The following is a 45,662-nucleotide window of genomic DNA, read 5'->3' on the forward strand; positions in this document are numbered from 1 at the left end:
ATTTCCAGTTTCGCTGATTAACTTCCATGTCGGGGTGGAACTTAATTTGAAAATTAAACGTGGGAAATAAAGGTAATATCATATAAAACAAATATGTAGATTTAAGTAATTTTCAGAGGTATAATGTAAGTAACTTATGAGGGGAGGAACAAAAGATGGCTCTGGTAAAATGTCCCGGATGCGGGCGGGAAATATCGGATAAGGCAAAAGAATGCCCGGGCTGCCAATATAAGCTGAAGAATAAGAAAAAGAAATATATTGCAGCGGCGGCAGCAGTTGCGGTGTTGGTTCTTATCATCACAGGCACGTTGTTTGGTGTCAAAAAAGTCCAACAGATAAGGGAAAACGAAAGACAGGAACAAATACAAAGGATACTGGCTGAATCGGAGGAGTATTATACGATCCCGGATTTTGAAAATGTTCTGAAATGCTACGGGCAATTGGAGGAATTAGGTTACGACACGGCGGGCCTGAAAGAACTTGCGGAATATGATCAGAAGGTCTATGGGGATGCAAGAACCTTTTATGAAACGCTGAAGGAAGTGGACGATAAATTACATAGCAGTGATTACACTTCCCTGCGCAAATTAGTGGACACCTTAATCGAACCAATGAAAAAATTCGACGCGCTGGAAATAAACACCGATTCGCAGCTGGGCCAGTATATCAATACGATGCGTTCCCATATTATGTATTCTTCTCTGCAGTCCGAATATGTGAACAGCACCAATTATGATTTGGACTATGGCCTGACGTCATGGGGGTTCGCATTTTGTATTGAGACATATACGGAACAACTGGTAAAAGAAAATTTTCCATATAATACGGAGGGATAAAAATGGCACTTATGCAATGCCCGGAATGCGGCAAAGAAATATCAGATCAGGTACCTGCATGCCCACACTGCGGCTTTCCCGTACAAAAACAAACAGGTGGGGATGGAAAAGATAAAAAGAAAAAATTCATACTGCTTATAATCATCGGCAGTATTTTTATTCTTGCGGCAGCTCTGTTTATCTGCTATAAATTCGTATACCAAGGGTCCTTTGAAATAACCCTGTCCAAAGATACCGTGGAACTGGGGACAGATGTGGACCTGCTCACCTATCTGGAATATGATCCGGAGAATATCATTGAAGTTACGGTAACAGATGATGGTAATTTTGATGCCGGGACAGCCGGTGATTACCAGGTTATGTTCCGTATCAAAAATAAGAGGGGAAATATAAAAGAAGTCCCTTTTGCATTCCATGTGACAGATACGGTTGCGCCACAGCTGTCTGTTCTTAAGGATACTGTTTATGTTGCCAAAGGCAGTGAGTACGACCCTCAAACCAATGCGGAGGCATCTGATGCAGATACCTGTACCATAGAAATCGGCGGAGAGTATGATCTCCACCAGGAGGGTACCTATGAAATTTCCTTTTCCGCAAAGGATGGCAGCGGAAATACCTCAGAAACGAAAAGTATGAAATTAATTGTGGAAAACAGGGACGACTGCGTTTTCCGCAATGTGAAATTCGGCGACAGCGCGGAAGTAGTAAAACGCTATGAAACGTCGGATTTGTTGGAGGAAAATGATGATAAAGGCAGCCAAACTCTAATTTACGAGGGGAGTGTAGAAAATGAAGATGCTTATATTTATTATGATATGAATCAAAAGGACCAGCTATATGCCATAACGATAATTTTTAATGAAACACATACAGACAATGATATGTACCTTAGTTTATTTGATAGAATTACTGAAAAGCTGACGGCGCTTTATGGCGAAGCTAAGACTGAAAAGGTGAAAGGGAGCTTATATAATTATTGCAGTACGGAAGGAGAGGCATTAAATCTCGGGCAGGTAAAATATAGAAATACCTGGGATTCGGATGAGTTGTCCGTTTACTTGTATTTGGGCAAGGATAATTATGAAGTAAGCTTTGGACTGCTTTATGAGTCAAAGAATTTTGAACAGCCGGAGGAGGATAGCTCAATAAAGTAATCGTGCTTGCCAAATATATGAAATACATAGAGTGAACCAATAATATAATATATGGAGGGATTGGGGTATTATGGAAAACACAACAGAAAGAGTATGTCCTGCTTGCGGTGAGAAATTACCTGATGATTCCTTGTTTTGCGCTAAATGCGGGACAAGGGTTGATGGAGAGGCGCAGAATGCAGGGCAGATAACAAAACCCGCGCATTTCTTTTCCAAAAATAAAAAGATAGTGGGAGTCGGTGCAGCTGCGGTTATTGTGGTACTGCTTGTTATATTTGGGATTAACGCGGTGCAGGCATCGAAACTTAAGAAAGAACTGGAACGCGATTGGTGTAAGGTGGAGGGGGAGGAAGATTCCTATATTCTCTGTGTGCTGGATTTTTCTGATAAGGATGTGGAATACCGGCTGGAAACGGGATATGCGTGGCTGGATACTACTGTGGCTACTTATGATTATAAGGTTATAAGCGGTAACAAAATGAAGGTATTACGCTATGGGGATGATTGGGAAACAATTACCGTAGAATTTAACGATGAAAAAACAGTAATGATAACCTCTCCTGCCCTTACAAGCACGGATGCAAGAGAAATATGGGTTCGTTTAGATTAGAGAGAGTTTGGAAATTCATTTCCGCAGTCTGCACTACCCGTTAAGATAATGATAACTATGAAATGGATTTTTATTACAGTATGAATCTGCGGTTTTTCCGGCCACGTATTTGTTGTACCCTGTCGGAAAACTTATAAAATTTATAATAACACATATACGGAACAACTGGTAAAAGAAAATTTTCCATATAATGCGGAGGGATAAAAATGGCACTTATGCAATGCCCGGAATGCGGCAAGGAAATATCAGATCAGATACCTGCATGTCCGCACTGCGGCTTCCCCGTACAAAAACAAACAGATGGAACCGGTGGGAAAAATAAAAAGAAACTAATACTTCCGCTCATTATTATCGGAAGCATCCTTGCTATTGGTGCGGTTATAGTTATCTGCTACAAATTCGTATACAAAGGTTCCTTTATGATATCCCAGGCCAAAGATACATTTGAATTGGGATCAGATGTGAATTTGGTTACCTATCTGGAATATGACCCTGAGAATATTATCGAAGTTACAGTAGCGGATGATGGTAATTTTAATGCAGGCAAAACGGGAGATTATCAAGTTCTGTTCCGTATCAAAAATAAGAGAGGGAATATAAAAGAAGTACCTTTCGAATTTCATGTGACAGATACGGTTGCGCCGGAATTGTCCCTTTTAAATGATACCGTATATATAGCCAGGGGAAGCAAGTACAACCCGCAGGATAACACGGAGGTCAATGACGCAGATGTCTGTATAATTGAAACCGGCGGAGATTATGATCTGAACCAGGAAGGGACTTATCAGATTTCCTTGTCGGCGAAAGACGGCAGCGGGAATATCTCTGAAACGAAAACCATGAATTTGATTGTGGAAAACAGGGATGATTGTTTATTCAGAAAGGTCAGGATGGGAGACAGCGCTGAGGTGGTGCAGCGCTACGAAACGGCGGAACTGATTACAAAACAGGATGAGGATAACGGTGAAAGTCTGATAGTCTATGAAGATGCCGTAGAAGGGGAGGATGCCTATATCTACTATCAGTTGAATGATAAAGATCAATTATGCTGCATAGTAGTCAGCTTTATTCAGCCTCATACGGATTATAGTCTGTACATCAGCAAGTTCGGTTCTATTACGGAAAATCTGAATCTTAAATACGGAGAGGCAAAGACGGAAAAGGTCAAGGGAAGACTGTACGGTTACTGTTCCTCAGAGGGAGAAGCGTTAAGTATCGGTGAGGTAAAGTACAGAAATTCCTGGGATACCGAGGATTTATCGATTGTCCTATATTTGGGTAGTGACAATTATGAAATAACTTTTTCAATAATATATGATTCGAAAACACTTGATCATCCGGATGGGGTCGGATTAAATCAATAATAGGGAGTGTTTATCTGATGATAGACATGTTAAAAGAATGAGATTTGCAGTAAATGGAAGAATTATAGCAGAAGCACCTATAGGTTCAGTGGCTTCATATACTCTGAATAGTCCTCCAGGACTTGCGTTTTGGGAAACACAGGTAAGAGAAGTTTCAATTGTATAATCAATAGTACTACGAAAAAATGTACTAAGAACTTAAGGTGCTGTCGGTTAATACCGATTTTTAAGCCTCTTTCTAAAGAAAAAGAATAAGAAGATCCTATGAAATTCTGTGGTTTTTAGCACTTGATCTTCATAGGATCTTCTTACTTTCTCTAATTCTGCAAATGTTAGGCGGTAAAAATACCCTAGTCCCTATTTTCCGATATGCTCCTCCTTGTTCTAATATGCTTCCTGGTCGCTTTTCCTTTAAATTTCCGAATCGCATCATGAGAAAACAGCGGTGATTATTCACTTAAAACGTATTGCACTTTATGTAAAGGTTTAACATTCCAGACAAAGGTTTGATAAAAATCAAAAAAATCAAGTTATGGGTTGACAAGTGAAAATCCACATGCTAATATATAACTCGTTCGTGATGCATAACTGTTCCCATTTCAGTTCTGGCATCTCGCGGGAAGCGCTGCAGGTGATAAACACCGAAGCGTGGAACGCTTTATATATATGCGGGTGTAGTTCAATGGTAGAACACCAGCCTTCCAAGCTGGATACGTGGGTTCGATTCCCATCACCCGCTTGCAGATAATGAACGGTTTACGGGTGATTGCCTGTTTCCGGAAAAGGTTCCGTTTTATGATAGTTATCTGCTGCATAAAGCTTTTTGTTTCAACAATGCGATAGTGGCGTAGTTGGTAACGCGCGACCTTGCCAAGGTCGAGACCGCGGGTTCGAGCCCCGTCTATCGCTCTCCTAAAGACCAGATAAAACAGCGGTTTCCGTAATACGGAGAGCCGCTGTTTTCGTTGCCTCTGAAATTCCCTGATATCATATGGAAAATGCAGCCGGGTTCCCCCTTTTTGGCTGTTACACTACCTGTACGGCAAAAGCCGTAGTCTGGGGAGGAATGCTTGCTGTCATAAAATCGGCATGCCTTATCCTGACAAGCTGGCCGGGGCGGAGCGCGCCGAGCCTGATGGGATTCCCGAAACGGTTCGTAATCGTGGTGGTATTGGTTATTACGAATCGGGTCTGGCTGTTGATGTTATTGGGGTTGCCTGTATATAGAAAATTATTGGCAGGATCCACATATGCCACAGGCGCTGTGGTAACAGCAGAAGAGGATTGGGATCTTCTTTGTACAACGATCATCAGCGCGTTTGACTGAGGGGGAATACTCCTGGTCATGCGCGGAGAGAAGGTGACATTCACCCACATTCCCTTCTGAAGGCAGCAGGGACACACATTCTGCCCGAAGGAATTGATTATAACGGTATTTCTGTTATAATTAAGCCTTATTGTTTCTATAAAAGTAGTATTATTCTCTCCCGGTACGGCGTAAGAGACTATAATATATCCGTTAGAATCACTAAAACAAAAGGTTTCCTCCACTAAAGCATTGTCTATACGCATGATATTCCCCTGCTGTACCATGGTGCCGCGAGGGTCATTACTCATTTTAAACCACCTGAAGTATGTTTTGTTATGATATTATATGCTTATAAAATAAAATCGTGCAGTCTCCCCGTAACCGTCCGTATCTGTCTGAACGGTTACGTTTTTCCCTTTCTTCCCGTCTCAGGATGCAAAAGAATAGAGCCACATCAGCTCCAGCATTGTAATGATAGCCGTAAACAGCCATATTACTTTGGAAAAGCGGTAAATCCGCCCCGCTCCCAGCGATTCAAAAGGATACAGGGGAATTATAAGAAAGACAAGGTAATAGCAGGCAATCTGTGAAATGCTTCTGAAAAAAGGGACATTGGTTAAACCAGACAAGGCCGCCAGGCTGAAAGCGGCCCATTTGAATAACTCCGGAACAGCCATATCCCTGCGGAAGGCAGGTGTGTTTTCATAGGTATCCGGATACCAGTTTCCGTTCATGGGGAAGGGATTCCCCCAGATACTCAACAGGATGGTGAGAAAGCTCCCGCCGTTATTCAGGCGGAATTCCCATGGATGTCTGCTGAACCGGGTCCCAGCATACCGGGTCAGGATAAACAGGGCCAGTACAGCAAAATAAGCGCCTGCAGAACAGGGGATGCTGCCAGGGTCTTTGCGGATAAGCCCTGCCCACATCGGCAGGATCAGGAGATTATTAGCAAGAAAAAAATAAAACAGCTGGAGCAGACCGGTTTTTTTCCTTCTAATGGGTTCGTCCTTCATCACCATATAAAAATCCATTCCGATAGCAAACGGTACTGGAGTCCTCAGATACTGCAGAAGCATTCCGGACAGACCGGTCTGCCGGATTACTTCAATGAAACCCGTCCTTTGGAACCCATTTTCCATAAAGAGTTTCCAGGAGGCCACATTGTCATCTTTTACAAGGGCCGTCATGCCGTCACAGCCCTGGGCCCATATATGCCGGAAGGTTTCCGCATATAATTTTGACCCCACACCACAGCCGTGGCAGGCAGGATCTACAAAAGCTTCCGCTATATATGCCATTTTTTTCTTCCCGCAAGGAATGATTTTATAGATAATCCCTCCTACAATTTTTTCCTCATATACAGCGGCCATTGCATGGCGGGGGAATTCTACAAAAAGTGCTTCAAAAGCCGTAAAAGCCTGTCTGCCCACCCTCATAATTTCCTTTTGTTCCCCGTCCTTCATTTCACGTATTACCAACTGATCTTGCTTCATCCGGGCACGTCTCCTTTTCATGTCTCTTTTTATTCCCGCTGGCTTTCGTTTGCCGTGAGGTATCTGGCTGTATAAATCATAACAGGTTTCTTCTTTTGCAGCAACGAAAGAGGCGTAAGATACCTTTACGGGATGGTGAACTGCACCAGGGAGAGCAGCGTTTATTTCCGCAGGGTATTTGACTTATACCGTTGGCAGATCCCAGCGGAAGTGGCTGGCAAGAATCCGTATGGCAACCACAAGAAGCGCGCTGACAATCATGGCGGAGTCGGAACGGGTTACCTCCAGAAGCCCTGCATACAGGCAGCCTCCGGCGATGGAGGCACAGGCATAGATATGCTTTTTCAGGACGTAAGGGGTTTCACCGGCCATGATATCCCGTAGGATACCTCCGCCGATGCCCGTGATCACACCAAGGAAAATGATCAGAAAATGATAACTGCCGTAACCGGCTTCCACGCCGGTATCGATACCGATAACCGTAAAGGCACCCAGGCCAATGGCATCCAGGATATTCATTATTTTCTCATAGCCTTCCATATACCGGCTCCCCAAAAGAGAAGGCCAGAGCCGGAAAAGCAGGAACAGGATCAGGACGGTGAGGAAAGCCGCCAGGACATAGACGGGATTACGAAATATGTTGGGCGGGATATTGCCTATCAGGATATCCCGGAGCATCCCGCCGCCGACAGCGGTGATGACACCCAGAACAATAATCCCGAACAGATCCAGCTTTTTACGGACGGCAACCATAGCTCCCGAGGAAGCAAACGCAATGGTCCCGATAATTTCAATGCCAAAGATAACGGAAGGCTGTAATTCCATGGTTTTTATACCTTTCTCTTCTGAATTCAAACGCTTTAATAATACCATGAAAAAGAACGGCACTCAATGATAATCTGCGGAATTCCGTGAAAATTACAAAATGCGGATCCCGCTTGTTTTTTTGCGAAAGGGGATAGTAAATCCGAATGCGATGCTTTATAATAAAAATTATCAGGTAAAAACCGGAACATAGGTTTGGGGGGAGGGATGGAATGACAAAAAGAATACTTGATTGCAGCACATCGGATTTGGCTGCATTTACCAGGCAGGAGCTGCTTTCTTCCATCGCAGGGAGCGAAGGAAGGGTGCTGGCCGGAGAGGGTATCGGAATTACCCAGCCGGTTCTGGGCGATGTGACAAATGCGGAGGCAGCCTGTGAGATGGGCGTACAGATGCTCGTGTTGACCGGGAACCCCGGAAATCCATCATGTCGGCCGGCTATCCGGGGATGGCTGTCCCGGAAAATAGCATGGCGTACTCCATCGCTATCCGTGGTGTGCGGCATACCTATCACAGAATGGCACTGTCGGTGAACCGCTGACATTTCTGCGGCGGATAACCGGAAATAACAAGCTTACATCGAAAAAGGAGAGGACACAATGGAAAAGAGAAAACTGGAAAAACTGGGAATCGAAACATCACTGCTGGGCTTCGGGTGCATGCGCTTTCCCACCATGCCGGACGGCAAAATTGACGAGGCGGAGGCGGAAAAAATGCTGGATAAGGCCATTGCTTCCGGCGTAAATTATATTGACACCGCCTACCCCTACCACAACGGGGAAAGCGAACCGCTGGTAGGAAGGGTGCTTAAAAAATATGACAGAAGTTCCTTCTATCTGGCAACCAAGCTCCCGTTATGGGCGGTAAAAAGCGTGGATGATGCCAAACGTATTTTTGAAGAGCAGCTTCAGAGACTGCAGACCGATTACATTGATTTCTATCTTCTCCATGCGGTAAATAAAGAAAAATGGGAAGACATGAAGGCTTTGGGCGTGGTGGATTACTGTGCCAGGCTGAAGGAAGAAGGAAAGATCCGTTACTATGGCTTTTCCTTCCATGATGATTATGAAGTATTTGACGAGATCATTCATTACCGTGACTGGGATTTCTGCCAGATCCAGTACAATTATATGGACACCCAGGAACAGGCCGGAGATAAGGGCTACGCCCTGGCGGAAAGTCTGGGAATCCCCCTTGTTATTATGGAGCCAATTAAAGGGGGAAGCCTGGCTAATTTCTCAGATGATATCAATGCGAAATTCCGGGAAATGGATCCGGACAAAAGCATCGCATCCTATGCCCTGCGCTGGGTGGGCAGCCATCCCAATGTAAAAGTGATTTTAAGCGGTATGTCCACCATGAAGCAGGTGGAGGATAACCTGAAAACCTTTAATGAATTCACAGTGCTGAGCGAAGAAGAGCAGAAAAAGATGGAAGGCATTGTGGAAGAGATGCGTTCCCGCGTGCAGAACGGATGTACCGGCTGCCGCTACTGCATGCCCTGCCCTGCGGGGGTCAATATCCCCGGCAACTTCAAGGTATGGAATAACTACCATATGTACCGTACATACGGCCATGTGAAAGGGGCATGGGAGAACGAGCTGAAGGAAGAAGAGAAAGCAAAGAACTGTATCAAATGCGGAAAGTGCGAAGCTTTATGTCCCCAGAAGCTTTCCATCAGGGATAATCTGGTACAGGTACAGAAAGATTTGGACGGAAGAATTTTCGCATAAACAGCATGATAATGAAAGAGTAACCGTTCAGACTTGTCTGAACGGTTACATGAAATAAGAGAATTATGGAAAAAGCATACAAGCTGGAATTTAAAAATGAACAGACAGGATCCCTCGCGGTAAACTGCTGCGGCTGCTCCAAAACGGAGCCGCTGCACAGCTTCGGGCCGGCCCTTAAGCCTCATTATATGATTCATTATGTGCTCAGCGGAAAAGGGATTTTCCGGACCGGAGGCAGGGAATACCCTCTGGAGGCGGGCAGCGGCTTTCTCATAACCCCGGGGGAGCTATCTTTTTACCAGGCGGATGATAAAGAGCCCTGGACCTATGTATGGGTAGGTTTTTCGGGAAGCGGTGCGGAAAGCTTTGTTTCTTACATGGGACTGTCCGTGCGTCATCCCGTATTCCATTCCGGGCGATCCGATGAGCTGTACCGCAGTGTGCGGGATATGATGGAACATAATACCTTCGGCCTGACCAATGAACTTCGCAGAAACGGACAGCTGCATCTGTTTTTATCTCTCATAGCGGAGAATGCACGTCCATCGGAAAAAGCGGATGAGGATAAGGCAAACCAGTATGTGAAGAGGGCGGTGGAATTCATCCAGCGTAATTACTGCAACCCGGTGAAAGTGACGGATGTGGCGGAATATGTATGCATTAACCGGAGCTACCTGTATACGCTTTTTGAAAATTCCATGGGAATGTCTCCCCAGCAGTTCCTTACCACTTACCGGATTACCAAGGCAGCGGAGCTGCTGGCGGTGACCGATCTGCCGGTGGAAAGCATCGCCCTGTCCTGCGGCTATAACGATCCTCTTGTCTTTACGAAAGCATTTAAACAGATGAAGGGAATGTCCCCGTCCGGATACCGGAAAGAGATGCAAAAAGGGGAAAACCGCAGAAATAAAGAATATCTGAAGCAGGTAGAGGACTTTATCAGCCAGATTAATGAATTGTAGCGGTCCGGACTTATCTGGACTGTGTAAGTTAACATTTTGACAGGTACCTGCAACAAATGTCCCTTTGCCGGTACCTGTTTTTATTATATGATAAAATTAACTGGAAAGCGGCTAAAGCCGCAGATATCGGGACACAAAAAGGGATGAACAGAAAAGGAGAAAGGGCATGAAAGAAAAAATATTGCATAAATTCGGGGAAGTATTTGGGGATACCACAGGAGTTAAGACCTATTTTGCCCCCGGCCGTGTGAACCTGATCGGAGAGCATACCGACTATAACGGGGGACATGTATTCCCCTGCGCACTGACCATAGGAACTTACGGTGCGGCGAGGCAGCGTGCTGACAGAAAGCTGCGTTTTTATTCTATGAACTTTGAACATCTGGGAGTCCTGGAAAGCAGTCTCGACGGCCTCAAGCCGGAAAAAGAGGCGGACTGGACCAATTATCCCAAGGGAGTAATGTGGGCTTTTGAAAAAAGGGGATTTGAGATTCCCTACGGCATGGATCTGCTTCTGTTCGGGAATATTCCCAACGGTTCCGGCCTTTCCTCCTCTGCGTCCGTGGAGGTGCTCACCGGTTTTGTCCTCCGGGATATGTTCGGCTTTGATGTAACCAATCAGGATCTGGCCCTTATCGGCCAGTATTCCGAAAATAATTTCAACGGTGTCAACTGCGGGAGCATGGATCAGTTTGCGATTGCCATGGGGAAAAAGGATCATGCCATTTTCCTGGATACTGCAGATCTGAGCTTTGAATATGCGCCCATCCAGCTGGAAGGGGCCAAGATTGTTATTGCATGCAGCAATAAGAAGCGGGGCTTAGGTGACTCCAAATACAATGAGAGAAGAAGTGAATGTGAAACAGCTCTGGCAGAACTTCAGGAGGTTGTGGGAATCAAGTCCCTGGGCGACCTGACAGAGGAACAGTTCGAACAGTATCAGACAGTGGTTAAGGATGAGGTACGCAGAAAACGCGCCAGACATGCCGTGTACGAGAACCAGAGGACCATCAAGGCGGTTGCCGCTTTAAAGGCGAATGATATCGAACAGTTCGGACAGCTTATGAACGCATCCCATGTGTCCCTTCGGGATGATTATGAAGTGACCGGGATTGAACTGGATACCCTGGTGGAAGAAGCCTGGAAGATTGACGGCGTCATCGGCTCCCGTATGACAGGGGCGGGCTTCGGCGGATGTACCGTAAGCATTGTGAAAACAGATGCTATCGACAGCTTTATTGAGAAGGTGGGAGCGGAGTATCTGAAAAAAATCGGCTATGCGGCAGATTTCTATGTGGTGGAAATCGGCGACGGACCGAGCGTAATCTGATAGTAATGGGCGGCTGGGTTCCGGCCGTCCTTTCTTCTGGAAAAATAGCCGGGCCGGATACCTAAGCAACGTGTCTGGTACCGGCAGGATTAACACGCGCCGGGCATTCCGGATGCCGCCGGGAAGGAACCGGAGGCGCAGAAATGAGGGAAAAATGATTCAGAACAGCATCAGGGATTTAGTGAGATACGGGCTTGCCACCGGACTTGTGGAGCCGGAGGACACCATCTATACAACAAACCGCCTTTTAGAGCTTTTCGGTCTGGAAGAGCTTGCGGAAGCAGATACCCCGATTACAGCGGATAAAAACGAAGAGACACAGCTGGTGGGAAAGCTGGAGGCCATTTTGAAGGATATGCTGGACTATGCGGCAAAGACCGGCCTTTTGGAAAATAACAGCGTGGTATACCGTGACTTGTTTGATACCAGGATCATGAGTGTGCTTGTAGCCCGTCCCAGCGAAATCATCCGTAAATTCCGGGAATGTTATGCCGACTCCCCGGAAACAGCTACCGAATACTTTTATAAATTCAGCCAGGATACGGACTATATCCGCAGATACCGTGTCTGCAAGGATCAAAAATGGGTTACCTCCACGCCTTACGGCGATCTGGATATCACCATCAACCTGTCCAAACCGGAAAAAGATCCGAAGGCCATTGCGGCGGCAAAAACAGCCAGACAGAGCGGTTACCCCAAATGTCAGCTTTGCATGGAAAATGAAGGCTATGCCGGCCGCGTGAACCATCCGGCCAGGCAGAACCACAGGATCATCCCCATCACCATTAACGGCGGACAGTGGGGCTTCCAGTACTCTCCTTACGTGTATTACAACGAGCATTGTATCGTTTTTAATTCCAAACATATCCCCATGAAAATCGAACACGACACCTTTGTAAAGCTGTTTGATTTCGTAAAGCTGTTCCCCCACTATATGCTGGGATCCAATGCGGATCTTCCTATCGTGGGAGGTTCTATTTTGAGCCATGACCATTTCCAGGGGGGACATTATGAATTCCCTATGGCAAAAGCCGCTGTGGGAACCGAATTCACGGTAAAAGGATTTGAGGATGTGAAGGCAGGTATCGTAAACTGGCCGATGTCGGTAATCCGTCTGTCCGGCCCGGACAGCGACAGACTGATCGCCCTAGCCGATGTGATTCTGGGCAAATGGCGTAAGTTTACCGATGAGGCGGCATTTATTTATGCCGAGACAGACGGGGAGCCTCACAATACCATCACCCCTATTGCCAGAAAACGGGGAGAAAACTATGAGCTGGATCTGGTCCTGCGCAATAACATCACAACGCAGGAGCATCCTCTTGGGGTATACCATCCCCATGCCAAGCTGCACCACATTAAGAAAGAAAATATCGGTCTGATAGAAGTTATGGGCCTTGCCGTCCTTCCCTCCCGCCTGGATGGTGAAATGGCGGATTTGGAAAAAGCCATTCTGGAAGGCGCCGATATCCGCAAGGATGAAGTGCTTGGCAAACACGCAGACTGGGTGGAAGAGTTCCTCCCGAAGTATGAACACATTAATGCCGAAACGATCCATGGAATTATCCGGGAGGAAATCGGGAAAGTATTCATGGAGGTTCTGGAGGATGCCGGAGTCTATAAGCGGACGGAGGAAGGCCGGGAGGCGTTCGGGCGGTTTGTGGCGTATTTGAATCAGTAGGCAAATACATGGTCAGTGATGGAGTAAGTAAAAACAGCTGTACGGAATGAGGCCGTACAGCTGTTTTTTGAATATGCCTTTTTGTTGTAAAATCACATTATCATGTTGACATTTGTAGTAAATACACATTTTTTGGTTTGACTTAATGTAATTCAAGGCATATAATTAATTTATAAATAGAGAATCGGGGTAATTGCATGAATCGTAATGCTATGAAACGGCTTGTTGAATGGAAAAATGATCCTGGCCGAATGCCTCTGATCATAAAAGGGGCACGGCAGGTAGGAAAAACCTGGCTGATGAAAGAATTTGGGAAAAATTATTATGAACAGACAGCATATATTAACTTTGACAGAAACGAACGAATGAAGTCTCTGTTTTCGGGAGATTTTTCTCTTGAACGAATTTTGAAAGGATTATCTATAGAGAGTGAGATAGTAATTGATCCGGATAATACACTTATTATTATGGATGAAATACAGGAAGTCCCGGCGGCTCTTCAGGGTCTTAAATATTTTATGGAAGATGAAAGTCATCAATACCATATAATTGCTGCGGGTTCCCTGCTTGGGCTGGCACTTCATACCGGAACATCCTTTCCTGTTGGGAAAGTGGATACTATGAATCTATATCCTCTTACTTTTACGGAGTTTCTGGATGCCGTGAAGCAGGAAGTGCTGATCCAACTGCTTACCGAAGATGATTTTCCCATGATAACAACATTCAGAGATAAATATATGGATGCATTAAAAACTTATTATTATGTGGGAGGAATGCCTGCGGCAGTAAATACGTATATCTCGACCGGAGATTTTAAACAGGTTCGCCGTGTGCACAAACGGTTGCTGAACGATTATGAACAGGATTTTTCCAAGCATGTACCTCCATTAACCGTCCCACGGGTCAGAATGGTATGGGATGGAATACCATCCCAGCTGGCTAAAGAAAATAAAAAATTTATCTATAGTGTTCTCCGGGAAGGTGCACGTGCGAAGGAATTTGAAACAGCTATACAATGGCTTGTGGACTGTGGCCTGTGTCATAAAGTAAGCAGAGTAAGAAAGGGCGGTTTCCCGCTTAAGGCATATCAGGATCTGCAGGCATTTAAGTTATTTCTGGTGGATGTGGGACTTTTGGCTGCCATGGCAGATATTGATGAGAAAACGCTGCTAATGGGAAATTCTATTTTTACAGAGTTTAAGGGGGCGCTTACTGAGCAGTATGTATGTCAGGAGATGGCCGCGGAATTGGAGGTAATGCCATATTACTGGTCAGCGGAATCTTCATCGGGTGAAATAGACTTTTTAATCCAATTTGCCGGAACTATTATTCCTATAGAGGCAAAGGCAGCTGAGAATTTGAACGCGAAAAGCCTGAAAACCTTTGTGGCGAAAAACAGCCTTCCCTTCGGCATCAGAACATCCATGTCCGATTACCGTGAACAGGATGCTCTGGTAAATGTGCCGCTTTATGCCATATCCAGGCTTTTTTCCGTGGCGGATAAAAAGCTTCTGGAATAATTTGTCCTTGCTAATCTTTATACAAATCCCTGTTTACCAGAATCTCACGGAAGCCGGCCCCCAACAGCCGGCTTCCGTTTTCCATGCAAGGCCGGAAATGTCCGGGCAGAATAATATCGCAGGGAAGCTGCGCCATTTTTTTCAGGGAAAGGCGGTAGTCCTCATAACCGTATCTTTCATCCACCCGGATGCCCAGCACCGGCGTATGGATATCCGCACCTGTCTGCAGAAAATCTCCGGTTACCAGCACTTTTTTCCCCATCCATGTAAAACCGTAAGCCATGCTGCCCGGGGTATGGCCGGGAACTGAATAGCAGCTGATGGAGATGCCGCCTGCTTCCCTCACTTCTCCGTCTGAAAGTCTCTGAATGCCGGGACAGATGGGAAAAGAAACGCCGTAGGAATAGGAGATAGTGCCGGAAGAGCCGTTTTCCACCGCGTCGGCATCCGGTCCCGCCATATAAATCCGGGCTCCCATTTCGGCATAGTACGCCGCATTCCCTGCATGATCAAAATGGGAATGGGTAAGAAAAACATGGCGGATATCATAGGTATCCAGTCCCCACACCGAAAGATTCTTCTCGATAATATTCCGATCCCATTCGTCCAGACCGGTATCAAAGAGGAGGAGTTCCTTCCCGGCAGGAAAAGATAAAGCATAAACGTTCTGGTGGCTCCCATAGCAGGGGCCGCACAGCTGGTATAAATCAGGCAGCAGCATCATATTTTTTTCTCCTTACTGAACCATAGCGCGTGTCCTCTGTTATTTTAGCCCTTAACGGCGCCTGCGGCAAGGCCTTCCGTAATCTGCCGGGAAAAGATGATAAACAGAAGGATGATGGGCAGTATGCCGATAACCACACCCAGCATACGCGCACCGTAATTTGCCACAAACATGTTGCCGATGGAAGCGATCACAAGGGGAACTGTGTACATCTTCGGATTATTTATCATAATCATAGGAAGCAGATAGCTGTTCCAGGACTGCAGGAAGGATATGATGCCCAGCGTGAAAATGGCAGGGCGTATGATAGGCATAACCAGGCGCAGGAATACCCCCATATCATTACAGCCGTCGATCCGTCCGCTTTCCACCAGTTCATAAGGAAAAGCATCCTTCATATACTGGGTCATCCAGAATACCCCGAAGGCGTTGGCGATATTGGGCAGAATAAGGGGGAGAAAGGTTTTGGACAGATGGAGTATCCGCATTTCCCAGGCAAAAGCCACTAATCCCACCTCCATGGGAACCATCATAGTCATAAGCACGATCTGGAACAGAAGCTTTTTATGCCGGAAGCTGTACTTGGCAAAAGCAAAACCGGCCATTGCGCTGAAAACTACACATATGTGGATTACGAACTCAGTATAGCACAAGAAAATAAGAAAATAAAATGGGCATGGCAAAGGGGATATGGTAATATATAGATAATCGGTAACCGTTCAGATGGCCCGTTGTGTCCTGCAGCATAGAAGGGCCGTGAGCCGTAACAATGACAGCAAGCCGGTCATAAGAACCCCGGAACCAGAGAGGATAATACGAATATGGAAAATACACCGGAAATCAGAACCCCGCGCCTTATATTACGCCGTTTTTCACCCGATGACACAGCAGCTTTCTTCCGCATCATGAGCGATGAGGAAGTAAATACCTTCCTTCCCTGGTTTCCCCTGCAATCCATAGAAGCCGCCGGATCCTTTCTGCGGGAACGCTATCTGGACACCTATAAAAAACCGGAAGGATACCGGTATGCGATCTGCCTGAAGGCGGATAACGTCCCTATTGGATATGTGAACGTGGATGACGGGGCAAGCCATGATTTCGGTTATGCTCTGAGAAAGGAGCACTGGCATCAGGGTATGGTATCGGAAGCCTCTGCGGCGGTGGTCAGCCTTCTGAAAAAAACAGGGCTGCCCTTTATTACCGCTACCCATGATGTCAACAACCAAAGAAGCGGCAATGTGATGAAACATATAGGGATGACCTACCGCTATTCCTATGTGGAGCAGTGGCAGCCCAAAGATTTCCCGGTTACCTTCCGCATGTACCAGTTGAATCTGGACGGACAGGAGGAACGGGTATACCGGGAATACTGGGATAAATATCCGGTTCATTTTGTGGAAGAAATATAGGTCCGGGTTTTCCGCATAATCCCGGGACTTCGGTCTTGCCACACGGCGCGTTTCGCTGTATCCTATAAAAACCGGAGGAATACCATATGAAATTTTTATTAGCGGTAGTAAATGCAAAGTATATCCATTCCAATCCTGCCATTTACAGCCTGCGTGCCTATAGTGTTCAGAAGGATTCTGAACTTGAGAAACATATTGAACTTGCGGAATATACCATAAACCAGCCTTTTCAGGATATCCTCGCGGATATATACGCAAGGATGCCGGACTGCGTTGCCTTTTCCTGTTATATATGGAACATAGGAATGGTAAAGGATATCGTCCGGGAATTAGCTAAAATACTGCCGGAAACCCGGATTTGGCTGGGAGGTCCGGAGGTCAGCTATAATGCGGAGGAACTTCTGGAAGAAATGCCCTTTATCACCGGTATCATGGTGGGGGAAGGGGAAGTCACCTTCCATGAACTGCTTATGTTTTACCGGCAGGGCGGCCCGGAGGATATCAGGGGGCTGGAACAGACAGACGGCATCGTTTTTCGGAAACGCGGGCAGGAAGGCATATGCCGCACAAGGGATCGGGCGCTTACCGATATCAGCAGGCTTCCTTTTTTTTATAATGAAGCGGATATCGGCGATTTCCATAACAGGATCCTTTATTATGAATCCAGCCGGGGCTGTCCCTACCGGTGCAGCTACTGCCTTTCTTCCATTGATAAGACAGTCCGTCTGCGCCGTTTGGAACTGGTGGAAAAGGAGCTTCAGTTTTTCCTGGAAAAGAAGGTTCCCCAGGTCAAATTTGTGGATCGTACCTTTAACTGTAATCACAGCCATGCCATGGGAATCTGGCGATTTATCAAGGAACAGGATAACGGGATAACCAATTTTCATTTTGAGATATCGGCGGATATCCTTACGGAAGAAGAAATCACGCTTTTGCAGTCCCTGCGTCCGGGGCTGGTGCAGCTGGAAATCGGCGTACAGTCCACCAATCCCGTAACCATCCGGGAAATCAGGAGACGTATGGACTGGGAACGGCTGCGCCGGATTGTTGCCGCACTGCAGGAAAAGGATAATATCCATCTTCACCTGGATTTGATAGCGGGGCTTCCCTATGAGGATTCGGCTAGCTTCCGCAATTCCTTTAACGAAGTATACGCCTGCAGGCCGGAGCAGCTGCAGCTTGGTTTCCTAAAGGTTCTGAAAGGTTCTTATATGCATGAGAAAGCTTCTGAATATGAGATCCATTATACGGATAAGCCTCCTTATGAAGTCCTTTTTACCAAATGGCTGCCTTATTCCCAGGTCCTGAAGCTCAAAAGGGTGGAGGAAATGGTGGAGTTGTATTATAACAGTTCCCAGTTTGCCCATACGCTTCCGGTTTTGGAGAAAGCGTTTCCGGATCCCTTCCGTCTGTATGAACAGCTGGCGGAATATTATGAGACAAAAGGATATTTCGTGAACAATCCCGCCAGAGCTTACCGCTATCAGGTCCTTCTGGATTTTGCGCTTTCGGCCGATCCGGACAATATGACGCTGTACAGACAGCTTCTCACCCTGGATATGTATCTGCGGGAGAATTTGAAAAGCCGCCCTGCCTTTGCCCTTCCTCTTCGGGAACAGCAGGAAGCGAAAGAAAAAATTAACGGTTTTTACCGCCGGGAGGAATGCAGTCCGTCCTTCCTGAAGGAATATGTGGAGGACGGCTATAACGCAAGGCAGATGGCGCGTATGACCCATATCGAATGCTTTACCCTTCCGGTGTGGGAGAAAGAGAATCCGCAGGGAAACGGCGGCGGGGCCGTATATTACCTGCTGTTTGATTACAGGAAAAGAAATCCTTTAAATCAGGAAGCGTATACGATGCTGCTTCCGTTGGCATAATGGAGAAAAAAATGAAACAAAAAGAACGAATTGAAAACATACTGGGACTTTTGGATCAGCATTACGGTACGGATATTATCTGCTATCTCGATTATGAAAATGCATGGCAGCTGCTCATTGCCACTATTTTAAGCGCACAATGCACGGACGCCAGAGTCAATGTGGTGACGAAGGATCTGTTCCGGAAATATACCAATGTGGAGGCTTTTGCCAATGCGGATTTGAAAGAACTGGAAAAAGATATCCATTCCACCGGCTTTTACCATAACAAGGCAAAAAATATCATTGCATGCTGTCAGGATCTGGTTCATAAATTCGGCGGACAGGTGCCCGAATCCATAGAGGATTTGACATCGCTGGCCGGTGTGGGAAGGAAAACGGCAAATGTAATCCGCGGAAATATATATAACGAACCCAGCATTGTGGTGGATACCCACGTAAAAAGAATCTCTTACCGTCTGGGCCTGACAAAAGAAGAAGATCCGGTAAAGGTGGAATTTGATCTGATGAAGGCGCTGCCCAAGGATCACTGGATCCTTTATAATCTTCAAATCATCGCATTAGGCAGGGAAATCTGCAAAGCGCCTAACGCAAAATGTGAAGCGTGTTTTTTGACCGAATACTGTCCATACTATAAAAAGGAGAACGGGAAAAAAACAGCCTCAAAAAAGAAAACGGGTGCGGGCAAGTGAACGGCCCGGTAAAGGACTATATCTGCCTGGATCTGGAAACTTCCGGCCTTCATCCCAAATATGATAAAATCATTGAAATCGGAGCTGTTAAGGTAAGAGACGGGCACGTGACGGAGCGTTTCGAAATGCTTGTGAATCCGGGCCGTAAGCTGAGCGCGGCCACCACAGATATTACAGGGATACGGGACGGGGATTTGGAAACGGCGGCAGACATTTCCCGGGTATTTCCTGCTTTTCTTACGTTCAGCCAGGAATTGCCGCTTCTAGGGCACAGCATCCTTTTCGACTATTCTTTTCTGAAAAAAGCGGCGGTAAATCTGGGTTTCTCATTTGATAGGAAGGGGATTGATACCCTGAAGCTGGCGAGAAAATTCCTGCCGGAACTGGAAAGCCGGAAACTGGAATTTTTATGTTCGCATTTCCAAATTCCTCATACACCCCACCGGGCGCTGGGGGATGCCGCGGCCACACAACTGCTTTATGAAAAACTGTGCGGCCTGTTCTGGAATGAAAAGGATTTTGAACCCCAGCCTCTCGTTTATAAAGTGAAAAAGGAAGGACCTGCCACCCCGGCGCAAAAGGAAAGGTTATACAGGCTTGTTTCCCTTCATAAACTGGAACTGGATACGGATATAGAGAAAATGACCAAAAATGAAGCCAGCCGGACAATCGACAAAATACTGGGTCAGTATAAGAAATCGGCGGGTAACAGTTCAGACTTGTCTGAACTGTTACATCGGCGGAGTGAATAGTAACAATTTCCGGCTTATCTCTGCTTGCAAAAACAGAGGCATTCATATATAATAAGCATCTGAACAGGTAGGATTGGCAATGGTTCAGACTTGTCTGAACGGCTGCCGGGATTGAATGCGATTTTTCATATCCGGTAAAGTATATGGAAAATGTCGGGAGGCATGGTAAATGTTTAATTTAAGTAATAAGAAAACACAAAAAGTAATTTCATCCGTCATCATCATTATTCTGGTGCTGGCGATGGTAGTGCCCACACTTCTGTATTTTCTATAAGGATAGGAGCAGCATATGAAGAAATGGATTTGGACACTGGCGCTTGTATGTACCCTGGGCATTGCTGCGCTTGCGGCGGGCATGCATTCCAAAGCACAGGCAAGGCCGGATGATACGATACTGGAAGGGGTTTATGCAGGTGAGATATCCCTTTCCGGCATGACGCGGGAGGAAGCCAGGACTGCTGTCCAGTCTTATGTGGATTCCCTGGGAAGCAGTTCCATTGTTTTACATGTAATGGATGGAAACACCGTATCCGTCACTGCGGCCGAGCTGGGACTGGGCTGGGGGAATCCGGATTTGGTGGAGGATGCCGTAAATCTGGGAAAGACCGGCAACGTGGTCGTGCGTTACAAGGCGCTGAAGGATCTGGAGCATCAGAATAAGGTATATGACATCGCTTTTTCGTTTGATAAAGAAGCGATTGCATCGGTAGTGGAAAATAAATGTGACGCTTTTAATGTGGAAGCGGTTGATGCCCATCTGAAAAGAGTTGACGGCTCTTTTGTCATTGAAGAAGGGCAGACCGGTATCGTGGTTGACAATACGGCTTCTGAAAATGCGATTTATGAATACCTGACCACTCAGTGGAAGGGCGGTGACGGTGCCGTAGATCTGGCAGTGACGGAAGAAGTGCCGAAGGGCAACGCGGAAGAACTGTCCAAGGTTAAGGATGTGCTTGGCACCTTTACCACCAGCTTCTCCTCTTCGGGAAGAGACAGAAGCGCCAATGTTACCAATGGCTGCAATCTGATCAACGGGGCGACTATCCTGCCGGGTGAGACGTTTTCCACCTATGAGGCCGTTAGCCCGTTTACAGAGAGCAACGGGTATTATATGGCAGGCTCCTATCTTAACGGGCAGGTGGTGGACAGTATCGGCGGCGGTATCTGTCAGGTATCCACTACGCTTTATAATGCGGTGCTCAAATCGGAGCTTCAGGTGGACGAAAGGCATAACCATTCCATGATAGTTGGTTATGTAAAGCCTTCCATGGATGCGGCGATTGCCGAGTCAGCGGGGAAGGACTTCAAATTTACAAATAATACGGGATATCCTATCTATATTGAGGGATATACCAGCAATAAAAATATTACCTTCACCATTTACGGCGTGGAGACAAGAGATCCGGGCCATGTGGTAACCTATGAAAGCGAAGTGCTGGAGACTATCCAGCCTAACTCCGAAAGCATTGTCCAGACCACATCACAGCCTATCGGGTTTGTGGAGGTACAGTCCGCCCATATCGGCTATAAGGCGAGACTGTGGAAAGTGGTCACCGAAAACGGAGTGGAAGTAAGCAGGGAACAGATTAACAGCAGCAGCTATAAAATGGTACCCCGCACCGCAACTGTAGGGGTTGCCACCAATGACAGCAACGCTTATAATGAAATGCAGGCGGCCATTGCAACGGGAAGCATTGACCATGTAAAGAGTATCGCCGCGGCATTGAAATCCGGCCAAAGCACCACACCGCCCGCGGACGGAATGGATCCCGCATTAGCGGCTATACTGGCAGGAAAAACGCCGGAGGAACAGGCGGCTTTGATTCAGCAGTATAATGAGCAGCTGGCGCAGCAGCAGCAACAGACGGGGCAGTAAAGCTGTGTAATCAGAAAAATGGGAGCACGGGATGAAGATTGGCAAGGTGCAAGAGAGCGTTCTGAAACGTTCCGTATTAAGACAACTGAAAACCCGGAGGGGTGAAATCATACTTGGCGCAGGTCTGGGGGAGGACTGCGCCATTTTGGCACCCGGTGAAGGAGAAATTATACTCCTGTCCTCTGATCCGATTACGGGAACCGGCAAGGATATGGCCCGCTATGGAATCCATGCATCCGCCAATGATATCGCCGCGTCGGGCGGTGAGCCGACAGCAGTATTGCTGACTATTCTTCTTCCTCCGTCCTGTGAGGAGAAGGAACTCAGGGAATTGATGGCCCAGGCGGAAGAAACCTGCGCGTCTTTACATATTCAGATAGCAGGAGGACATACGGAGGTTACCGATGCGGTAAACCGTATGGTACTGACGGTTACCGCTGTGGGAAAGGCGGCGGCAGGCACTGCTGTGGCGACCGGTACGGCAAAACCTGACGGGGATCTCGTCGTTACCAAATGGATCGCCCTGGAAGGGACCTCTATTGCCGCAAAAGAAAAAGAAGAACAATTGCGCACACGCTTCCCTGGCTTTCTGGTAGAGGAGGCCATGGCCTTTGACAGATACCTTTCGATTATACCGGAGGCCGCAGTCGCCGGAAAGTCCGGCGTTTGGGCCATGACGGACGTGACCGAGGGAGGAATATTCGGTGCGCTTTGGGAAATGGCGGAAAGTTCAGGCGTCGGACTGGAAATAGACTTGAAAAAACTGCCCATCCGGCAGGAAACGGTAGAAATCTGCAATTTTCTGGATTGGAATCCCTATGAACTGATTTCGGGAGGAAGCCTTTTGATTGCAGCGGAAAACGGGGCTGATCTGGTACGGAAGCTGGAAGCGGAAAAAATTCCGGCTGCAGTGGTGGGGCGAACCACCCGCGGAAAGGATCGGATCGTGAAAAACGGAGAGGAAAAGCGTTTTCTGGAGCCGGCCAAACCGGATGAGCTATATCAATTATAGTAAGCCGGCCTGATGGCGGACCGGCAGACAGGAGTGATAATATGAGAGAGCTAAGAGAACAGTTGTTAGGTATTATTGAGAAAAACAGCCGTATCGATCTAAAAGAACTGGCTGTTATACTCGGCGTGGAAGAAATCGACGTGGTGAATGAGCTTGCGGCTATGGAAGCGGAAGGAATCATCTGCGGATACCATACCTTGATTGACTGGGATAAGACCAGTCTTGATAAAATATCCGCGCTGATCGAGGTGCGTGTGACCCCTCAGAGAGGCCAGGGTTTTGACAATATAGCAGAAAGAGTATATAAATATCCTGAAGTGAATGCCGTATACCTCATATCCGGCGGCTTTGACCTTCTCGTGACATTGGAAGGCCGTAACCTGAAGGAAATCTCCAGCTTCGTTTCGGAGAAGCTTTCCGCCCTGGACGGCGTACTGAGTACCGCAACCCATTTTATCCTGAAGAAATACAAGGATCACGGAACCATTCTTGCTAAAAAATATGAAGATACAAGGGAGAAAATTACGCCATGAGAAATCCATTGTCCGATAAAATCGTAGATATCAAACCGTCGGGCATTCGGAAGTTTTTTGACATCGTGAGTGAAATGGAGGATGCCATTTCCCTTGGGGTGGGCGAACCCGACTTTGATACCCCCTGGCATATCCGGGATGAGGGTATTTATTCCCTGGAAAAGGGAAGAACCTTCTATACCTCCAATGCAGGGCTGAAGGAACTAAAACTTGAAATCTGTAATTACTTAAAGCGCCGCTTTGATCTTTCATATGACTATGGCAAAGAGGTGCTGGTTACCGTAGGCGGTTCGGAAGCCATTGATATAGCCCTGCGTACCATGGTCAATCCCGGGGATGAGGTCCTGATCCCCCAGCCCAGCTATGTTTCCTATGAACCCTGTGCCATACTGGCGGATGCGGTTCCGGTTATCATTGATCTGAAGCCGGAAAATGAATTCCGCCTTACCGCCCGGGAACTGCGGGAAGCCATTACCGATAAGACCAAGGTTCTGGTACTTCCTTTTCCCAATAACCCGACAGGGGCCATTATGGAACGGGAAGATCTGGAAGCCATAGCAGAAGTAATCCTGGAGAAGGATTTGCTCGTGATATCTGATGAAATTTATGGGGAACTGACCTATAAAGGGAATCATGTTTCCATCGCCAACATACCGGGAATGAAAGAAAGGACCATTCTGATCAATGGCTTCTCCAAGTCTTATGCCATGACCGGCTGGCGCCTGGGCTATGCCTGCGGACCGTCTGTCATCATTGAACAGATGCTTAAAATCCATCAGTTTGCCATTATGTGCGCCCCTACCACAAGCCAGTATGCTGCCGTGGAAGCGCTGCGAAACGGCGATGATGATGTGAAGGAGATGCGGGATGCCTATAACCAGAGAAGGCGTTATCTGATGTACTCCTTTGGTGAGATGGGGCTTCCCTGTTTTGAACCCTATGGAGCTTTCTATGTGTTCCCCTGCATCAAAGAATTCGGCATGACCAGTGATGAATTTGCGACCCGATTCCTGCAGGAGGAAAAGGTGGCTGTTGTTCCCGGTACCGCTTTCGGCGAATGCGGGGAAGGCTTTATCCGGATTTCTTACGCCTACTCTTTGGAAAACCTGAAGGCAGCTATCGGCAGGCTGGCGGATTTTGTGGAACGGCTGAAAAAGGAACGGAAATAAGAATAGAGAAGGAGGAAGAGGAATGTCCGAAGAGGTGAAACTGATTCTTGAAAAATTAGATAAGATAGAACAAAGATTTGATAATCTGGAAGAAAAAATGGAGGAAGAATTAAAAAATCTAAAACATCAAATGATGAAGAATACAGCGGAATTAAAAGGTATGGATGCCATGATTTTCGATGAAGTGGAAAGAGTCCATGAAATAATGCTTAAAAAGACAAAAGAGCTTGAAAGGCAAATAGGGTAACGTATGAATATCGTACTGCACCAGCCGGAAATTCCGGCAAACACAGGAAATATAGGACGTACCTGCGTAGCCACCGGTTCGGTACTTCACTTAATAGAACCCTTGGGTTTCCGCCTGAGTGAAAAAGAAATTAAACGGGCAGGAATGGACTATTGGAAGGAACTGGACGTAAGACGTTATGTAAACTATGAAGAATTCCTGGAAAAGAACCCTGGAGCCAAAATATGGATGGCTACTACCAAAGCCAGACATGTATATACGGATGTCTCATTCGGCCCTGATGACTTTATCATGTTCGGCAAGGAAAGTGCAGGGATTCCGGAAGAAATCCTCGTGGATAATGAAGATACCTGTATCCGGATCCCTATGCTGGATAAAATCCGTTCCCTCAATCTGAGTAATTCTGTTGCTGTTGTTTTGTATGAAGCCCTGAGGCAGAATAACTTTGAAGGGATGCTGCTTGAAGGCGAGCTTCACAGGCTGCATTGGAAGGAGCAGACGGGTCAATAATTCCAATGGCGGCATTCGTTACCATGGCGCAGGCGGCAGTATTTATATTGGCGTCTCTGATTTATCTGGTCCGAATTTCTCCATTAATACCAATTGTCCCTCCGCCCCATTTGTGCTACACTGATCTTACAAAGTAAAAGGCATCGGTTTCCGGTGATACATACGCAGGGAAAACGTAACGGTGAAGGTACGGAACAGTTACGGGAAAACAAAATAAACTTCGGAAGAAGAATCCGGGAGAGACAAGAACATCTGCGCCGAAGGGGCATAAACTCTCAGGCAAAAGGACCGGATTTGGACGAAACTCTGGAAAGGTGAAGTGTGCATGGAACCAAAGGTTCCAAAGGTCCCAAAGAACCATAGGCCCCAAAGAACCCGCACAGTTCTTAGGATTTAAGGCTTAGGCGCACACCGGCACCACCGACGAGGCAGCTTCTTTCCACAGGTCATTCCACTGCGGATACCTATATGGAAAGGGGTAATCTTTCAGGTACGAAGACAGGGAAGGCATATAGCTTTAAGGCTATATGCCTTTTTGTGTCCGGAACAAGCCGGGAATGTCTGAAGCGTATTCAAAGAAAGGGGTATAAGGCGGATGGAAGAATGCAGAACTACTCTGTATGACATGCATATGAAATATGGGGGAAAGATGGTACCTTTTGCCGGCTTTCTGCTGCCGGTACAGTATGAAAAAACAGGTGTTATCAGGGAGCATATGGCTGTAAGGACCGGATGCGGGCTGTTTGATGTGTCTCATATGGGAGAAATCCTTTGTGAGGGCGAGGGGGCGCTGGATAATTTGAATTACCTGCTGACTAATGATTTCACAGGGATGTATGACGGGCAGGCCAGATACAGCCCTATGTGTAATGAAAAAGGCGGTGTGGTGGATGATCTGATTGTATATAAGATCAAGGATAACCATTATTTTATTGTCGTAAATGCAGCAAATAAGGATAAAGACTTTGCCTGGATGCTGGCGCATCAAAGGAAAGGCGCCTGTTTTACGGACATATCCGGCAGGGTAGGGCAGATTGCACTCCAGGGGCCGGCGGCACGGAAAATCCTGGGAAGGATTGCTGCACCGGAATGGATTCCCGAAACGTATTACAGCTGTAAGACAGAAGGGAGCGCTGCAGGGATGAGGTGCCTGATTTCCAAAACCGGTTATACGGGGGAAGAGGGATATGAGCTTTATGTGGACAGCAAAGAGGCGCCGGTTTTGTGGGAGTCGCTGATGGAAGCCGGAAAGGAGGAGGGACTGGTGCCCTGCGGGCTGGGAGCCCGGGATACCTTGCGGCTGGAGGCGGCTATGCCTCTGTATGGGCATGAAATGAATGATGAAATTACGCCACTGGAAACCGGATTACAGTTTGCCGTTAAGAGGAACAAAAAAGATTTTGTCGGGAAAGAGGCCCTGGATAAAGCCGGAGAACCCGCAAGAAAGAGGGTGGGCCTTAAGGTGACCGGAAGAGGAATTATAAGAGAGGGGGCCGCTGTATATATAGGAGAAGAGCAGATCGGATGGAGTACCTCCGGGACACATGCCCCTTTCCTGGGATATCCGGTCGCAATGGCGTTGGTTCAGGCGCATAAGGCGGATGTGGGAAGCCGTGTGGAGGCAAAGGTGAGAGGCCGGCGCGTGGAAGCGGAGGTTGTGAAGCTGCCTTTTTATAAAAGACAGGTATAAATAGAATTGCCGTTTAGGCTAAGAAACAGGAGGAAAAAACATGAATTATCCCGAAAATTATAAGTATTCAAAATCTCATGAATGGGTGTTGCCAGACGGAGAAGGAACGGTCCGGATCGGGCTTACGGATTATGCGCAGAAGGCTTTGGGGGATCTTGTATTTGTCAATCTGCCCGAACCGGAGGATAGAGTCAGCGCAGGAGAGCCTTTTGGTGATGTGGAATCGGTCAAGGCGGTATCGGATGTATACTCCCCGGTTACCGGTATTGTGGAAGCGGTAAATGAAGAGCTGCTGGACAGTCCGGAGCTTATTAATTCGGATGCCAATGAGGCATGGCTGATAAAAGTAAAGGATATTACGGATCAGGAGGAACTGATGGACGCGGCGGCGTATGAGGCCTTTGTTGAGGGGTTGGAGTAAGTACTCCGGGAAGGAGGATAAAGCAGATGGGTTCTTATATACCGGCGACGGATGAGCAGCGTGGGAAGATGCTGGAGACTGTGGGGCTTGCATCTACGGAAGAACTATTTGCCGGGATCCCTTCGCAGGTAAGGCTGCAGGGAAAGCTGCAGATACCGGAAGGCATGCCGGAAATGGAGGCGATCCGGAAAATGGGGGACTATGCGGAAGAAAACCGTATTTTCAGACATATTTTCCGGGGAGCGGGCGCTTATGATCACTACATACCTTCGATTGTGAAGGAGGTGGTATCCAAGGAAGAATTTATTACCGCGTATACCCCGTATCAGGCGGAAATCAGCCAGGGTATCCTGCAGTCCATCTTTGAATACCAGACTATGATTTGTGAACTGACAGGCATGGATGCGGCAAATGCTTCCGTTTATGACGGGGCATCTGCTGCGGCAGAAAGTATTTTTATGTGCAGAGACAGGAAGCGTACCCGGGTACTGGTTTCGGAAACCACCAATCCGCAGGTGCTGGAAGTGATAAATACCTATTGTCACGGACGGCAGGTTGTGGCAGAAACGGTTCCCGCCAAGAAGGGAAGCACGGATCTGGAGGCCCTGGAGGATATGCTGGATGAAACGGTTGCCTGTTTTTATGTCCAGCAGCCCAATTATTATGGCATTCTGGAGGACGGAGAAGCCTGTGCAAAGCTGGTACATGACAAAGGAGGAAAGCTCATCATGGGCTGTAATCCCATTGCGCTGGCAATCGTGAAAACACCGGGTGAATGCGGTGCGGATATCGCTGTGGGTGAAGGGCAGCCTTTGGGTATGCCGTTGTCCTTCGGCGGGCCGTATCTGGGATTTATGGCGGCCGCCAGGGATATGATGCGCAAGCTTCCCGGCAGGATAGTGGGGGAAACGGTGGATACGGAGGGAAAACGGGGCTTTGTATTGACCCTTCAGGCAAGGGAACAGCATATAAGAAGAGAAAAGGCAGGAAGCAATATCTGTTCCAATGAAGCGCTTTGCGCCCTGACGGCATCGGTTTATCTGTCGGCAATGGGCCCCGGCGGATTGAAGCAGGCAGCGGTCTTAAGTACCTCCAAAGCCCATTATCTGCAGGCGGAACTGGAAAAAGCAGGTCTGCATCCCGTGTATGAGGCGGAATTTTTTCATGAATTTGTGACCGATGCACCCCAAGGGGGCAAAACCCTTCTCAAGGTTCTGGAGAGGCACGGATATTTGGGAGGGCTTCCCCTGCCGGACGGTAATCTTCTCTGGTGTACCACGGAAAAGAACACGAAGGCGGAAATGGATGAACTGGTGAGGCTGATTCGGGAGGTGGAAGCGGATGAAACTGATTTTTGAGCGAAGTAAGGAAGGAAGGGGATTATGCCTGCTGCCTGCCTGCGATGTTCCTGTTGTGCTGCCTTCCATGGAAAGGAAAAGCCCTTTACGGCTTCCCCAGGTATCGGAAAATGATATCAGCAGGCATTACACACAGCTGGCAAACGCCACACACGGTGTAAATGACGGTGCTTACCCGTTAGGATCCTGCACCATGAAATACAATCCCAAAGTGAATGATGAAGCGGCTTCCCTGCCCGGCTTCACCCGGATTCATCCGCTGCAGCCGGAGGAAACCGTCCAGGGCTGCCTGCATGTGCTGCGGGATGCGGAAAAGATTTTTTGTGAAATAACCGGAATGGATGCCATGACCTTTCAGCCGGCAGCGGGCGCCCACGGGGAGTTCACGGGGCTGCTTCTCATACGGGCCTTTCACGAAAGCAGAGGGGACGGGAAGCGGACCAAAATCATTGTGCCGGATTCCGCCCATGGAACCAATCCTGCCAGTGCGGTTATGGCAGGCTACAAAGTGGTGAACATCCCGTCCACCCCGGAAGGCTGCGTAGACCTGGAAAAGCTTGCCGCGGCTGTGGGAGAGGATACGGCGGGCCTTATGCTGACGAATCCCAATACCGTAGGGCTGTTTGACAAAAACATTCTGGAAATTACCCGGATTGTCCATGAAGCGGGGGGACTGTGCTATTATGACGGAGCGAACCTGAATGCGGTGATGGGGGTGGCAAGGCCCGGGGATATGGGCTTTGATGTCGTGCATCTGAATCTGCACAAGACCTTTTCCACGCCTCATGGGGGAGGAGGACCGGGCAGCGGTCCTGTGGGCTGTAAGGAATTCCTGAAACCCTTCCTTCCGGGAAAGGCAGCGGCGGCAGGGGACGGAAGCTTCCATTTCCTGGAGTACCCCCATTCCATCGGTATGGTGCGGGCATTTTACGGCAATTTCCTGGTGGTGGTGAGAGCACTCTGCTATTGCCTGACATTGGGGCCGGAAGGAATTACCCAGGCGGCCCATATGGCGGTGCTGAATGCCAATTATGTGCGCGTCCGGCTGGCGGAAGGCTATAAGATGGCCTATGACGGAATCTGTATGCATGAATTTGTAATGACCCTGCAGCCGGAAAAGGATAAGGCAGAAGTTACGGCTGTGGATGTGGCCAAGGCTCTTCTTGACTATGGGATCCATCCGCCGACTATGTATTTCCCTCTCATAGTCCATGAGGCATTGATGGTAGAGCCTACGGAAACGGAGTCTATGGAAAATCTGGATGAATTAGTGGAGGCGTTTCTGGAAATCCACCGGAAGGCGCTGGAGGATCCGGAATGGGTGCGGACGGCGCCGCATATGACGCCGATCACCCGTCTGGATGAGGTGGGAGCCGCCCGGAATCCCCGTCTGCGTTATGAGTTTCCATAGAAGCAGGGGGTATAACTATGATTCAAAAGCTATATACCATCGAATCCGGAAGCCTGGATCCTTATCTGAATCTGGGACTGGAGGAATATCTGATGTACCAGGCCGGCAGGACGGAGTGTATCCTGTATCTGTGGCAGAATGAACGGACGGTGGTAATCGGCCGGAACCAGAATGCCTGGAAGGAGTGCAGGGCGGAGAAGCTGGAGGAGGACGGCGGGCATCTGGCCCGCCGTCTTTCCGGAGGAGGCGCCGTATTCCACGATTTGGGAAACCTGAATTTTACCTTCCTTGCCCGTAAAGAGAATTACGATGTGGAAAAACAGACGGAGGTCATTCTCAGGGCGGTAAACAAGCTGGGGATCCGGGCGGAGAAAAGCGGCCGGAACGACATTACGGTAAAGGGATGTAAAATATCAGGAAATGCCTATTACCGTACCGGGGATTACTGCTATCATCATGGAACCATCCTGCTGCATACGGATCAGGAACTGATGGAAAGATATCTGCGGGTTTCACGGAAAAAGCTGGATTCCAAAGGGGTCGATTCCGTACGCAGCCGGGTGGGAAATCTGTGCGCCTGGGTACCGGATTTGAACAGGGAGCGTATGACGGAGACGCTGAAGGAAGCGCTTGGCCTTTGCTACGGCTGTCCCGTGGAAGATTTTCCGGGAGAACGGCTGGAAGGGGAGGACATACAGAGACGGGCGGAACGGTTTGCATCCTGGGAATGGAAATACGGGAGGCAGATCCCCTTCAGCGATGAGGTGGAGGAACGTTTTCCCTGGGGGGAAATCCGCATACAGCTCAATGTGGATGAGGGTAGGATTCAGGAGGCCCGTCTTTTCACCGATGCCATGGATGCAGAGCTTACGGGCCGGCTGGAAAAATACCTCGCCGGGCTGTTATTTCGGAAAAAGGAAATCCGGAATGCCATGGATGGGTTTCAGACGGAGAATGAATTACAGACTCTTATGAAAAAGGATATCACAAACCTTATGGAACTTTTTTTTTAAGAGGTACGGTCGGGAAAGGTAAGAATTCAGACAGGCTGCGCATTTCCTGCGCAGACCGTAAAAAAGCGTAGTGGAAACGGGAGGGTTCCTATGGAAATGCATTATGATCTTATCGTAATAGGTGCGGGACCCGGGGGATACCCGGCGGCTATCCGCGCCGCACAGGAAGGATGGAAGGTAGCGGTTGCGGAAAAAGGCGCCCTTGGAGGGACTTGTTTAAATAACGGTTGTATTCCCGCTAAAACGCTTCTTCATGCTTCCGGTTTATACCGGAAAATACGAGAGGCGGCAGAAGAGGGGATCCGGGTATCGGATCTGCAGATTGACATGGATGCCCTGCAGAACAGGCGGAAGGATGTCATCACTTCCCTGCGGGAGGGGATTGCCCTGCAGTTTAAAAAAAATAAAATCACATGGTACCAGGGGAATGCCGTGATAACGGAACATAATCAGGTAACGGTCACTGCTCCGGAACAGACCATATGCCTTTCGGCGTCCCACATTCTGGCCGCGGCCGGTTCGGAGCCGGCGATACTCCCCATACCCGGCCTTTCCGAGCCCGGCGTGGAAAACAGCACCAGCCTTCTTACCGGGAACCGGCTCTATGATCACCTGGTTATTATCGGCGGCGGTGTCATTGGTATGGAGTTTGCACAATATTACAGTGATTTCGGAAAAAAAGTCACCGTACTGGAAGCTATGGACCGGATTCTGCCCGGCATGGACAGGGAAATCGCACAGAACCTGAAAATGATTCTGAAAAAAAGAGGGGTGGAAATCCATACAAAAGCCGCCGTGACACGTGTGGAAAAAAAGGAACAGGGAGGCTGGCTGTGCTATTATAAAGAAGGGGCACCTTCCGGAAAAGAAGGACAGGAAGCGATTGTTTCGGCAGACGGCCTGCTGTTGGCAGTGGGACGCAGCGCCTGCGGGGATGGGATATTTTCACCGGAACTGGCGGGCAGGGCCGGTGTGGAACGCGGCCGGATTCCGGTGGATGAGCATTATCAGACCCGGATCCCCGGCGTTTATGCGGTGGGGGATGTGACGGGAGGAATCCAGCTCGCCCACGCGGCTGCGGCACAGGGGCTGCTGGCGCTGGATCATATGAAAGGACGCCTGCCTTCCCGTAGCATACAGGTCATTCCTTCCTGTGTTTATACGGATCCGGAAATTGCCAGTGTGGGAATGACGGCGGACGAAGCAAAGGCGGCAGGTATTCCGGTAAAAACAGGCAAATACATTATGTCCCTCAACGGAAGATCCCTTCTGTCACGGCAGGAGAGGGGGTTCATCAAACTGGTGGCGGAAGAACGCACCGGCAGACTGCTGGGCGCACAGCTCATGTGTGCCAGAGCCACGGATATGATAGGGGAACTGACGCTGGCAATAGCCGGAGGCAGGACGGCAAAGGAGATTGCCGCGGCAGTCATGCCTCATCCCACCTTCGCAGAAGGGATAGCGGAGGCGGCGGAGGAGTTATGCGGGTTGTCGGAACTTTGTCCGGGGGTGACGGAGATGGTGACGAAACTGGATAGTGGGATTCAGGCGGTTACAGGTAGGTAACAGTTGCATAGAAAGGGACAAAATATGCAGGTAAAGACAACAAGCGGGATTGTGGAAGGCTGCTGGAAGGATGGTTATTATAACTTCCTGGGGATTCCCTATGCAAAAGCAAAACGGTTTTTTCCTCCGGAAAAAAGGGAATGGGAAGGCGTTTACAAAGCCTTCGCCTTTGGCAGGAAGGCCCCCCAGTCCTGTCAGCAGGATGGGGAAAAGGGACAGGAAGGGGGTGCCCGGGAATACGGGGAGGATTGCCTGAACCTGAATATTTATGTACCGGGAAAGCAACAGATGCCGCGTTCTGCCGGCCGTCTTTATGTTCCGCAACAGATGTCATGCTCTGCGGGCTATTCTCCTAATCCGTCAGACGCCCGCTTAGAGGAGAGGGAAAAACTGCCGGTAGCGGTATACATACACGGAGGTGCATTCCAGAACGGCAGCAACCGGGACAGAAGCGGGGCACAGGTGATACGGGATCACCGTTTTATTTATGTATCCGTAAATTACCGCCTGGGAGTGCTGGGCTATCTGTATTTGGGAAAAGTTCTGGGAGAAACGTTCCGGCATACAGGAAATATCGGAACGTTGGATCAGCTGGCGGCCCTGGGCTGGATCCGGGATAATATCGCTTCCTTCGGCGGGGACGTTTCCCGTATTACCGTATTCGGGGAATCCGCCGGAGCGAAAGCCCTGGGGGCGCTTTTGCTGAAGCCGGAAATGAAAACCTGCTGCAGCCAGGTGATGATGGCAAGCGGAGCCTATCAGTGTATCCGGGATGAAGAAACAGCAGCGGCGGTGACGGATGCTTTTCTGGAGCTGGCCGGTCTGCAGGATCCCGGGGATATCCTGGAGCTGGATGTGGATAACCTGTTGGAAATACAAGGCAGGCTTGTGGATAATCCGGGAAACACCTGTATGTTCGGACCGGTGTCGGATGGGATAACCATCCCCCATGACTGGGAAACTATCCTGAAAAGTCCTGCTTACTGGTCCGGGAATGCCATTGTGGGAAGCTGCAGGCATGAAATGGTCTTCCGGCGGCTGGAGGATCCGGCTTTTGCGTGTCATGCACCGGCAGCAGCCGGCGCTTTATTTGGCAGAAATGCCCGGATTGTCCGGGAAGAATTGGCGGACTATGAAAAGAGCCGGGGAAGGAAGCTTACAAAGGAGGAACAGGAAGAAAAGTGGGAACAGCTTCTTTCCGATTATATGTACCGGACCTATAGTCTCCGCCTGGCGGATATCCTTACCCGGAACAACAGCCGTGTGTGGTATTACAGTATGGATTTCGGGACAGCGGCCCATGTACTGGATCAGGCGGCCGCTTTTGACGGTGCCTGGCGGGAGGAGCGGCTTTTTCCGGGAATTCCCCTTTCGGAACGCCGGAAAACGGCGACACTTATTTACGAAAGCTATGTCCGTTTTTTTGAAACCGGGGATCCTAATTGGGAAGGTATTCCGGAATGGAAGCCTCTGTGTGAAGGCAGGATGAAAATGGTCTGGGACAGTCCGGTATACACCGGGATCCTGACGGAAAGCGAAACGCTTGGCCGTTTCCCGGAGACTGTTTTCCAGATCACAGACAAACGGGATCGGTACCTGGCGGTTCCGGAGGCGGAGGAAGCGTCCAGGGCGGAAGAAACCCTGTGGATAAATCCGGATCGGCTTGCATTCTCTCAGGCGGAAAAGGCCCTTTCCTTTACCATGGGGGATATCCGGGATGCCCAAAGACGTCTGTGCCGGTTCGCCCCTTTTCTGGAGGCTTGCTTTCCTGAGCTGGAAAAAAGCCGGGGGATCATCGAATCCCCTCTTCGTGAAATCCCCGCGATGGCGGAGGCTCTGTGGAAGGCCTGGGGGATTGGCGGACAGGAGGAAATACGCAAGGGCCGTGTGCTGATCAAACTGGACAGTGAGCTGGCGGTAGCGGGATCCGTAAAAGCCAGGGGTGGCATTTATGAGATTCTCAAGGTGACGGAGGATCTGGCTTTTCAGGCGGGGCTTCTGAAGGAAACGGATGATTATACCTGCCTCAGGGACTGCAGGGATTTCTTTTCCCGGCATACCATACAGGCAGGCTCCACCGGGAATCTGGGGCTTAGCATCGGTATTATGAGCGCCGCTGTGGGATACCGCGTAGTAGTACATATGCCCGCGGATGCCAGACAGTGGAAAAAGGATCTGCTCAGGAGCAAGGGCGTGATCGTTAAGGAATATACCGGGGACTACGCTGCCGCGGTTGCGGAAGGGAGGGCACTTTCCCAAAAAGATAAAACCAGCTATTTTGTGGATGATGAGCATTCTTCCCTGCTTTTCCTGGGATATGCGACAGCGGCGCTGCGTCTGCAGAAGCAGCTGGAGGAAAAAGGAATCCCGGTGGATACGGATCATCCTCTGTTTGTGTATCTTCCCTGCGGGGTGGGCGGCGCGCCGGGAGGAATTACCCTGGGCCTGAAATATGTGTTCAAAGATGCTGTCCATTGTTTCTTTGGGGAGCCGGTACAAAGCCCCTGTATGCTTCTCGGAATGGCAACCGGTGAGGGCGGGAAAATCCGCGTGCAGGATGTGGGGCTTACCGGAAAGACACTTGCGGACGGTCTGGCAGTGGGAAGTCCGTCAGATCTGGCGGTGCGGAATATGAAACCGCTCCTTGATGGTATTTATACAGTGCAGGATTCCTTTTTGCTGGATTGTATGCGTCTGCTTAAAGAAACGGAAGGCATTGTGGCGGAACCGTCTGCCTGCGCGGCCTTCGGCGGCCTGAGAGCACTGGCGGGATCCAAAGGGACGGCTTTTCTTGGCGGGGTGGGTCTGGCGGATAAAAGCGCCCGTGCCACACATATCCTATGGGCTACAGGGGGCGGCCTCATGCCGGAAAGTGTAATAAAGGAATATCTGCAGCTGTGAGCTGCAAACCGTTACGAGTAATTACCTCCTTTTTTCACATTGGAAAAATATATCTTTTCTTATTCTGTATGGTTTTATTCTGCTAAACGTGTTAAAATAACAGGAAACCTGCATTACATTTATACTATGTAACAATCAATCGGTAAACGGATAGGAGAAGCTATGCAGTATAGAGGGTTTCTTTTATGGAAAAAGGGATGCCTTGCGGCTATTTTGATATTATTTCTGGGAATTTGGTTATCCGGGTTTTCTGTGGAAGCCGGCGGGGACCGGCCGGTAGTCCGTGTGGGATTTCCCATGCAGCAGGGCCTGACAGAGTTGGATGAAGACGGGAACTATACAGGTTATATTTATGATTATTTACAGGAAATCGCCCAATATACCGGATGGGATTATGAATTTGTCCGGATAGAGGGCGATATTAACGAGAGCCTTACCACCCTGCTGGATATGCTGGAAAACGGCGAAATCGATATTATGGGAGGGTTACTGTATAATACCCAGATGGAGGAGAAATATGAATATACCTCCAATAGCTGCGGCATTGTATATACGGTGTTCAAGGTCCTTTATGAAAATACGGCATATAATGAAGCTTCCAGGGAAGAGCAGCATCTGCGGGTGGCGATGATGGAGGGAGCGGTAAAGCGCCGGGAAGAAATGGAAGAATACTGCCGGAAAAGTATGCTGGTTCCGGAAGTAGTGCTCTGCCGGTCGGAGGAGGAAATGGTGCAGGCGCTGAAGGAGGATCGGGCGGATGTCATGATCAGCACCAGCATGGAATATATAGAAGGGCTTCGGACAGTGGCCCGGTTTGCTCCCAGGCCGTTTTACTTCGTGGCGACAAAGGGGAAAACGGAGCTGGTCAATCAGCTGGATAAGGCGCTTCACAGCATTGAACAGGCGGATCCCTATTTTACAACAACGCTTAATGAGAAATATTTCAACCCTCCCAATACCGAGCTGCGTCTCACACCGGAGGAAAAGCAGTATCTGGAACAGGCGGGAACGCTGAAGGTGGGAGTCCTGTCGGATTTGCCGCCTTATCAGTATATGGATGAGGAAACGGGACTGCTGAAGGGAATCGGAGTGGATTTGCTGGACATTATCCGGGAACAGACAGGTCTTTCCTTCCAGCTGGTGGTAGCGCCGGATGATAAGACCCTGAGCCGGATGGCGGAGGAGGGAAGCATAGATTTGGTAGTCGGCATGCCCTATGATTATGAGCTTGCCAGGGAGAGGAACATGGCCATGAGCAGGCCCTATGTTTCTACCCAATATGTGCTCCTCATAAGTGATAACATGCAGAACCAGCAGCTGGACGGCATGAGCATGGCTATGGTGGAAGGCTGCGGCTGCTATTGGGGAGATGCTGCCGGCGGCGTGTTTTTTGATTCCAGGGAAGAGCTTGTACGGGCAGTGAACAGCGGAAAACCATATTATACGTATATGGATGCCTATGTGGCACAGCATTATTTTAATAAGCCGGAGTTCAGGAGGCTGAAGCTGATTCCCCAGGTTAATACCGATAGCAGCACCTGCATCGGGGTCAAAAAGCCTGCAAGCACAGAACTTCTGAATATTCTGAATAAAGTGATAATAGCGCTGCCACAGGAGGAAATGCAGTCCATTATCTATTCGAATACCATCAACAAGGAGAATCCCACCCTTGGGGATTATATCAAGGAAAACCCTTTCCAGGCGGTAGCGGCAGCGGGTATGGTTCTGCTGTTGGTTATTGCCGCGCTTGCCTGGGGAATCTATACGAAGGGAAAGCTGAACCGGAAAATATCCCTGGAGCTTGCAAAGCACCGGGAGATATACGGGCTTGTGAATGATTATTTTTTTGAATATGATATAAAAAATGATTTGTTCACCCTCTCCATGAAAACGGATGGAAACGCCGGAGAAAGGGAAATTTCCTGCAGGCTGAAAGAAGGCGGAGGGCAGAACCGGGATTACCTGAAACAGTTGTTGGAAATTATGACTGCAGAAAACGAAGGGATACGGGAGCTTCAGCTGCCGCAATATAAAAAAGCCGCTCCGGGAGAAGAGAATACCCTCCGATGGATCCGGCTCGCCATGAAAACCATCTATGATTATAAAGGAAATCCTGTCTGTGTCATAGGAAAAATGAATGATATCGAAGAAGAGAAGCGGGAAAAGGAAAAACTGAAAAAACAGGCGGAGCGGGACAGCCTGACCCATGCCTATAATGCTAAGACGAGTCTCAGGCTTATTGAAGAGCGGCTGGCACGGCTGAAAGCAGGCAGCGCAGGTGCTCTTCTTCTTATAGATATCGATAAATTCAAAAGTATTAATGATACGTACGGACATCTGGCTGGCGATCATGTCCTTTGTGAGGTTGCCGGGGTGCTTCAGGAGTGCTTCCGGGAGGAAGATGTGGTCGGAAGGCCGGGAGGCGATGAATTTGTGGTTTACATGGATAACATGAAGGATGCCAAAGCGCTTTCCGATACCTGCGAAAGGCTGATCCGGAAAATACGCAAGCTCGATGTCTCCAGTGCGGGCAAGGTGACAATCAGCATGGGAGCTGTTATGACAAAACCGGGCGACGTTTACGATGAGATATATAAAATGGCGGATAATGCGCTGTATCAGGTCAAAAGAGAAGGACGCGACGGATATTTTATCGCATAAAGAAAAAAAGAATAAAAAAGAAAAGGAACGGGCATGATAGTTACGTAAGAAAAGGAGGTAGCTGTCATGGGAAATAAAGGTCTTGATTATACAGCACTTGTGATTGCAGTTATCGGTGCGATTAACTGGGGACTGATCGGTTTATTCCGTTTGGATCTGGTAGCGCTGATTTTCGGCCAGATGAGTTGGATATCACGTATCGTATATGTGATAGTGGGTATCTGCGGCATCTATCTGCTTACCTTTTTCGGCCGGGTTGGAAACGGCCGGGATAATTAAGCAGGAAATAGGAGGAAGCCTCCGGAAGAATAATCCCTTATTTTCCGGAGGTCTCTTTTCGTTTTTCCGAGGGTGTGCATCCATATTTTTCATAGAACATCCGCCGGAACAGCTTATAGTTGGTGAAACCGTGTCGGGCCAGCAGCTCCGTGATGCTTGCATCCGTACGGATGATATCTTCGCATATGTGGGAAAACCGCACCTGGTTGACAAATTCCAGGAAGGTCATTCCCATATTTTTTTTGAAAAAACGGCAGAAATATTCGGGATTCAGCGCGACAAGGGAAGCTGCGTCCCCCAGGGATATACTTTCCTGATAATGGGCATTTACATAATCCATGACCGTGATCAGACGGGCCCGCTCTTCATCTGTCATGGAACTGGCTTCCGCCCCTTCGGTAGCCTGGAAGCTGCTTACACACAGAAAAAGCAGTTCATACAGGAGGCTGGTAAAGTGGAGCTGATATCCGTATGGCTTTTCCATATAAATATTCCGGATTTCCGTCAGGCAGAAACGGAAAGCTTCATCGGAAGCGGGATTCCCGCAGGAACCATTGAGGAAACGGAGATTGTCAAAATCCGGAACATGCTTTTTTAAAAATGGGTAAGGAATCTGGAGCACCTGGATCCGTGAGTGTTCAGAACAACTGGTGGCGTGGATGTCCCGGGAATTGATGATGGCGAAATCACCTGTCCCCAGACGGAAAGCCCGCTCATTTACCATGATTTCCATATCCCCTCTTGTGATATGCAGGATTTCCAGGCTGTTATGCCAATGCCGGGGCACCAGCACACCCGCATCCTCATAGGAAAAACAGCGTACCTGTATGTCAGGCTCCACCTGTACGTTTTCATGGGTGTAACCGGCGGGAAGGGAATTTTTTTTCAGATGGATGCCGTCGAAATAGCTGCCGCTGTAGGAGGCGGTATAGATATCGGAGGACGGCTGATAGCCGATCCCCTTTTCCCCCTGCTGCGCCAGCGTATCCAATTCCTTCCTGATTTCATTCAGATATTTCATAAAAACTCCCTTCAGGTAAAGAATCACCCTAAAATATGATTTAATTATGTTATATTTTTTGGTATAAGTCAATATTGACCTATAGTAAGTCAGTTTTGAGATAGCGGTACCGGGAGGAACATGCTATCATAAAAATAAGGGTGTCCGAGAGATGTTTTATTCAAGCAAGGTCTTTGATTGGAAAGGAGAATGGTATGACAAGGGAAAAATTGCAGGAACTGATAGGAAAGATGACACTGGAGGAGAAAGCTTCTCTGTGCTCCGGTGCGGATTTCTGGCATACGGAGAGCGTGGAACGGCTGGGAATCCCCGCCATGATGGTTTCCGACGGCCCTCACGGTCTCAGGAAACAGGACCAGGAAGCGGATCATCTCGGGGTGAATGACAGCATTAAAGCCGTATGCTTTCCCGCGGGCTGCGGTACGGCGGCCAGCTTTAACAGGGAACTGATAACCGGAATGGGGGAAGTCCTGGGAGAAGAATGCCAGGCGGAGGGCGTGGGCGTCATCCTGGGGCCTGCAGTAAATATCAAACGTTCTCCTCTTTGCGGACGTAATTTTGAGTATTATTCCGAAGATCCGCTGGTAGCCTCCGAAATGGCGGGTGCGCTGATCAAAGGGGTACAGAGTAAAAATGTAGGGACCAGCATCAAACATTTTCTGGCAAATAACCAGGAAACACGGAGAATGTCCGCTTCCTCCGAGGTAGACGAAAGAACGCTGCGTGAGATTTATCTGGCGGCCTTTGAAGGCGCTGTGAGCAAACAGAAGCCCTGGACGGTGATGTGCTCCTATAATAAAATCAACGGCACCTATGCCGCGGAGCATAAAGAAGCGCTGACCGACATCCTCCGTGATGAATGGGGTTTTGACGGGTTTGTGGTAAGCGACTGGGGTGCCGTAAATAACAGGGTGCCGGATCTGGAAGCGGGCCTGGATCTGGAAATGCCGGCATCCGGAGGAGTCAATGACAGACAGATAGCGGAGGCTGTAAGGGAAGGCCGTATGAACGAGGCTGTCCTTGACCGGGCCGTGGAACGTATCCTGAATATCGTATACCGTTTTGAAGAAACCAGAAATAAAAATGCCGTATTTGACAGAGATAAGGATCATGAATATGCCAAAAAGGTGGCGGAGGAAACCATAGTCCTTCTGAAAAATGAAGAGCAAATCCTGCCCCTTTCCGAAAAAGAGGAAATTGCTTTTATCGGGAAATATGCAAGACAGCCCCGTTACCAGGGCGGCGGCAGCTCCCATATCAACAGCCATAAGGTAACCGGTGCCTGGGATGTGGTAAAGGATTGGGGAACGATATCCTTTGCGGAAGGGTATCGGGATCAGGCGGATGAAACGGACGAAGGGATGATCGCCGAAGCGGTGGAAAAAGCCGGAAAAGCAAAAGCGGCCGTTATTTTTGCAGGGCTTCCGGATGCTTTTGAATCCGAAGGCTTTGACAGAACCCATATGGGCATGCCGGGCTGCCAGAATGAACTGATTGAACGGGTAACTGCCGTGCAGCCGAATACAATTGTGGTATTACATAATGGTTCCCCTGTGGAAATGCCCTGGGCAGACAAGGTTAAGGGAATTGTGGAGGCCTATCTGGGAGGCCAGGCGGTAGGGGAAGCTGTTGTGGATATCCTCTTCGGAAAAGTAAATCCCAGTGCAAAACTGCCGGAAACTTTTCCCTGCAAGCTGGAGGATAACCCGTCCTATCTGTACTATCCGGGCGAAGGGGATAAGGTGGAATACAGGGAAGGTGTTTTCGTCGGCTACCGCTACTATGACACCAAGAAAATGGATGTGCGTTTCCCCTTCGGTTTCGGCCTTTCCTATACCACCTTTGCATATTCTAATCTGCAGGTAAGCGCGTCTGCCATCAAGGATACGGATACGCTTACGGTGAGCGCGGACATAACCAATACCGGAAGTATGGCAGGAAAAGAAGTGGTACAGCTGTATGTATCCGATGTGGAAAGTACCGTAATCCGCCCGGTAAAAGAATTGAAGGGCTTTGATAAGGTGGAACTGCAGCCCGGCGAAACCAGGACGGTTTCCTTTACGCTGGACAAGAGGGCTTTTGCGTATTGGAATACACAGATTCATGACTGGCATGTGGAAAGCGGGGAGTTCCGTATTCTCGTGGGTAAATCCTCAAGGGATATCCAGCTGGAAGCATCTGTTACCGTGGAATCCACAAAGAAGCTTCCCGTGCATTACACCATGGACACCACCTTCGGGGATCTGATGATGGATGAGAAGGCCAGACAGATACTGGCACCCATGATGAAGCTGGACCTGGTGGGAGGAGAAAAGGAAGACAGTGATGCGGCTGCTGCGGCTATTTCCTCCGAAATGATGCAGGCTATGATGAAATATATGCCTCTTCGCGGAGTTCTGAGTTTCCGCAGCGGGGAGGTAAGCCTGGAACAGCTGCAGGGGCTTCTGGAACAGCTGAATGCGGCCCAACAGGTCTGAACTGTGCGAATGTAAGAAGGATAAGTGAAATAAGGCAACCGCTCAGAACGGCTGCCATTAAGAAAAGCCAGGTTTTGTCTCCTGCTGTTACAAGCGTTGACAAACCTGGCTTTTTAACGAGGGAACGGTTCGGGACGGCCCATTATCTGTGATATCCGGTGTGCGGCAGAAAGCAGTTCCGGAATAATAGCATTTATGATTCTTGTATTTTCCATACGGGAACAGGGAGCGGAGATGCTGATCGCAGCATAAGGCATATTGGTATAATCAAAGATAGGACACGCCGCACAGCGTACATCCTTTTCATGTTCCTCGTCATCAATGGCGTATCCGCATTCCTTTATATGGTCGAGTTCTTTTCGCATATGGGAATAATCGGTGATTGTATTCTCCGTGTATCTGATGATTTCCGTGGCTTCCCAAATCAGATCCTGTTCCCTTCGGGGAAGGAAGGCCATAATGGCTTTGCCCACTCCTGTGCAGTACATGGGATTATGCAGCCCGATATGGGATGCCATCCGTACGGTATTGTTGGAAGAATCCTCCTTATAAATATAAACCACCTCCCGGCCTTCCTTTATCACCAGATGTACGGCTTCATTTGTTATCCTTGACAGATGCTGAATATAGGGCCTGGCAACCGAAAGAATATCATAACCGGCAAGGCTGTGGCTGCTGATTTCGAAAAGCTTCAGCGTCAGGAGGTATTTTTTGGATTCCGGATCCTGGGCAATATATCCCCGGTTTCCCAATGTGGAGAGAAGGCGGTGCACCGTGCTTTTGGGAAGCCCTACAGCTGAGGCAAGCTCCAACAGGGTCAGGCCCTGGGGAGCCGGCGACAGAGCTTCAATAATATCAAAAGTTCGTTCCACGGATTGGACGGATGAATTTTCTGCCATGGGGGTACCTCAGTCCTTTTTCTTATATTTTGTATCTCAAACTTCGCAGGTGCCAAATGGCCTTCTGCCCGCTGTCCGTGCGGCGCTCCCGGGACTGAAAAGGATTTTCGCAGATCCATCAGACTGGGCATTCCGATGAGCCCAGGGATGTCAAGTATGTCAGATGAGGCTGACACACTTGACTGGTCTCATCTCCATAATCTGAAAGGTACCTGCAAAAATTCCTTTTCAGTCCCGGGAGTACCGCACGGACAGCGGGCAGAAGGCCATTTGGCACCTGCGAAGTTTGAGTTTGTTTGATATAACTTTATCATTTTTCTCCGGTTAAAGCAAGACATGGCTGGTTGCAGCAGGACACAAAAGACTTCTGGACTGTTACCATTGACAGGAGGGAGGAATTGCGGTATATATGGTATATGATTCCATATTATAAAATATAGTTCCATAATACGGAATTATGTTTCTGCTCCGGATATGGTAAACGGGGGTTCCGATCCTGTGGATAAGAGGGTATTTTAATGAGGGAATTATGTCTGAAAAATCCGGTTTGTGCAATTTTGAGAAACGTTCCGTTGGATATAACGGAGGATTATGCTGCAGCTGTTTTTGAAGGCGGGATTAAAATGTTTGAAGTAGCTCTTAATTCCGGGGATGCCTTCCGGCAGATTGTGCTGTTAAAAAAGTTATTCGGGCCGGAGGCTTCGGTAGGTGCAGGGACGGTTACCACGCCCGCGCGGTGCGGGATTGCCCTGGAGTCGGGAGCGGAGTTTGTACTCACTCCCTCGGTAAACAGGGAAACCATTGCATTTTGCCGGAAGAATTCCATACCGATTTTACCGGGAGTGATGACACCGACGGACGTGGATATCTGCTTATCTTATGGGATTGATACGATGAAGCTTTTTCCCGCAGGTGATTTGCCGGAAAATTATATAAAAAGCCTGAAGGGGCCGTTTGACGGAACGGAATATGTGGCTGTCGGAGGGGTGAACGCCGGGAATATAAGAACCTTTTTTGACAGAGGTTTTATCGGTGTGGGAATGGGGCAGAATCTGGTCCCGAAGGAATATGTGGAAAAGAAGCGTTGGAAAGAAGCTGCGGAATATGTGAAAAGCCTGATGCAGGGCATAAGAAGGGAGCGCCTATGAAAATAGCCGGAGTTAATGTGTATTGGGGCAGGCCCAGATGGGGTTTTGTGGAAATCATTACGGATGATGGCCTGACCGGATGGGGCGAAGCGATTGTCGAGGGAAAAGCCAATACGGTTTTAGCGTGTGTGGAAGAGATGAAGGAATATCTGATGGGAAAGGATCCCATGCATATTGAGGATATCTGGAATACGCTTTACCGGGCCAGCTTTTACCGGGGAGGCCCCGTCCTCATGAGCGCCATTTCCGGAATTGACCAGGCGCTTTGGGATATCAAAGGAAAGTATTATCATGCGCCGGTATATGATTTGATGGGGGGAAGCTGCAGGGATAAGGTGAAGGTTTATTCCTGGATTGGCGGGGACAGGCCGTCTGATGTGGCGAGGGATGCCCTGGAAAAAAAGGCCGCAGGTTTTACCGCTATTAAAATGAATGCCACCGAAGAGATGCAGATTGTGGATTCCTATGAAAAAATCGATCGGGTATTGGAACGGGTTGCCTCTATACGGGAAGCTGTGGGGAAATATTTCGGGATAGCCATCGATTTTCACGGCCGTGTCCATAAGCCCATGGCCAAAATACTGGCTAAAAAACTGGAAGAGTTCCAGCCCATGTTTATAGAAGAACCGGTTTTGTGCGAACATATGGAAGAATTTGCAGAAATACGGAGAGCCTGTGACATCCCGATTGCCACAGGGGAACGGCTTTTTTCCAGATATGATTTTAAACGGCTGCTTCAGACAGGAGGTGTGGACATTATCCAGCCTGATTTGTCCCATGCCGGCGGGATCACGGAAGTGAAGAAAATTGCGGCTATGGCTGAAGCCTATGATGTGGCGCTGGCACCGCACTGTCCGTTAGGCCCTGTAGCCCTGGCCGCCTGTCTCCAGGTGGATGCGACATGCTATAATGCATTTATCCAGGAGCAGAGCATGGGGATCCATTACAACGAACATCATGGTGTCCTTGACTATATCAAGAATAAGGAAGTTTATACATTTACAGACGGATTTGCCGATCTTCCCAAAGGAGACGGCCTTGGAATCGAGGTTAACAGGGAGTTGATCCTGGAAGAAAGCCATACACCCCACAGATGGAAAAATCCGGTGTGGAGGCATGAGGACGGTTCCATAGCGGAATGGTAGGGATACAAGTTTCGCAGGTGGCGGCCCTCCGCCCTGCAAACAGCGGGC

39 protein-coding genes, 2 tRNA genes, 1 pseudogene and 1 riboswitch are annotated in these 45,662 nt (G+C 48.6%); of the genes and pseudogenes, 35 read left to right on the forward strand and 7 right to left on the reverse strand.

All coding sequences use genetic code 11. The features are described from left to right. Positions 1-155: 155 nt before the first annotated feature. From DXA36_RS29530 to DXA36_RS29555, 6 genes are all read left to right on the forward strand, one after another. On the forward strand, positions 156-836 hold the full coding sequence (locus DXA36_RS29530) for a hypothetical protein (RefSeq protein WP_118682849.1): 681 nt from the start codon (positions 156-158) through the stop codon (positions 834-836). A 2-nt stretch (positions 837-838) separates the two neighbouring features. After that, positions 839-1,990, forward strand: a complete 1,152-nt coding sequence (locus DXA36_RS29535) for a zinc ribbon domain-containing protein (RefSeq protein WP_118682850.1) — start codon at positions 839-841, stop codon at positions 1,988-1,990. Positions 1,991-2,060: 70 nt separating this feature from the next. Beyond that, positions 2,061-2,600: a zinc-ribbon domain-containing protein gene (locus DXA36_RS29540; RefSeq protein ID WP_118682851.1), complete on the forward strand. Its 540-nt coding sequence runs from the start codon at positions 2,061-2,063 to the stop codon at positions 2,598-2,600. A gap of 206 nt (positions 2,601-2,806) precedes the next feature. Beyond that, complete coding sequence (locus DXA36_RS33750; RefSeq protein WP_243114776.1) at positions 2,807-3,964, forward strand: zinc ribbon domain-containing protein; 1,158 nt, start codon at positions 2,807-2,809, stop codon at positions 3,962-3,964. Between the two features lie 668 nt (positions 3,965-4,632). Beyond that, positions 4,633-4,703, forward strand: a tRNA-Gly gene (locus tag DXA36_RS29550). A 97-nt stretch (positions 4,704-4,800) separates the two neighbouring features. After that, positions 4,801-4,873: transfer RNA gene (locus DXA36_RS29555), tRNA-Gly, on the forward strand. A gap of 117 nt (positions 4,874-4,990) precedes the next feature. On the opposite strand, the gene DXA36_RS29560 is transcribed toward DXA36_RS29555, so the two are convergent. The 3 genes from DXA36_RS29560 to DXA36_RS29570 form a co-directional block, all read right to left on the reverse strand. Continuing rightward, positions 4,991-5,581, reverse strand: a complete 591-nt coding sequence (locus DXA36_RS29560; RefSeq protein WP_118682852.1) for a hypothetical protein — start codon at positions 5,579-5,581, stop codon at positions 4,991-4,993. A 120-nt stretch (positions 5,582-5,701) separates the two neighbouring features. Then, positions 5,702-6,769 (reverse strand): GNAT family N-acetyltransferase, encoded by a 1,068-nt coding sequence (locus tag DXA36_RS29565; RefSeq protein ID WP_182479316.1) that lies wholly within the window; start codon positions 6,767-6,769, stop codon positions 5,702-5,704. 183 nt (positions 6,770-6,952) lie between these two features. Further along, entirely contained in the window at positions 6,953-7,594 is a 642-nt protein-coding gene (locus tag DXA36_RS29570; protein WP_118682854.1) for a trimeric intracellular cation channel family protein, read from the reverse strand. Positions 7,595-7,806: 212 nt separating this feature from the next. On the opposite strand from DXA36_RS29570, the pseudogene DXA36_RS34470 reads away from it, so the two are divergent. The 7 genes and pseudogenes from DXA36_RS34470 to DXA36_RS29605 all read left to right on the forward strand — a co-directional run. Continuing rightward, positions 7,807-7,992: pseudogene (locus DXA36_RS34470) on the forward strand (DUF7916 family protein); the annotation flags it as partial. A 71-nt stretch (positions 7,993-8,063) separates the two neighbouring features. Then, positions 8,064-8,135, forward strand: coding sequence for a DUF7916 family protein (locus tag DXA36_RS34475; protein WP_442876279.1), 72 nt, complete (start codon positions 8,064-8,066; stop codon positions 8,133-8,135). 58 nt (positions 8,136-8,193) lie between these two features. Beyond that, on the forward strand, positions 8,194-9,327 hold the full coding sequence (locus tag DXA36_RS29585) for an aldo/keto reductase (protein WP_118682856.1): 1,134 nt from the start codon (positions 8,194-8,196) through the stop codon (positions 9,325-9,327). A 65-nt stretch (positions 9,328-9,392) separates the two neighbouring features. Beyond that, on the forward strand, positions 9,393-10,289 hold the full coding sequence (locus DXA36_RS29590) for an AraC family transcriptional regulator (RefSeq protein ID WP_118682857.1): 897 nt from the start codon (positions 9,393-9,395) through the stop codon (positions 10,287-10,289). A gap of 166 nt (positions 10,290-10,455) precedes the next feature. Continuing rightward, positions 10,456-11,619: a galactokinase gene (locus DXA36_RS29595; protein ID WP_118682858.1), complete on the forward strand. Its 1,164-nt coding sequence runs from the start codon at positions 10,456-10,458 to the stop codon at positions 11,617-11,619. A 154-nt stretch (positions 11,620-11,773) separates the two neighbouring features. Next, on the forward strand, positions 11,774-13,300 hold the full coding sequence (gene galT / locus DXA36_RS29600; RefSeq protein WP_118682886.1) for a UDP-glucose--hexose-1-phosphate uridylyltransferase: 1,527 nt from the start codon (positions 11,774-11,776) through the stop codon (positions 13,298-13,300). A 197-nt stretch (positions 13,301-13,497) separates the two neighbouring features. Beyond that, a complete protein-coding gene (locus tag DXA36_RS29605) occupies positions 13,498-14,820 on the forward strand; it encodes an ATP-binding protein (protein ID WP_118682859.1) in 1,323 nt (440 codons plus the stop codon). Positions 14,821-14,830: 10 nt separating this feature from the next. Here the strand turns inward: DXA36_RS29605 and DXA36_RS29610 are convergent, their stop codons facing one another. Both DXA36_RS29610 and DXA36_RS29615 read right to left on the reverse strand, forming a co-directional pair. Continuing rightward, positions 14,831-15,544, reverse strand: coding sequence for an MBL fold metallo-hydrolase (locus DXA36_RS29610; protein WP_118682860.1), 714 nt, complete (start codon positions 15,542-15,544; stop codon positions 14,831-14,833). Positions 15,545-15,588: 44 nt separating this feature from the next. Continuing rightward, positions 15,589-16,149 carry a carbohydrate ABC transporter permease gene (locus DXA36_RS29615; protein ID WP_118682861.1) on the reverse strand — a complete coding sequence of 187 codons (561 nt, stop codon included), beginning with the start codon at positions 16,147-16,149 and terminating at the stop codon, positions 15,589-15,591. 216 nt (positions 16,150-16,365) lie between these two features. On the opposite strand from DXA36_RS29615, the gene DXA36_RS29620 reads away from it, so the two are divergent. From DXA36_RS29620 to DXA36_RS29710, 19 genes are all read left to right on the forward strand, one after another. Continuing rightward, positions 16,366-16,953: a GNAT family N-acetyltransferase gene (locus tag DXA36_RS29620; RefSeq protein WP_118682862.1), complete on the forward strand. Its 588-nt coding sequence runs from the start codon at positions 16,366-16,368 to the stop codon at positions 16,951-16,953. 86 nt (positions 16,954-17,039) lie between these two features. After that, positions 17,040-18,833: a B12-binding domain-containing radical SAM protein gene (locus DXA36_RS29625; RefSeq protein WP_118682863.1), complete on the forward strand. Its 1,794-nt coding sequence runs from the start codon at positions 17,040-17,042 to the stop codon at positions 18,831-18,833. A gap of 11 nt (positions 18,834-18,844) precedes the next feature. Further along, on the forward strand, positions 18,845-19,525 hold the full coding sequence (gene nth / locus DXA36_RS29630; protein ID WP_182479318.1) for an endonuclease III: 681 nt from the start codon (positions 18,845-18,847) through the stop codon (positions 19,523-19,525). Next, positions 19,522-20,277, forward strand: coding sequence for a 3'-5' exonuclease (locus tag DXA36_RS29635; protein ID WP_118682865.1), 756 nt, complete (start codon positions 19,522-19,524; stop codon positions 20,275-20,277). Before nth ends, DXA36_RS29635 begins: the two co-directional genes overlap by 4 nt. 289 nt (positions 20,278-20,566) lie before the next feature. Then, entirely contained in the window at positions 20,567-22,153 is a 1,587-nt protein-coding gene (locus DXA36_RS29640) for a VanW family protein (RefSeq protein ID WP_118682866.1), read from the forward strand. Between the two features lie 31 nt (positions 22,154-22,184). Continuing rightward, the gene (locus DXA36_RS29645) at positions 22,185-23,165 is read left to right on the forward strand and encodes an AIR synthase family protein (protein ID WP_118682867.1); all 981 of its coding nucleotides are present in this window, start codon (positions 22,185-22,187) and stop codon (positions 23,163-23,165) included. A gap of 41 nt (positions 23,166-23,206) precedes the next feature. Further along, positions 23,207-23,698: an Lrp/AsnC family transcriptional regulator gene (locus DXA36_RS29650; RefSeq protein WP_118682868.1), complete on the forward strand. Its 492-nt coding sequence runs from the start codon at positions 23,207-23,209 to the stop codon at positions 23,696-23,698. Beyond that, positions 23,695-24,867 (forward strand): aminotransferase class I/II-fold pyridoxal phosphate-dependent enzyme, encoded by a 1,173-nt coding sequence (locus DXA36_RS29655; protein WP_118682869.1) that lies wholly within the window; start codon positions 23,695-23,697, stop codon positions 24,865-24,867. The genes DXA36_RS29650 and DXA36_RS29655 overlap by 4 nt, the downstream gene beginning before the upstream one ends. Positions 24,868-24,889: 22 nt before the next feature. Further along, positions 24,890-25,114, forward strand: coding sequence for a hypothetical protein (locus DXA36_RS29660; RefSeq protein WP_118682870.1), 225 nt, complete (start codon positions 24,890-24,892; stop codon positions 25,112-25,114). 3 nt (positions 25,115-25,117) lie between these two features. Then, positions 25,118-25,624: a tRNA (cytidine(34)-2'-O)-methyltransferase gene (locus DXA36_RS29665; protein WP_118682871.1), complete on the forward strand. Its 507-nt coding sequence runs from the start codon at positions 25,118-25,120 to the stop codon at positions 25,622-25,624. 224 nt (positions 25,625-25,848) lie between these two features. Continuing rightward, a riboswitch (glycine riboswitch) is annotated at positions 25,849-25,925 on the forward strand. Positions 25,926-26,219: 294 nt separating this feature from the next. Continuing rightward, positions 26,220-27,314, forward strand: a complete 1,095-nt coding sequence (gene gcvT, locus DXA36_RS29670; RefSeq protein WP_118682872.1) for a glycine cleavage system aminomethyltransferase GcvT — start codon at positions 26,220-26,222, stop codon at positions 27,312-27,314. Between the two features lie 40 nt (positions 27,315-27,354). Next, positions 27,355-27,735: a glycine cleavage system protein GcvH gene (gene gcvH / locus DXA36_RS29675; RefSeq protein ID WP_118682873.1), complete on the forward strand. Its 381-nt coding sequence runs from the start codon at positions 27,355-27,357 to the stop codon at positions 27,733-27,735. Positions 27,736-27,761: 26 nt separating this feature from the next. After that, positions 27,762-29,093, forward strand: coding sequence for an aminomethyl-transferring glycine dehydrogenase subunit GcvPA (gene gcvPA / locus DXA36_RS29680; RefSeq protein ID WP_118682874.1), 1,332 nt, complete (start codon positions 27,762-27,764; stop codon positions 29,091-29,093). After that, a complete protein-coding gene (gene gcvPB / locus DXA36_RS29685; protein WP_118682875.1) occupies positions 29,077-30,504 on the forward strand; it encodes an aminomethyl-transferring glycine dehydrogenase subunit GcvPB in 1,428 nt (475 codons plus the stop codon). The genes gcvPA and gcvPB overlap by 17 nt, the downstream gene beginning before the upstream one ends. A 17-nt stretch (positions 30,505-30,521) precedes the next feature. Beyond that, complete coding sequence (locus DXA36_RS29690) at positions 30,522-31,517, forward strand: lipoate--protein ligase (protein WP_118682876.1); 996 nt, start codon at positions 30,522-30,524, stop codon at positions 31,515-31,517. Positions 31,518-31,607: 90 nt separating this feature from the next. Next, entirely contained in the window at positions 31,608-33,083 is a 1,476-nt protein-coding gene (lpdA, locus tag DXA36_RS29695; protein ID WP_118682877.1) for a dihydrolipoyl dehydrogenase, read from the forward strand. Positions 33,084-33,107: 24 nt separating this feature from the next. Further along, positions 33,108-35,984 (forward strand): D-serine ammonia-lyase, encoded by a 2,877-nt coding sequence (locus tag DXA36_RS29700; protein ID WP_118682878.1) that lies wholly within the window; start codon positions 33,108-33,110, stop codon positions 35,982-35,984. Between the two features lie 162 nt (positions 35,985-36,146). Beyond that, a complete protein-coding gene (locus DXA36_RS29705; protein WP_118682879.1) occupies positions 36,147-38,645 on the forward strand; it encodes a transporter substrate-binding domain-containing diguanylate cyclase in 2,499 nt (832 codons plus the stop codon). A 66-nt stretch (positions 38,646-38,711) separates the two neighbouring features. Beyond that, positions 38,712-38,924, forward strand: coding sequence for a DUF378 domain-containing protein (locus DXA36_RS29710; protein ID WP_118682880.1), 213 nt, complete (start codon positions 38,712-38,714; stop codon positions 38,922-38,924). Between the two features lie 37 nt (positions 38,925-38,961). Here DXA36_RS29710 and DXA36_RS29715 read toward each other — a convergent pair whose 3' ends face one another. Next, positions 38,962-39,945, reverse strand: coding sequence for a helix-turn-helix domain-containing protein (locus DXA36_RS29715; protein WP_118682881.1), 984 nt, complete (start codon positions 39,943-39,945; stop codon positions 38,962-38,964). Between the two features lie 194 nt (positions 39,946-40,139). Between DXA36_RS29715 and DXA36_RS29720 the strand changes: the two genes are divergently transcribed. Next, on the forward strand, positions 40,140-42,422 hold the full coding sequence (locus tag DXA36_RS29720; RefSeq protein ID WP_118682882.1) for a glycoside hydrolase family 3 C-terminal domain-containing protein: 2,283 nt from the start codon (positions 40,140-40,142) through the stop codon (positions 42,420-42,422). 113 nt (positions 42,423-42,535) lie between these two features. Here the strand turns inward: DXA36_RS29720 and DXA36_RS29725 are convergent, their stop codons facing one another. Continuing rightward, positions 42,536-43,321: an IclR family transcriptional regulator gene (locus tag DXA36_RS29725; protein ID WP_118682883.1), complete on the reverse strand. Its 786-nt coding sequence runs from the start codon at positions 43,319-43,321 to the stop codon at positions 42,536-42,538. Between the two features lie 518 nt (positions 43,322-43,839). On the opposite strand from DXA36_RS29725, the gene DXA36_RS29730 reads away from it, so the two are divergent. Further along, entirely contained in the window at positions 43,840-44,469 is a 630-nt protein-coding gene (locus DXA36_RS29730) for a bifunctional 4-hydroxy-2-oxoglutarate aldolase/2-dehydro-3-deoxy-phosphogluconate aldolase (protein WP_118682884.1), read from the forward strand. Then, positions 44,466-45,614: a galactonate dehydratase gene (dgoD, locus tag DXA36_RS29735; protein ID WP_118682885.1), complete on the forward strand. Its 1,149-nt coding sequence runs from the start codon at positions 44,466-44,468 to the stop codon at positions 45,612-45,614. Before DXA36_RS29730 ends, dgoD begins: the two co-directional genes overlap by 4 nt. Positions 45,615-45,662 lie beyond the last annotated feature (48 nt).

Origin of the sequence: Eisenbergiella sp. OF01-20, from assembly GCF_003478085.1 — a bacterium.
In the GTDB taxonomy this organism is placed as follows: Bacteria; Bacillota; Clostridia; order Lachnospirales; family Lachnospiraceae; genus Eisenbergiella.

Excerpts from the sequence above, each read along its gene's own strand:
- DXA36_RS33750 (WP_243114776.1), top strand. The coding sequence starts at position 2,807 with ATGGCACTTATGCAATGCCCGGAATGCGGCAAGGAAATATCAGATCAG.
- DXA36_RS29720 (WP_118682882.1), top strand. The coding sequence starts at position 40,140 with ATGACAAGGGAAAAATTGCAGGAACTGATAGGAAAGATGACACTGGAG.
- DXA36_RS29730 (WP_118682884.1), top strand. The coding sequence starts at position 43,840 with ATGAGGGAATTATGTCTGAAAAATCCGGTTTGTGCAATTTTGAGAAAC.
- DXA36_RS29625 (WP_118682863.1), top strand. The coding sequence starts at position 17,040 with ATGAAATTTTTATTAGCGGTAGTAAATGCAAAGTATATCCATTCCAAT.
- dgoD (WP_118682885.1), top strand. The coding sequence starts at position 44,466 with ATGAAAATAGCCGGAGTTAATGTGTATTGGGGCAGGCCCAGATGGGGT.
- DXA36_RS29535 (WP_118682850.1), top strand. The coding sequence starts at position 839 with ATGGCACTTATGCAATGCCCGGAATGCGGCAAAGAAATATCAGATCAG.
- DXA36_RS29585 (WP_118682856.1), top strand. The coding sequence starts at position 8,194 with ATGGAAAAGAGAAAACTGGAAAAACTGGGAATCGAAACATCACTGCTG.
- DXA36_RS29700 (WP_118682878.1), top strand. The coding sequence starts at position 33,108 with ATGCAGGTAAAGACAACAAGCGGGATTGTGGAAGGCTGCTGGAAGGAT.
- DXA36_RS29650 (WP_118682868.1), top strand. The coding sequence starts at position 23,207 with ATGAGAGAGCTAAGAGAACAGTTGTTAGGTATTATTGAGAAAAACAGC.
- DXA36_RS29620 (WP_118682862.1), top strand. The coding sequence starts at position 16,366 with ATGGAAAATACACCGGAAATCAGAACCCCGCGCCTTATATTACGCCGT.
- DXA36_RS29665 (WP_118682871.1), top strand. The coding sequence starts at position 25,118 with ATGAATATCGTACTGCACCAGCCGGAAATTCCGGCAAACACAGGAAAT.
- lpdA (WP_118682877.1), top strand. The coding sequence starts at position 31,608 with ATGGAAATGCATTATGATCTTATCGTAATAGGTGCGGGACCCGGGGGA.
- DXA36_RS29615 (WP_118682861.1), bottom strand. The coding sequence starts at position 16,149 with ATGGCCGGTTTTGCTTTTGCCAAGTACAGCTTCCGGCATAAAAAGCTT.
- gcvT (WP_118682872.1), top strand. The coding sequence starts at position 26,220 with ATGGAAGAATGCAGAACTACTCTGTATGACATGCATATGAAATATGGG.
- DXA36_RS29530 (WP_118682849.1), top strand. The coding sequence starts at position 156 with ATGGCTCTGGTAAAATGTCCCGGATGCGGGCGGGAAATATCGGATAAG.
- gcvPA (WP_118682874.1), top strand. The coding sequence starts at position 27,762 with ATGGGTTCTTATATACCGGCGACGGATGAGCAGCGTGGGAAGATGCTG.
- DXA36_RS29705 (WP_118682879.1), top strand. The coding sequence starts at position 36,147 with ATGCAGTATAGAGGGTTTCTTTTATGGAAAAAGGGATGCCTTGCGGCT.
- DXA36_RS29655 (WP_118682869.1), top strand. The coding sequence starts at position 23,695 with ATGAGAAATCCATTGTCCGATAAAATCGTAGATATCAAACCGTCGGGC.
- nth (WP_182479318.1), top strand. The coding sequence starts at position 18,845 with ATGAAACAAAAAGAACGAATTGAAAACATACTGGGACTTTTGGATCAG.
- DXA36_RS29725 (WP_118682883.1), bottom strand. The coding sequence starts at position 43,321 with ATGGCAGAAAATTCATCCGTCCAATCCGTGGAACGAACTTTTGATATT.
- DXA36_RS29645 (WP_118682867.1), top strand. The coding sequence starts at position 22,185 with ATGAAGATTGGCAAGGTGCAAGAGAGCGTTCTGAAACGTTCCGTATTA.
- gcvPB (WP_118682875.1), top strand. The coding sequence starts at position 29,077 with ATGAAACTGATTTTTGAGCGAAGTAAGGAAGGAAGGGGATTATGCCTG.
- DXA36_RS29690 (WP_118682876.1), top strand. The coding sequence starts at position 30,522 with ATGATTCAAAAGCTATATACCATCGAATCCGGAAGCCTGGATCCTTAT.
- DXA36_RS29570 (WP_118682854.1), bottom strand. The coding sequence starts at position 7,594 with ATGGAATTACAGCCTTCCGTTATCTTTGGCATTGAAATTATCGGGACC.
- DXA36_RS29715 (WP_118682881.1), bottom strand. The coding sequence starts at position 39,945 with ATGAAATATCTGAATGAAATCAGGAAGGAATTGGATACGCTGGCGCAG.
- DXA36_RS29540 (WP_118682851.1), top strand. The coding sequence starts at position 2,061 with ATGGAAAACACAACAGAAAGAGTATGTCCTGCTTGCGGTGAGAAATTA.
- DXA36_RS29565 (WP_182479316.1), bottom strand. The coding sequence starts at position 6,769 with ATGAAGCAAGATCAGTTGGTAATACGTGAAATGAAGGACGGGGAACAA.
- DXA36_RS29560 (WP_118682852.1), bottom strand. The coding sequence starts at position 5,581 with ATGAGTAATGACCCTCGCGGCACCATGGTACAGCAGGGGAATATCATG.
- gcvH (WP_118682873.1), top strand. The coding sequence starts at position 27,355 with ATGAATTATCCCGAAAATTATAAGTATTCAAAATCTCATGAATGGGTG.
- DXA36_RS29640 (WP_118682866.1), top strand. The coding sequence starts at position 20,567 with ATGAAGAAATGGATTTGGACACTGGCGCTTGTATGTACCCTGGGCATT.
- galT (WP_118682886.1), top strand. The coding sequence starts at position 11,774 with ATGATTCAGAACAGCATCAGGGATTTAGTGAGATACGGGCTTGCCACC.
- DXA36_RS29595 (WP_118682858.1), top strand. The coding sequence starts at position 10,456 with ATGAAAGAAAAAATATTGCATAAATTCGGGGAAGTATTTGGGGATACC.
- DXA36_RS29610 (WP_118682860.1), bottom strand. The coding sequence starts at position 15,544 with ATGATGCTGCTGCCTGATTTATACCAGCTGTGCGGCCCCTGCTATGGG.
- DXA36_RS29660 (WP_118682870.1), top strand. The coding sequence starts at position 24,890 with ATGTCCGAAGAGGTGAAACTGATTCTTGAAAAATTAGATAAGATAGAA.
- DXA36_RS29710 (WP_118682880.1), top strand. The coding sequence starts at position 38,712 with ATGGGAAATAAAGGTCTTGATTATACAGCACTTGTGATTGCAGTTATC.
- DXA36_RS29605 (WP_118682859.1), top strand. The coding sequence starts at position 13,498 with ATGAATCGTAATGCTATGAAACGGCTTGTTGAATGGAAAAATGATCCT.
- DXA36_RS29590 (WP_118682857.1), top strand. The coding sequence starts at position 9,393 with ATGGAAAAAGCATACAAGCTGGAATTTAAAAATGAACAGACAGGATCC.